We start from the raw sequence: 57,118 nt of genomic DNA on the forward strand, positions 1-57,118 counted from the left end.
GAATTTGATTTTGCACAAAGACAAGACCCTTGTGCCTTCTATCCAGGTGCAGCCTCGCCCGATTTCGCATCCATGGCCGACAAAGCGCCAGCCAGACTTGCCCAGGACATGCACTTAGATGGCCACGGAATATCTGCCAGCTCCCTTCTCAAGATATTTGTCGAATTTCGCCGCCACAGTCCTGACAAGAGGGCGGCTCTGCTGTGGCACGATAAAATTATTGCCCTCCAATTCGAGCAGCCTGCCTGAGCTGCCGATCGCGACGCGGCTTGCGTCATAGAGGAGCCTTTGGCCGACCTCGCCGAAACGCTCGACCAGCTCGAGCGCCGAAAAGGCGAAGTTGCACATCAGGTGCTCGATGACCCAGCCCCTTGCCAGATCATCAATGCGGAATTCGATGCCGCGTGCCGTGGCCAATTGGCCGGCAATCACAGCCTTCTCATACTCGCCCGTCGCAACGATATTCTGGGCGTAGCCTTGCCGGAAGCGGCTGATAGAGGATGGGCCAAGACCAATCAGGGTTTCGCAGTTGTCCTCGCTATAGCCTTGGAAATTGCGGCGCAGTTTGCCCGTGCACGCTGCGATGGCGAGCAAATCGTCCGGCTTGGCAAAATGATCAAGCCCGATCGCCTCATAGCCGGCGCGTACGATGATCCTGGCGGCAAGCTGCGACTGTGCCAGCCGTTCGGCAGAATCGGGCAGCCAGGCTTCGTCGATCATTGTTTGATGCTTCTTGAACCACGGCACATGGGCGTAGCCGAACAGCGCAATCCTGTCGGGCTCCAGCGCCAAGGCGTGCGTGACCGTCGCGGCGACGCTTTCAAGCGTCTGGTGCGGCAGGCCGTAGAGCAGATCGAGATTGACCGATTTCACATCGCGGGCCCGGACGCCGTCGACCACGCTCTTGGTCAACCGGAAACTCTGCTCGCGATTGATGGCCGTCTGCACCTTGGGATGGAAGTCCTGCACCCCAAGACTGGCTCTCGTCATGCCGATCGCGACGAGCGCATCCAGACGGGCTTCATCGATGTCGCGGGGTTCGATCTCGATGCTGATGCCGGCATCGGGGCAAAAATCAAACCGGTCCCTTAAGGCTTTTCCGAGCGCAAGTATGTCGTTCGGTTTCAGCATGGTTGGGGAGCCGCCGCCAAACTGGACAGAACGCACGCGGCCCTTGCGGCTTATGAGACGCCCGGCCGTTTCAATCTCGATGTGCAGGGCGCGCAGGAAGCTTGCCACAGGCGCATAGTGCCGCGTGTGCTTGGTGTGGCAGGCGCAAAACCAGCACAGCGCCTGGCAATAAGGTACGTGCAGATACAGCGACAACTCGTCGTCGGATTTGAGGTGATGTATCCAGCCTCGAAGCACATCGGCGTCGACACCAGGATGAAAGTGTGGCGCGGTCGGGTAGCTTGTGTAGCGCGGCACGTTCTCGCGCAGTATGGCGGACAATTCGGGATGCGTGCCGTTGGTTGCTGCTCCATGCATGGGGGCAACTTGCGTTCTGCAAACCGCGCCCGCCTTGATTTGAATCAAGCTTAGCGGCGGCAGGACAAACTGACGCAACACCTGACGCAGCTGCGATGCTATCTTGCCGCCACGATTACCCTTTCGGGCCGCGCCGATGACCATTCGACAGGACGTTCCAAGTTTTGCAATTCCTGTGCTTTGCCAAGCCTGCGATGCGCGGGATAGCGGATTATGCGGGGCGCTCGAGCCGGACCAATTGGTCGAGTTGGCCAAGGCATCGTCGAGACACAGCGTTCCGGCCGGAACCGAGCTGGTCGGAGACGCCGAACCGATCGACACCTATTCGAACCTGCTTTCGGGCGTTGTAAAGCTGACCAAGGTTCTTGGGGACGGCCGCCAGCAGATCGTCGGGCTTCAATTTGCGCCCGATTTTGTGGGCCGGCCGTTCAGGTCGGAAAGCGAGATCAACGCGGAGACCGCGACCGAAGTCTCACTGTGCTCGTTCCCGAAAGCTGCCATTGAGCGAATGATAAGGCAGTCGCCGGCCTTCGAACACCGCTTGCTCAAGCAGACACTGATGGAATTGGACGAGGCTCGCGAATGGATGTTGACTCTGGGCCGCAAAACGGCGTCGGAAAAGGTCGCGAGTTTTCTGTTCCTGATCGCGAGGAATATCGACCCGGCGACTGACACCACCAGCAACGGATCGGCAACTTTCGATCTGCCGCTCACCCGCGCCGATATCGCCGACTTTCTCGGCGTGACGATCGAGACCATCAGCCGTCAGTTGACAAAGCTTCGTGCCGACGGCGTGATCCGCATCGAGAACAATCGCCATGTCGTGGTCGATAGCGTCAGCCGGCTGCAACGCTGTTCGGGCACTTGGGCGCGTTCTGAGGCTTAGGTCTCCTGGCTTTTCGTCCGATTCTGCTGCGCGATGAGCGGCAGGACGTGCTCGCGCTCGAATGCGACGTGTCGCCGTGCCGAACAAAAAAAGGCCCTCAACATAAACCCGAGGGCTTCAGGGTTGGCGACTCCACCTCCGTGGCCGATGGTCAGCAGCGTATCAGTCAAATCCTGCGCCGCGCATTCGTCCTCAATGTGCTCGGCGCGCAAGCGACGTAACGAGGCGCTCGGATCTCCCTCCGATGCGCCGCTTGCGAACGCAGGAAAGAGATGCTCTTCCTCGCGAGCATGGCTCATGCGCAGCAGCGGCACGAGCTCGTTTGCTATCAGCAGGCATTTCGAACGATCCACCGAAGGCAGCCGGTCGGCTATCGCCTCCAGTTCGTTGCACATCAGCAACTTGCGTTCCTGCAAGAGACAGACATCCCGGCATGGCCGGCTGCCATGAACGCAGCCGTCGACAAACGGCCAGGCTTTGCATCTTGCGACGATTGAGGATTTCGAGCCGGCCATCGGGGCGTCTCCGCGTGAATTCGAGACGCAGGATTGTCCGACTGACGATCGCCGCCTTTGACATAGATCAAGGCGCCAACACGCCGTTTGCGGAACTAGTGGGGAGCGGATCCGCGTTCCACCAATCGGCGTCAGGGATATGTCATGAGATTTGCCACAGAGGTCGTCGCTTTGAGTTTGTTCGCATTCGCGGCGCTGGTCGGCGCCGGCTTAGGTGTGGACGGACCTTTTCGGCAACATATGTGGGTGTTGTTCTTTGTCCTTGCCGGTTTCACGGCGTTCCTGTTGCGCAACTTCGAATTCAAGCCGGCAGCTCCCGTCGATCCGTCGGCCTATATGGATGGCCCGATCCGCTGTGGAGCCATCGCCACAGTGTTTTGGGGTGTTGTCGGCATGCTGGTTGGTGTGGCCATCGCGCTGCAGCTGGCCTACCCGGATCTCAATGTCCAGCCATGGTTCAATTTCGGACGATTGCGGCCCCTTCATACGTCGGGCGTCGTCTTCGCCTTTGGCGGAAACGCGCTTCTGTGCACGTCACTGTACGTTGTCCAACGCACCTGCCGCGCGCGGCTGTTTGGCGGCGACCTGGGCTGGTTCGTGTTCTGGGGCTATCAGCTCTTCATCGTCATGGCCGCGACCGGCTATCTGCTGGGCGTCACCGAAAGCCGCGAATATGCCGAACCCGAATGGTATGTGGACATTTGGCTGACGATTGTTTGGGTCGCGTACCTGATCCTTTTCCTCGGCACCATCCTGAAGCGCAAGGAACCGCATATCTATGTCGCCAACTGGTTCTACCTGTCCTTCATCGTCACCATCGCGATGCTGCATGTGGTCAACAATCTCTCGATGCCCGCCTCCTTTCTCGGATCGAAGAGCTATTCGGCGTTCTCCGGCGTTCAGGACGCGCTGACGCAATGGTGGTACGGGCATAACGCGGTCGGCTTCTTCCTGACCGCCGGGTTTCTCGGCATGATGTATTACTTCGTGCCGAAGCAGGCGAACCGGCCCGTCTACTCCTACCGGCTGTCGATCATCCACTTCTGGGCGTTGATCTTCCTCTACATCTGGGCTGGCCCGCATCACCTGCATTACACCGCCCTGCCCGACTGGGCGCAGACGCTTGGCATGGCGTTCTCGATCATGCTGTGGATGCCGTCCTGGGGCGGCATGATCAACGGCCTGATGACGCTGTCAGGCGCTTGGGACAAGATCCGCACTGACCCGATCATCCGCATGATGGTTGCCGCGATCGCCTTCTACGGCATGTCGACTTTCGAAGGTCCAGTCATGTCCATCAGGACGGTCAATTCGCTGTCGCACTACACGGACTGGACCATCGGCCACGTTCACTCAGGCGCCCTGGGGTGGGTTGGCATGATCTCGTTCGGCGCGATCTACTACATGGTGCCGAAGCTGTGGAATCGCGAGCGGCTTTATTCGCTGCGCCTTGTCACCTGGCACTTCTGGCTGGCGACCTTGGGCATCGGCGTCTACGCGGCGGCAATGTGGGTCTCCGGCATCATGCAAGGCTTGATGTGGCGCGAGTATGACGAACGGGGCTTCCTGGTTTACTCCTTCGCCGAGACCGTGGCCGCCATGCATCCGTACTATGTCATGCGCGCAGCGGGCGGCGCGATGTATCTCGCCGGCATGCTGATCATGGCCTGGAACGTCACCATGACTGTTCGTGGCCGCCGGCGCGAACAAGAGCCGTTGCAGGGCTCCACATCCGATTTCCAGCCTGCCGAATAAGGAGCCAGACATGGGCTTGATGGCCAAACACGCCCTCATCGAGAGAAACGCCACGCTTCTCCTTGTAGGGTCGCTGCTGGTCGTGACCGTCGGCGGCATCGTCGAGATCGCACCGCTGTTTTATCTCGACAACACGATCGAGAAAGTAGAAGGCATGCGGCCCTATTCGCCGCTGGAGCTCGCCGGCCGCAATATCTATGTGCGCGAGGGCTGCTACCTCTGCCACAGCCAGATGATCAGGCCGTTCCGCGACGAGGTCGAACGGTATGGGCACTATAGCCTGGCGGCCGAGTCGATGTACGACCATCCCTTCCAGTGGGGTTCGAAACGAACCGGTCCAGACCTGGCGCGTGTCGGCGATCGATATTCCAACGAGTGGCACACACAGCACCTGACAAACCCGCGCTCGGTCGTGCCTGAATCAATCATGCCGAGCTACGGGTTCCTGAAAGACACCCTGATCGACGTGAAAGACTTTTCAACCCATCTCGTCGCCAACGCCGATGTCGGCGTTCCCTACACGCCCGACATGATAGCCAACGCCAACGCAGATCTGAAAGCACAAGCTGATCCTTCCGCCGACACGACCGCGATCGAGATGCGCTATCCCAAAGCCAAGGTCGGCGACTTTGACGGCAATCCGGCGCAGGTCACCGAGATGGATGCGCTGGTCGCGTATCTGCAGATGCTCGGCACTCTGGTCGACTTCAAGACCTACGACGATGCCGCCGGCTACCGCTGAGGGGGAGACGCATGAGCTACAGTTTGATGCGCGAGTTCGCCGACAGCTGGGCCCTGCTTGCCATGGCGCTCTTCTTCGTCGGCTGCATTGCCTTTGCCTTGCGCCCTGGTGGCAAAACACGGGCCGACCAAGGCGCGCAGATCCCTTTCAAGGATGACTGATCATGAGCAGCGAGCATATCGACGAAGCTTCCGGCATCTCAACGACCGGTCACGAATGGGATGGAATCAGGGAGCTCAACAACCCATTGCCGCGGTGGTGGGTGATGACCTTCTACGTCACCATCGCCTGGGCGGCCGCCTACACAATTGCTTTCCCCGCATGGCCCATGCTGTCTTCATCAACCAAGGGCGTGCTCGGCTATTCCAGCCGCAAGGGCGTCGCGAGCGAGCTGGCGACGGCGCAAGCTGCCAAAGGTAAGTATGTCGCGGCAATACAGTCCAAAACCGTTTCGGAAATTGCCGCGGACGATGCGCTGCGTGAGTTCGCCATCGCAGCCGGGGGCGCCACGTTCAAGGTCAATTGCGTGCAGTGCCATGGCTCGGGCGCTCAAGGCTCCAAAGGCTTTCCAAATCTCAACGACGACGACTGGCTGTGGGGTGGCAAGACCGAGGAGATCCAGCAGACCATCACCCACGGCATCCGCTTTGCTTCCGATCCGGACACTCGCCAGTCGGAAATGCCGGCCTTCGCAGATGTGCTTCAACCCGAGCAGATCAGCCAGGTCAGCGCGTATGTGGCAAGCCTTTCAGGGCCGGTGCGCGACAAGACCCTGATCCAGTCCGGCGCCAACGTGTTTGCAGACAATTGCGCGGCCTGTCACGGCGAAAACGCAAAGGGAACCCGGGAGCTTGGAGCTCCCGACCTGACGGACGCGATCTGGCTTTATGGCTCGGGCGAAAGCGCAATCGCCGCGCAGGTCCGCGCACCCAAGCTAGGTGTAATGCCAGCATGGGGCGCGCGGCTGGGGGAGACAAAGGTGAAGGAGCTTGCGGTCTACGTCCATTCGCTTGGCGGTGGGGAATAGGAGAAGCGGCCTATTCGCCCCCACCACCGTCGAGCGACGAGGCCCGGCTGCAGCCGGGCCTCGACCCAACTTTTCGGCTCGCCGGATTGACTTGCATCAAGGCGGCGCGGTCCACCCTGCGGCAAAACTTGGTGGACGGGAAACTGCGGACTGCTCGACTGGAGGTGCTGTGCTGGATCAAAGGCAGATAGAACGGCCCGCAGCGGAGGCTGCGAACTCCGGCAAGGTTCGGCAACCGCTCTATGCAGCGCACAAGAAGATTTTCCCGAAGCGTGCTTCGGGTCGTTTCCGCCAGTTCAAATGGCTGGTGATGGCGATCACGCTTGGCGTCTATTATTTGACGCCGTGGTTGCGATGGAACAGAGGCCCCTTCGCACCGCACCAGGCCGTCCTGCTCGATCTGGCGAACCGGCGCTTCTACCTCTTCTCCATCGAAATCTGGCCGCAGGAATTTTATTACGTTGCAGGGCTTCTGATGATGGCCGGCATCAGCCTCTTCATGCTCACGTCCACGGTCGGGCGGGCCTGGTGCGGCTACACCTGCCCGCAGACGGTCTGGGTCGACCTGTTCCTGGTCGTTGAGCGTGCGATCGAAGGCGATCGCAATGCCCGCATAAAACTTGAAGCCAGTCCCTGGAGCGCGCGCAAATTGCTTGTGCGTGCGATCAAACATGCCGTTTGGCTGGTCATCGCAGTTGCCACGGGCGGTGCCTGGATCTTCTACTTTGCCGATGCTCCGGAGCTCCTCGGCGAAGTCCTCGCGGGCACGGCAGCCACCGTCGCCTATGTCACCATCGCCATCTTCACGGGAACCACATACCTGTTCGGCGGGCTCATGCGCGAGCAGGTCTGCACCTATATGTGCCCCTGGCCACGCATCCAGGCCGCCCTGCTCGACGAAAATTCGCTGACCGTGACATATAACGACTGGCGCGGCGAACCCCGTTCGCGCCATGCCAAGAAAGCCATGGCCTCCGGACGGCCTACCGGGGACTGCGTCGATTGCAATTCCTGCATGGCGGTCTGCCCCATGGGTATCGACATACGGGATGGCCAGCAGCTGGAGTGCATCACCTGCGCGCTCTGCATCGATGCCTGCGATAGGGTGATGGACAAGCTCGGTCGGGCGCGCGGTTTGATCTCCTATGCAACGCTGGCGGACTACAACGCCAACTTGGCGCTGGCGAGCGCAGGCGGCACCGGTCCCATCCACCCGGCTCTGATCAGGAACCCGACCAACACGTTTGTCGACGGTGTCGCGCAGTTCCAACGGCGCAAGATCTTCCGATCGCGCACCTTCATCTATCTCGGTGCGTGGTCGGCGATCGGGTTGGTTCTCATCTCTTCGCTGCTGACGCGCGAGAGGCTGGAGATGAACGTCCTTCACGACCGCAATCCGCAATTTGTAACGCTTTCGGACGGCTCGATCCGAAACGGCTACACCGTCAAATTGCTCAACATGATACCCCAGCCGAGGACAGTCGTGCTCTCCCTGGAAGGGCTGCCCAGTGCGCAAATGAGCATCGTCGGCGTCGACCTGCCATCCGGCCGCTCGTTTGCCATTCCGGTTGAGCCCGACCGGCTCACAACACTCAAGGTTTTCGTCCGCCAACCGGCGGACCAAATCTACAAACCGGTGCAAAGCTTCACGTTTCGGATTGAGGACGAGGCGAGCTCTGAATCGGCAAAGTACACCGCTAGGTTCAATGCGCCGGAGATCGCCAGATGATAGCCAATACGGAAGGTGGGCGCGAATTCACTGGCAAGCACATGCTGCTCACAGTTCTCGGTTTCTTTGGCGTTGTGATCTGCGTCAACGCGACCATGGCAACGCTCGCCAGCACCAGTTGGACCGGCTTTGTGGTGGAGAACACATATGTGGCCAGCCAGCAGTTCAATGAAAAGGCCCGCGTAGGACGGGCACAAGCGGCCCTTGGCTGGCATGGCAGATTGACCATTGCGTCCGGCGAGGTTCGCTACAGCCTTGCCGATGCCAAGGGCAGGCTGGTTCCGCTGCACGGCGTTCGCATCCTGTTTCGGCACCCGGCTTACGACGCGCAGGACAAAGCCGTGACACTTGTAGCTTTAGGTAGCAATCCCGATATCGCTTGGGAATTTGGCGGGCGTCATACGCCGAAGGATGGCGTCTGGATCGTCGAGATCGACGCCGATGCAGGTCTTGCTTGGCCATTTCGTGATGTCCGCCGCATGATGATTTCGAAGGGCTCGCTGCGATGAGTTGCTGCGCGCCGGGCGCCGAAACGACACTAGACATGATCGACACAGCGTCCGCGCTGCCATCTAGCGACGAGATCAAACTGGCCAGCCGCAGTTTGGGCGGCGACACGCACCAGACCGATCTGTCGGTGCCGACAGTTCACTGCGCGGCCTGCATGCAAACCGTAGAGACGGCCCTGAGGAAGCTGGAAGGCATCGAAAGCGCTCGCGTGAATCTATCCACCAAACGCGTGTCCGTGCGCTGGCATGGCGACCAGGTGCCTCCGATTTTCGCCACGCTCGGGCGGCTTGGCTATGAAGCGCATCTGTTCGACCCGGGGAGCGCCAAGCAGGACAAGACCTTATCGGAGCTGATCCGGGCGGTTGCCATTTCTGGCTTTGCCGCCGGCAACATCATGCTGCTCTCGGTCTCGGTTTGGTCCGGTGCGGAAGGAGCCACCCGCGACCTCTTCCACTGGGTTTCGGCGCTGATTGCCCTCCCGGCTCTCGCCTTCGCTGGAGGGATTTATTTCCGTTCGGCGGGAAAGGCGCTTCGCCATGGGCGGGTAAACATGGACGTGCCGATCGCTGTCGGCATTTCACTCGCCTATGGCATGAGCCTCTACGAAACGATCACCCATGGCGAGCATGCCTATTTCGACGCGTCGGTGTCGCTGCTGTTTATCCTGTTGATCGGCCGCGCGCTGGACCATGCAATGCGCGAACGGGCACGAACCGCCGTGACTGGCCTTTCGCGGCTGGCCGGCCGCGGCGCCATCGTCCTGCGCAGCGGCAGGACCCGCGAATACCTGTCGATCGGGCAGATCGAGCCGGGCATGGAGCTGGTGATTGCCGCTGGAGAGCGTGTGCCTGTCGATGGCGACATCCTCCACGGCAGCTCGGATGTCGATTGCTCGCTCGTTTCTGGCGAAAGCCGGCCGTGTGCGGTTGGCCCGGGATCGGATATCCAAGCCGGCACGCTCAATCTCACTGGTCCGCTCACAATGCGGGCCACGGCGGCTGCGAAAGATTCGTTCCTGGCGCAAATGGTTCGGCTTATGGAAGCAGCCGAGGGTGGCCGTTCGCAGTACCGCAAGATTGCCGACCGCGTCTCTGCCCTCTACGCCCCAATGGTGCATCTGGCCGCGCTCGTAACCTTCCTTGGTTGGATCACAGCATCAGGCGACTGGCATCTGGCAGGAACGACCGCAATCGCTGTGCTCATCATTACGTGCCCCTGCGCGCTCGGCCTTGCCGTACCGATCGTGCAAGTGGTCGCGGCACGGCGTTTGTTTGAAGCCGGCGTGATGGTCAAGGATGGTTCGGCCATGGAGCGGCTGGCGGCCATCGACACAACCGTGTTCGACAAGACCGGAACGCTCACACGTGCACGGGCGCGGCTTGTCAACGCGCCATCCATCGATCCGGCCATGCTCGCAATCGCAGCCGAGATGGCCACGCATTCGCGCCATCCGTACTCAAGGGCGATTGCCGCTTTTTTGGGCCCATCCAGCCAGCCTAGACCAGCTTCGATCAGCGAGCAGCCTGGCTTCGGCGTCGAGGCCTCCATGGAGGGAAACATTTGGCGGCTGGGCCGAGAAGGGTGGGCCGGATGGAAAGCTGCGACTGGTGGGAACGGCAAGCGTGGCAGCTGCGGTACCGTGCTTTCGCGAGACGGCGTGGTCGTCGCCGCGTTTGATTTTGAGGACTACACGCGCGCCGATGCCGGGGTCGCGGTGACGGCATTGAAGCATGCTGGTCTGGCCGTTGAGATGCTGTCTGGGGATACGGCCAAGGCTTGCGGTGAAGTGGCCAAGGCCTTGGGGATCGGCAACTTCGTACCTTCGCTTCATCCAGCCGGCAAAGTTAAGCGCATCGAGGCGCTGACCAAGGCCGGCCACAAAGTCTTGATGGTGGGCGACGGACTGAACGATACGCCAGCGCTGGCAGCTGCGCACGTCTCGATGGCTCCGGCAAGCGCGGCCGATATCGGTCGCAATGCCGCCGATTTCGTTTTCCTGCGCGAGAGCCTTCTGGCAGTGCCTTTGGCATTGGATATCTCTCGAAAGGCAGGCTGGCTGATCCGCCAGAATGTCGCCATTGCAATCGTGTACAACGTCTTTGCCGTGCCGATCGCCATGTCAGGGTACGTGACGCCGCTCATCGCGGCGATCGCGATGTCCACCTCGTCACTGACCGTGGTCGCCAATGCCATGCGGCTTCACGCCTTCAGGAAGCGTGGGGACTGAGAATGTTCTGCCCCGTAAAGCGCAGGTCCTGAGATTTGATCCGGTCCCGATGACGATCCTTGTCTATCTCATCCCGGTTGCGCTCTTCCTCGGCGCAGTTGGATTGGGCGGTTTCCTGTGGGCTTTGCGCAGCGGCCAGTACGAGGATCTGGACGGTGCGGCAGAGCGCATCCTGATCGACCGAGAAGACAGGCGGTTTGACTGAACGCGCGACATGTAGAACCGAATGTCGCGGGTTGACGCGATGGCACAGGAGAGGATCTCTTGGGAAGGCTCGGGTTGGAATTCCCTTACGGTACCAAGCAAGCGTGCCGGTCACCCGCAGTGGGCTTTCTCCAGGGCTATCCCCGTACCCTGAATGGCTAATTGTTCGTGTTCTACCGACCTTGTGGCGCGATTGTGCTCCTCTTCAGCACACGGTCGAAGTTCTCTCTTACCCGTCGGTTCCGGGTTGACGGTGTTTTTCAGGAGGGACTTTTATCGCCAACTCTTGTTCGGCTGTGGTCGCATTCTCCACCCTCAACCGTTGCGAAAGGCATAACCGTAGCCGTTGATCGCCGGCACCCCGCCCAGATGGACGTAGAGGATGGTCGAACCTTTTGGAAAGAAGCCCTTCTGGACGAGGTCAACGAGGCCTTGCATCGATTTACCCTCATAGACGGGATCTGTAATCATCCCCTCGAGTCTGGCACACAGACGGATGGATTCCTTTGTTTCCTCAGAGGGGATGCCATAACACGGGTGAGCGTATTCCTTGAGCAGCACCACGTCAGCCTCGGTGAATGCCGGGCCAAGGTCGACGAGCTTCGCAGTGCTATTGGCAATGTCTAGCACTTGCGCTCTGGTCTGTGCCGGGGTTGCGGAGGCATCGATGCCGATCACGTTGCGCTGTCGGCCGTCTTTGGCGAAGCCGACGATCATGCCGGCCTGCGTGGAGCCCGTGACCGTGCACACGATGATATAATCGAAAGCAAATCCAAGCTGCTTTTCTTGCGCGCGCACCTCATCGGCGAACCGAATGTAGCCGAGGCCGCCATATTTGTGCACGGAGGCCCCTGCCGGTATCGCGTAGGGTCTGCCGCCCCTCGCCTTGACCTCATCGAGTGCTTGTTCCCAACTGCGACGGATGCCGATGTCAAAGCCCTGGTCAACCAGGCGCACCTCTGCTCCCATAATGCGGCTCAAGAGTATGTTACCCACCCGGTCGTATACGGCATCCTCATGAGGGACCCAGCTCTCCTGCACCAGGACGCATTTCATGCCGATCTTAGCGGCGACCGCAGCGACCATGCGTGTGTGGTTGGACTGAACGCCGCCGATGGAGACAAGCGTATCTGCATTGGAAGCGATCGCGTCAGGGATGATGTATTCAAGCTTGCGGAGCTTGTTTCCGCCGAATGCAAGACCGGAGTTGCAGTCCTCGCGTTTGGCGTAGATGTCCACCTTTCCCCCCAGATGTTGGCCCAGACGATCGAGCTTCTCAATGGGCGTCGGGCCAAAAGTGAGCGGGTGACGTTCGAACTTTTTCAGCATGATGGTCTCTCCGGCGACGTGAGTTGAGCTAGGATGCCGTTTCAATGGTGGTGTTCGGCGCGAAGTCAGCTGCTCGTTCCTGGCACTGCGAAGTCTCAGGTTCACTCTTCATCCTCAGGACAGGTCGGCCACTGGCGCCGGCGCTGCTGGCCCCGACCGGAATGCTTGGCCTTTTCTTTTGCAGCTTTCCCAAGACGGCCTGACCGCCAGATCAGAAAGAGCACGCTTGCGAAATAGCCGACCTGGGCAAGCAGCGAAGCAGCGAGCGTCTTGACGATGACCGATCGGATAGAATGCGAGAGGAGGAACAAGATAGCAGCGTTGATGGACAGCACCGCCGCCAAGGCGAGGCAAAACATTCTGAGGGGCACTGACGTTCTCCTGGTTTGTCCGTCAGGTCATGCTGCGGCGTTGTTGGCCGCAAGATGAGTCTGGCAGTTCTTCGGACAGACGCGGGCGCAGGCTCCGCAGCCGATGCAGCGGCCGGCATGGTCGACGACCATGATCATGCGGTTGAGCTCGCCATCGAAGTCGTCCTCGTCATCGCAAACGCCGAGGATTTCACCCGCGTCATCGACGCCATAAAGGTGCATGACCTCGCGCGAGCAGACCTTGAAGCAGCGGCCGCAACCAATGCAGGTCGTGCCGTCTATGGCGGTCAGATAGTCTGGCATCCATTTGGAGCCGTCGCGGGTAACGAACGGGCTGGTCATCGCGAAGTCTCCAACGCAGCGAGCTCTCTCCTTGCGGTGTCCAACTCTGCAAAGACGTCGAACGTTTTCCCGGCGACGGTCATTATCGTTCGCCAGTTGAGCGGTAGGTCCTCGGTCAGGTCGTGCAAATCCATTTTCGCGGTTCCCGCGCGCGACTGCAGCTTGCGGACTTTCTTTTGTAGTTCCTCAATATCCGACATAGTTTCCTTCCTCAGAATCGATTGCGCACTCTGCTGGCAACGCTTCGGCTTCCTGCAGCCGACCCGTTTCGGTCAGGTTCGAATTTCTTCGTGCGGCAACTGCCTCGATCTTCAGCGCGCGACAAACAGCGGCAATGGCGGCTTCTCGACGATCCATCTGGTGACGCCGCCGAAGATCCGCTCCCGCAGCCGGCGGTGGCCACAAGCCCCCATGACGATCATCTCGGCGGACGTGTCGATCGCGTGCTGCGTGAGAACCGTGGTCAGCGACTGGACGTCGCTCGGCAGCCGGTCGACAGCCACCCGAATTCCGTGCCGGGCGAAGTAGCCTGCAATGTCGGTGCCCGGCCCAGGGCCGTTTTCGGCCCCGGCTGCCTCCGGATCGAGCAATGTGACCCGAACGTCCTCTGCATCACACAGCAGAGGCAGTGCTTCCCGAACGACACGCGCGGTTTCAACGCGAGAATCCCAGCCGACCAGTATGCGGCGCGGCCGCAGAGAGGCCTTGGCGCCATGCGGCACCACAAGCACCGGCTTTCCCGACTGGACCAGGCTACCGTCAATAGCAAGAGGCCCGAGATCTTCGTCATCGAGAAGCGATGGCCCGATGACTGTCAGATCTGCATAAGGGGCCCGATGCCGCAGCAGGTGACCGACGCTGCCCTTATCGCAATAGTCGGTGTCCACGTCATAGGGAGCCCTCCCGGCTTCAAGCAGTGTACGGATTTCCCTGGACCGTTTTTCCAGCTTGGCGATATTCTCTGAAAGTGCCTCGATTTCACGAAAACGTCGTTCCAGTCTGACCACGTCTCGTGTGTGCTCAGGCCAGAGGGCAGAAACTGCGCTGATCGGCGGACGCGTGGCAAATTTGATGATTAGTACGGACAAACGAGCGCCAACCTCGGCGCACAGTCCGGCAGCGGTTCTGACGTCCTGATCGGAATGTTCAACTTCCGTGACACACAGCACGGTTTTAAAAGCCATTGAGTGCTTCTTTCTGAGGATTCTTGTGCTTGTACATGCGTCCGAAGCCGTACCATTCCCTTTCAGCAGGAGGGATATGGACGATGGCAGCGTATGCGTTTGTCTGTCTGCCGCCCTGCTCATCGACAGCGTAGCCGGCCAGTTCGTGGCACCGTTTGGGCCGGCGCAGCTGACAGACCTGCCGCACCCGTTAATTTCCCTCATCGCAGTTTCTGCGCGCGCAGCGGCTGCCGACCTTCTTCTGCACCCCTCCAGATTCGACATGACCTGTTTCCACCAATGCGTTGCATCACGCCCGGGCCGCGTCGGGATAGATTTCGATGGCCACGATCGCGTCATCGACCAGTTTCGTCCCGGCCTCGGCAAGATTGCGTAACGTCTCGAAACCGAACCGATGGACGTCGCGCAGCGTCTTGGACAGGACCACCAATCGCCCGGCCGTGAGAAGCACGCGCCCAAAGCCCTCATGGCTGATTTTCATCATGGGCGAAGCCATCAGGCCGGCGCGCTCCTCGATCGCAAGTCCGACAGCGGCATAATAGAGATCGAGCCTCCACAGCACGTCTGGATCGGGATCGCCGATAATGGGGATTTCACGGCGCTTTTGTTTGGTGACAATGAAGTCGGCCAGCAGCTCCGGGTCTGGTTTGCCTTCCCATGAGCCGTAGGAGTCCTGCGCGCGAATCAGCCGCAGCAGACACTTCACGAAGGGCGTGGCAAGCGCCGACTCGTCCTCTTTGACGGCAGGGATGACGGCCGCGTCAGCCATGGCGCATTCTCCTCGTTTTCAATCTTCGTCCTCGAACGACGGTTTCTTTCGCGGAACGCCCGCGTCGGCCAACACCTTGCGCAGCCAGGGCGGAGGAGCCTTCCTGAGCATCTCCTGGGTTCGCGAAAGGACCTCGACGATGGATTCAGGGTGTGGGACTTTGATTGGATGAATTTTTGCGGCAACAAGCCTGGCTGCGGAAGGGCCGCCGATCGCCAGACAAAACAGGAGATGGCAGCCTTTCAATGCCGATACTTTCAGGCCGATGCGGTCATCGCCCTCGGTGCGATGCGATCCGCTCTCGTCTGAAACCTCATCGAAAGCCACTGCTTCCACCAAATTCCACTCGGCCGGCGTCACGTCATAGACGGCAAAGCGCTTGGCCGATCCGAAATGGGCGTTGAGGTCCCTCAAGTCGTGCGTGGCGATCGCCACGCGCAATGCGCCGGCTTGCCTTTCGGGCGGCATTGCGTGGGCCTCATCATTGACGAGCGAGAGGCGACGAAGGGAGGTCATCTGGCGTTTCTCGGTTGCGGAATGGGTCAAGCGTCTCAGGCGTCGATGCATGCTGGTTGGCCTGGAAGATGTTAGCGACCGCGAAGATGAGGTCGCGCGTTCCCTGATAGAGGATGGTGAGCTTATGCTGGCTGCCGAGGCGGTCGAAGATCGGGAAGCCGACGCGCATGAGCGGAATCCCCAGGCGCTCCGCCGCCTGGCGTCCGTGGGAATGGCTGACAAGAAGATCAGTACCGGCAGCGAGGGCTTCCAGGTCTCCGAGATCTCCGACCTGGACCGATTCCGTTGGAATTCTTTCGAGAATCTTGGACGTATCGGTCGTCGTGATGGCGGCCGCAATTTCGGCGCCCAGGCTGACGAAAAAGGTCGCCAGTTGGTAGAGCTGGTCTGGTTCGGCGGCGATCGCAATTTTTTTGCCGCTGAAATGGAAATGTCCGTCGAGCAAGGCATCCTGCAATTGGCTCCGACGACGGCGTATCTTGGCCGGCACCGCCGCGCCTGAAATCGCCGAAAGAAGCGAGACAAGCTGGTCCGCAGCCTTCAACCCGGTCAGGGAGTGAAACAGCCCGTAAGGCACTCCCGTCAGGCTCTGCAGCGCTTCCGCCGCGCAGCGCATGTGCTCGCCAATGGCGATGCAATGCGCGACAGTACCAAGCGCGCGAATGTCCTCGACGCTGGTGCCGCCATGGGTGGTGGGGATCCAGCGGTCGGGCACTGTGCCATCGAGCGAGCCGGAGACGTCCGGCAGGATCACCGGGTGCAGGCCGAAGCTTTGCACCATCTCGCGCAAGTGCTCGACGTCGGCCACGGTGAGATTCCAGCCGGGCAGGATCGCGATCGTCTTGGAGTGCCGCATCTGCTCGCCACGCCGTGTAATGCCTTGGATCATCGCGGTGACGGCTTTGGCCCAGCCCTCTTCGATCGCGCCATCGAAATCCGGCGTGTGGGCCAGCATGACCTCCGTCCCGGCGAGTTCCTCCGCGCGGTCGCGCTTGATTTTGGCAATGTCGCCTGCCAAATCCTCGCCACGAGTTTCTACCAGCGCCGTTGTGCAGACCCCGATCAGCTTTGGCTTGGTGCGAGTCTTGAGGTTAAGGATCGCCTCTTCGAGATGCTCGGCGCCGCCGAGGATTGTCGCCAATTCGTCCATCGCCGTCGTTTGCAGGGGGACCGCTTCCTTGAAATGCCGGACCAAGAGCACCAAGGCGAAGCTGGTACAACCTTGGCTGCCGTGGAACAGCGGAACCGCACCATCGACTCCGAGAAAGGCGAACGCGGCACCCAGCGGCTGTGACGACTTCAGCGGATTGACCGCGGCCGATTTGGTCTGAGCAAGAATGCTGGCCATTGGCTTCATCAAGCCTGGCCCACGGCTTTGGCTTTGGCGGTGGCGGGGGTCGGGCCGGGGCTGGTTGTGCTCGTCAGTTGATCGAGGCCAGGATGGCCATCCCACGGTGCCGGGTCCCGCACCTGGCACCAGATCGGATTGCGAATGGCGAGGTCGATCTGGCGTATGAGTTCAACCATGCCGTCATAGCCAGCATAGGGATGATGACGCTCCTGGTTGATGTCGAGCCAGGGCGTCTTTGCCTTCAGCGCGACGAATTGCGTGCGCCCGCCCGACAGCATGATGTCGGCCTTGCCTTGTGACAGCATGGCGTAAAGCTCGCGCGGCGCCATCGACTCGAAGACCTGGTTCTCTTCCTTCAAGGTCTGTTTGATGCGCTCCTTGTCTTCGAGGGTTGATTTCTTGACCGAGGTTCCGACGATCTCGAGGCCGGCTTCTATCAGCGCATCAACCAGCGACCAGGACTTCACACCGCCGGTGTTGAGCAGCACGCGCTTGCCTTGGAGCCTTGGGCGGTAGGCCGCGATCTTGCTCCAGGCAATAGACTCCTCCTGCGCAATCAGCGCCTCGGTGCGGTCGACCAACTCTGGATCGGCGCCCTTGTTGACGAGCAGATCCGTGATCTTGCGAAGTGCTTGCGAGGTGGCGCTGATGCCGTAGAAGGAACCCTCGAAGAACGGGATGTCCCAGAGCTCGTCCATCTTGCGGGCGAGGTTGATGAGAGCAGTCGAGCAGACCATCATCGCCGCCCGGGCGCGGTGCGCACAGGCAATATCGAGGTAACGTGCATCGCCAGGAATGCAGGCGCGCACGCGGATGCCGAGCCGGTCCAGGAGTGGCTTTACCAGCCAGAACTCCCCAGAGAGATTGAATTCGCCGATGATATTGATATCGCATAGGCCGGCATCGTCGGGTTCAGCTGTGCCGATGACGTGATCGAGCAGTGCCTCGCCGGCGAGTTTGTTGCCGAGATTTTTGGAGCCGACGAAGCCCGGCGCATTGATGGGCACAACGGGCAAGCCGAACTTTGCCGCCGCGTGCTTGCACACGGCGTCGATGTCATCGCCGATCAGCGCGGTCACGCAGGTTGAATAGACAAAGATCGCCGCCGGGGCATACGCTTGGCTAATCTCGCGAATGGCCTTGAAAAGCTTGCGCTCGCCCTGCCCCATCACGACGTCGAGTTCGGTGAGATCGGTCGTGAAGCTTGTGCGCCACAGGGCCGACCCCGACGACATCGCGCCTCGGTTGTCCCAGGAATTGCCCTCGCAGGCGAGCGGCGCGTGGACCAGATGCGCGACGTCCGTGATCGGCTGCAGGGCGATCTTGGCGCCGTCGAAAGCGCAGCCTCCGGCTGCGGCTCCGGGCGTCAGCGGTTTGGAACAGCCCTGTCTGCGCGTATTGGCATCCTTGCCCTGGTTCTTCTCGCAAGCGGGCTCGCAGAAGAGATCCTGCAATTTCGCACTGGGCAAGGACATTGCACCGGTCTCCAAGGTCCGTCGGAATGGCAGCCGTGCGGCTGCCAGCTTCAGCGGGTCAGGTCGAAGGAATAATCCGTCACGCCCGTCTCGATCGTAGCTCGGTCGAGCTTGTCGAAGATCTTGTCGAGGATCGTCGTCAGCACGCGCAGGCCACCCTGATAGCCTAGCAATGGGAAGCGGTGGTGATGGTGCCGATCAAAGATCGGGAACATCAGCCGGATGAGCGGTGTGCCCGTGTCGCGCTCCAGATACTTGCCGTAAGAATTGCCGATCAGCAGGTCAACCGGTTCTGTGAAAAGCAGAGAGCGCATTGCCCATAGGTCCTTGCCCGCCCAGACCTGCGCGCCCTTGCCAAAGGACGAGGCTGCGAGCAGTCTCTTCATCTCAGCTTCCCAGGCATTGTTGCCGTTGGTAGCCAAGCAGTGGGTCGGCTCGCCGCCGGTTTCCATAACGAAGCGGGCCATGGCGTGGACAAAGTCCGGGTCACCATAGATCGCGTATTTTTTTCCGTGCAGCCAGGCCTGGCTGTCGGCCATCGCATCAACCAGGCGGCCACGCTCGAGGCGGATCGACTCCGGGATGTCCTTGCCGGATATCTCCGACAGCCTCATCAGGAGCTCGTCGGTCGCTTCCACCCCGATGGGGTAGTGGAAGGAGGCCGTTGCCTGCCCCACCTCCTGGCAATATTCCAGCGTCTTGCGGGTGTTGTAATGTTGTAGCGAGACCGTTGCCTGGGCGTTGAGCGCCGCTTTGACGTCCTCGATCTTGGTGCCGCCGTCATACATGCGAAATTCGCCATCCGACGGGGTGTCATACTGATCCGAAGCGTCCTGGATAAAGGTGTAAGACACGCCCATCACATCCAGCAGACGCTTCAGCTCGCGATTGTTGCCAACGCAGAAGCCGTCGAAACCGGGAATGATGTTTACCGTGTTGGCCACCGCGGAACGCTGCTGGCCCTTCCAGAAGTTCTCCAACACGCCCTTGACCATGGCATCATAGCCGTCGACATGGCTGCCGACGAATGCTGGCGTGTGTGCGAAAGGCACTTCGAAGTCCTGTGGGACTGAGCCTTCCTGTCTGGCATTTTCGATGAACGAATGTAGGTCGTCGCCGATCACCTCTGCCATGCAGGTGGTGGAGACCGCGATCATCTTCGGCTCGTAGAGATTGTAGGTGTTGGCAAGCCCGTCGATCATATTCTTCAGGCCGCCGAACACCGCGGCGTCCTCGGTCATGGAGGACGAGACCGCCGACGACGGCTCCTTGAAGTGGCGTGACAGGTGCGAACGGTAGTAGGCCACGCATCCCTGGCTGCCGTGGACGAACGACATCGTGCGTTCGAAGCCTGCGGCGGCGAACACCGCGCCAAGCGGCTGGCAAGCCTTGGCCGGATTCACAACAAGCGCTTCGCGAGCGAGGTTCTTGTCGCGATAGTCCCACGTTTTGGTGAATTCGCTTTGGTCTGTAACGATCTGGTCGGGATGCGGGCATTCGAAATTCAGCTTTTTTTCGGCCAACATCTGCCTGTATTCCGCCTCACGGAACAGAGGCGCATGATCGAGAACTTTTTCCGCTGACTGCGGCATTGGGTGTACCTCTTTGGATCTGGCGCGCGCCATCGGGCGGCACAGGGACGTCAAAACGTTCGGATCGCCTGCGGATCAAGTAGCGCAGGCGTTCGAGGCCTCGCTGGCGATGCGAAGCGAGGTTCTCATTCGGCTGCGATGGCCGCCGACGGCTCGGACTTTTTCTTCCAAGGGGCGTCGTAGAGGTCCCAGACCGGGTTGTTTATGGCCATGTCCATGTCGCGGGCGAAGATGGCGAAGCCGTCATACCCGTGATAGGGGCCGGAATAGTCCCAGGAGTGCATTTGACGGAATGGTATTCCCATCTTCTGCACCGGGTACTTTTCCTTGATGCCGGAGCCAACGAGATCGGGGCGGATCCCCTCGATGAACTTTTCCAGTTCGTAACCGGTCACGTCGTCATAGATCAGCGTGCCCTCCCTCACGTAGTGACCAGTGCGCTGATAGTCGTCGTTGTGCCCGAATTCGTAGCCTGTGCCGACGATCTCCATGCCGAGATCTTCGTAGGCGGAGATCACGTGCCGAGGGCGCAACCCGCCGACATAGAGCATGACTGTCCTGCCCTCCAGGCGTGGCCAGTACTTGTCGATCACCGCGTCCACGAGCGGGCGGTATTTGGCGATTACATACTCGGTCCGGCCCTCGATCTCCGGCCCGAAATGCTTGGCGATGTTGCGCATCGAGGATTCGATTTGGGAAGGACCGAAGAAATTGTACTCCATCCAGGGGATGCCGTATTTTTCTTCCATATGGCGACAGATGTAGTTCATCGACCGATAGCAATGGATCAGGTTGAGCTTGGCTTTCGGCGCACGCTCGATCTCGGCGAGTGTCGCGTCACCCGACCAGTTGCCGACCACGCGCAGGCCCATCTCCTCGAGCAGGATGCGCGAGGCCCAAGCATCACCGCCGATATTGTAGTCGCCGATGACGTTGACGTCGTAAGGCCCTGCCTCGAACTCGACTTCCTTCTTCTCAAACACCCAGTCGCGGATCGCGTCATTGGCGATGTGATGGCCAAGCGACTGCGAGACCCCGCGGAATCCCTCGCAGCGCACTGGCACGATGGTCGTTTCGTGCTGCTTGGCCTTCTTGCGCGAGACCGCCTCGATGTCGTCGCCGATCAAACCGATCGGGCATTCCGACTGGATGCTGATGCCCTTGTTCAGCGGGAAGAGCTCTTCGATCTCATCGATGATTTTTTCCAGCTTCTTATCGCCGCCGAAGACGATATCCTTCTCCTGGAAGTCGGAGGTGAACTGCATCGTGACAAAGCTATCGATGCTGGTCGTACCGACATAGTAGTTGCGGCGCTGCGACCAGGAATATTGGCCACACCCGACGGGCCCGTGCGAGATGTGGACCATGTCCTTCACCGGCCCCCACACCACGCCTTTGGAGCCGGCATAGGCGCACCCTCTGATCGTCATCACACCGGGAATGGACTTGATATTCGATTTGACGTCGCATTCGGAGAGGGCCTCGCCCACTCCGGCAACCTCTTGGCCGTTGGTGGCGACGCCCAAGTGCTTCTTGCGCCGCTTTGCCGTCTTTTCTGGATACCGCGCTAGCACGTCCTCAATGAGCTTGGTGTGCAAGGCGCCGTCATTTTGGGAGTCAAGGCTCATAAAGCTGCCCTTTTTGAGGTTCTTTGGCTGGCGCCTGCTCGTTAGGCGCCCGTTCGGTGAAGGCGCCGGGAGCCGGCGCCTTGGGCGGGGCTATTGAGCGGCCGCAGGCGCGGCTTCCTTTGCCGCTAGCTCGGCAAGCATCTGCTCCTCTGTCTTCATGATGCCGAAATCGAGCAGCATGTCTTCCAGCTCTTCCATGGTGATGGGAGTCGGGACGGTGCCTTGGCCGCCATTGGCATGGATTTTCTCGGCAAGGGCGCGGTATTCCCCGGCCTGCTTGGAGTCCGGCGCATATTGGATCACTGTCATCTTACGCAGTTCGGCGTGCTGGACGATGTTGTCGCGCGGCACGAAGTGGATGAGCTTGGAATTCAGCTTTTTTGCGAGAGCCTCGGCTAAATCCAGTTCCCGGTCGGTCTGGCGCTCGTTGCAGATCAGGCCGCCGAGACGCACGCCGCCCGAATGGGCATATTTCAAAATACCCTTGGCGATATTGTTGGCAGCGTAGAGTGCCATCATCTCGCCGGACATGACGATGTAGATTTCCTGTGCCTTGTTCTCGCGGATAGGCATTGCGAAGCCGCCACAGACAACGTCGCCCAGCACGTCGTACGAGACGTAGTCCACGTCTTCGTAGGCGCCGTTCTCCTCAAGGAAATTGATGGAGGTGATGACACCGCGGCCCGCGCAACCGACGCCCGGCTCGGGACCACCGGATTCGACGCACTTGATGTCCTTGTAGCCGATCTTCAGCACGTCTTGGAGCTCGAGATCTTCGACGGACCCTTCCTCTGCCGCGAGGTGGAGCACGGTATCTTGCGCCTTCGCGTTCAGGATGAGACGAGTGGAGTCAGCCTTAGGGTCGCAGCCTACGATGAGAATCCTCTGCCCGAGGTCGACCAGGGCAGCGAGCGTGTTTTGGGAGGTGGTAGACTTCCCGATGCCCCCCTTTCCGTAGAATGCGATCTGACGCAAAGCCGCCATGTAGTTTCCTTCCTTCGTTTTCATCAATCTGGGTCAATACACGCATGACCGGTCGGCAGGTCATGCCGCTCTCCCAGGAAAAGGATCAAAACTCGTGCCAACCTGCCTGGATCGACCTGAAGAAAAAACTTCGTGTTGGTTTTCAGCTATCTAGCTCATGGATGGACCGGCTGATTGGTCAAGCACCCATGTTGCGGATCCGACAAAGCCTACAAAAGTGTCGATTGCTCCATGTCGATAATGACTCAGAGCGACAGCGGCCAATCCCAATCGGCAACTCGTTGAAATGGCCTCGGGTATGAGGGGATCCGTACAGCTGAAAAACGACTGCATCCACCCAATCCGTCAGTGGCCCGCGCGGGAGGCCGTATCGGCCCAGCGCTGACGCCGGCCTCACAGCAGCATTATCGGCGGCATGGACGCTAGCCTTCCAGCCAGCTGTCATCCTGATGTCGCGGCCGGCACTGAAGCCGCGCGGCTTGTGACGCAGCAAATCTCGCACTCAGCGCCCGCCAACCGATCGCGGTCAGAACAAGCAGATGAACTCGTGGTCGGGTATCAGATCAGTCTTCGGTGGAATCGGTGGTGGTATGCTGGCTGGCACCGCTTGATGCCGTGGCCCATAACGGAGCTGATGATCGACTAAACACACAACCATTTCGCTGTGACAAACAAACCCAGAAAGCCAATCGCCGTCGCTGCCAGCAGAATGATCCTATTCATTTCTGTCTCCGTCGATTTTTTGGGAACAGCGACGTGCGTCAAAGCCAGCCATGCGGGCTGTTTGAGCCGCAGGTAGCCGGCAGACCGCGTTGGCGATGATACGGACCGCTGCTGACCATACGGAGCGGTCCAGGCGGACCGAAGCAGATGCTAGATGAGCTCTGCCGCCGCAGGATCGCGCCAGCATCGCCACTTCCCAGCTGATCAGTATGGCCGACGGCAATGTCTCATTGCCGTACACCGCTCAAGAGCGAGGATCGGTGCACCTTGCCCAGTAAGCGGAGGCGTTTTTCGCCGGCACCAAGGTCATCGTTCAATCGGTGCTGCCATCATGGCTGCTAATGGCTTGGTGGCGTGACCGCCACCGGAGCCGCTTGATCGACTACGGAGACAAACGATCTCGCCGTCACAAGCAAACCCAGCAAGGCAACCGCGGTGGCTGCCAGCAGAATGGACCTCTTCATCTCTCTCTCCGTCGATCATAGGAATTGTATCAAACCGCCCTGTCGGCTTTAGGCCGCCGGTGGCGGGCGGCCCGATTTGGCGACCATAGGGACCGCTGCTGACGATATCCTGACGGAGCGGCCATCATGGGCAGGCGGACCGGAGCAGATGCTCACGATCTCGGCCGCAGGACGGAGGGCGCCGAGACATCGCCAATCCCGACTGATCAGCACGGCCAACACCAAGATCTCATTCTGTGGCGAGATCGCTTACACGCTCAAAAGCGAGGATCAGTACACTTCCCCAGCCGTAGGAAGCAGAGCAGTCTCTTGCCGACCCCAGGATTATCGGTCGCATCGGAAGAGGCGTCTTGGCCCTTGTCGCTTGGTGCCGTTGGCACCGTTGGTTCGGCCGGTGCCATTGGTGCTGTTGGTCCCGTCAGTGCCGTCAGTGCATTAGCCGAATGGTTGGTGACTTCGGATGCAAACGATTTCGCCGCCACAGACAAAGCGAGCAAGCCAATCGCGATGCCGGCCAGCAGGGAGGACCTCTTCATTTCTGACTCCGTAATCCATTTGGGATGAAAGCCACCCTGCCGGCTCGACTCGCAGGCGGATCGCTACGGGGCAGATAGAGACCGTTGCTGACGACAACCTGACGAAGCGGCGTCATCAGGCAAAGCTTGAGACTGGTTCCAAAAGGGGCCTCCCGATCAAACCGCGGCCTATGCGAGGTGGCAACACGACAAGCGTCTGGATCTTCGATGCCGAACAGCGCCGCGCCGATGCAATCTGATTCAATTCAGACCGTTACGACCTTGACCAAGCGACTTGTTGATTGCCGGGATGATTTTGTCTCCCCAGAGTTCGAGTTGGCGCAGCATCGTTTTGTGGTCGAAATCTCCCAATTGGGTCTGAATCGCGATCTGGTCCGGTTTCAGGACATCTAGCTCCTCCAGCAGGCGATCGATCACGCGATTCACGCTGCCGATCGGCAAGTTTTCGCGTATGGTCTCGAAGGACAGATCCTGCTGAGTCGGTGTTTCCTGCAGCAGGTAACCGTCCTGGCTCTGCTGACGGCGTTGATGCAGGGCTTCAGACAGCCGGCGCTGGAAGCGGGCATTGTCGAGATAGCTGTTGATCTCGGCGGCGTTGTCGCTGGCATAGCAGCAGCGCAGCAGCGATATCCTGGCTTGCGCGGCATTCTTTGCCTCGGAAGCTGCCGCCTTCTCGATGCTTTCGCGAAGCATGCGCAGGGTGTCCAGGCCGTTGTGCAGAGCTGTGACAAAGAGGTTGTGTCCTTCACGATACGCCCGGCCCATGCTGCGCGCGGATCCGGCGGCGATCCAGATCGGCGGGGTCGGCTTCTGAAGGCTGCGTACCGAGATCGCCGTCGGCGGCATCTTCTCGTACCGGCCATTGTGCTCGAAGATCTTCTGGTTGAGGCCCTTGAGAAGAATGTCCAGATATTCAGAAAATACAGCCGGCGCCTCGTCGACGTCGACGCCGAAACGCTCGAATTCGAACTGCTGGTACCCCGAGCCGACTCCAAGTTCGAGGCGGCCGTTCGAAACGACGTCGGCGAAGCCAATCTCGGAGAGCAGGCGCTGTGGCTGATAGAGCGGTAGAACGCAAACGCCAGTGCCGAGCCGAATGGTGTTCGTCACGCCGGCACAGTGCGCCACCATCATCAAGGGCGACGGAACCAGGCTGTAATTGTTGAAGTGGTGCTCGGCGAACCAGGCGGTGTTGAATTGCGCCTGCTCCGAAAGCACCGCCTGTTCGATGGAGTTGCGGATCACACTGTCGGACGATTGATGATAGCCGCGTTGAGCGGCCAGGATGAATGTCGCGAATTCCATGCTGGTTCCTTGTTTCACGGGATCGCCTTGGCCGCGGTGTCGATCTCGTCTTGGCGTGGCGCAGTCCACCACATTGCGGTCAGCCGCTTCCGGTTCGGAGATCACAGCCGCGGCGGGAACGTTGGAACTCATGCCGCCCCTCCCCGCGGGCCACGCTTCGGTGCAGCAGCCGCAGCCCGCCGGCTGGCTCGACGAATCATTCCACGATGTCGGTTGGCTCCTGATCGGATTCGCTGGCGAACCCTGCATCGCCGAACGCATTGCAGCCCCCGTCGACGTACAGGATTGAGCCGTTGACGTATGAAGCATCCGACGAAGCCAGAAAGAACGCTGCGTCCGCGACCTCTTCCGGCTGTCCCATCCTGCCCATTGGGATGCGCCTGCTGATCGCTTTCGGGTCGATGGTGCCGAGCTTCGCCAACTGAGTGGTGCCAAGCGAGCGGATGTAGCCAGAAGCGACGGCGGCCGTCCGAATGCCGCCCGGCCCGAGTTCGGCCGCCAGGCACCGGGTCAGGATTTCCAACCCCGCCTTGGATGCGCCATGGACATGGCGCGGGGCCAAGGGCAGAAAGGTGCTGGTCGCTCCGATATTAAGGATCATGCCTCCGGGGCGCATCATCTTGATCGCCTCACGCGCGCAAGTGAAGGCGCCGGTCAGAGTGGCATCAAGCACGTGTTCGGTCTGCGCCGGCATTTGCTCGATCGCCGCCGAATCGGCGACAGCAGCACTGTTGACGAGGACCTCAAAGTGGCGGAAGCGCGCCCTTAATTCCTCAAACAGCGCCACCACCTCGCGCTCGACGGCCACGTTCACGGTAAGCGCCACATGCTTGCCGCCGAGCGATCGAGCGAGTTCCGTCGCGGCACTGCCATCTTTGTCGGTAATCACGACGGTGTCGCCGTTCGCGGCAAAGCGGCGAACGACGGCCGCGCCTATGCCGGTTGCCCCGCCCGTGACAAGCACGATTCGCGCGCCGGCGTGCTCGGCCGGACGGGAGAGTTCGGCTCCTGGCGTCGCATCCACCGGCGGATGTGCATCGCCCGGCTGGTTGAAGGAGGTCCAACCACCGTCAACCGTCAGCACCGAACCGGTGATGTAACTCGCTTGCGGGCTGGCCAGAAACCGTACGGCCCGGGCGATCTCATCGGGACGCCCTATGCGCCCCATCGGCACGCGGCGGCGCACCGCCGCCAGGTCCGCTTTGCCGGCGCGTTCAAGGGCCGCGGTCATCGAAGTGCGCACATAGCCCGGCGCTAACGCCGTCACGCGAATGCCGCGCGACGCCCATTCGCACGCCAAAGACTTCGTGAAAGAGATCAGGCCCGCCTTTGACGCAGCGTAGGCATTTCGCTTCGGATTGCTGACCAGGCCCGATATCGAGGCGAGGTTGACGATGACGGCGCCCGGCTGCATCCGCTTCGCTGCTTCGCGGGCCATGACAAAGGGCCCGATCAGGTTTACTGCCAGGGTGCGTCGGAAGGACTCGATACTGGTCTCGACAGTCGCATCGACAATGGGCCCAATAGCGGCGTTGTTGACGAGCACACTGATCTGCGCGAACTGTGCTTCGACCCGGCGGTAAAGCGCAAGAATGTCCTCCTCGTTCGAGACATCGAACTCGAGCCCGAGATGCGGGCGCCCGAGACCGCGGGCCAGTTCGAGCACCCCACTGTCGGGAAGATCCACTGCAACGACGACGTCTCCGTGCGCGGCGAGAGTCTTGGCCAGGACACCGCCGATGCCGTCTGCAGCACCTGTAATGATCACGATGCGTCGTGCCAGCCGGTTCCTGAGAACTTGTCTCCCACCAGGGTCACCGATCTCGACCCGGCGCCAGCCGGCGGAAAGATCCGTCTCGCCACAGTTGCTCGTCTTGGGGACGGTCCATTTCCGTCCGAACTGGGCCTGGTCCGCTCTGGACTTCTTCGCGGCGGACAGGCCGTCGCCAAAAGAGGGCGAGGGGATTGCAGCATAGTCATGGCCCTTCGCCTCCGCTGCGGGCATGCCGAGGGCGTAGACCGGATCGTCTGGATGCGGTGCTCCGATCGGCCGCCGGGGCCCGAACAGCTCTGGCTCGAAGCCCGTCGGCGGCATCTGCTCCTGCAACCAATCGTAGACCACCGTCCGTTCGGCAATCCGCCACGCCCCTTTCCTCTTCTGAAATAGATCGCAATAGCGGCCGCAGAGGAGCTCCTGACGTATATCGCCGGCCCTGTCGGGCCCGCGTTGCAGCGCGGTGAAATAGCTCTCGACTGCGGCGTTAGCCGGGCTGATGAAATCGATCAGGATGTTCGTGACCTGATGGATGTAGCGCGGCTGGGCCTTGAAGACATCCAGCGCATACTGGATGAAGCCCTCGGCCGAGCCGGAATAGGCACCGTGATTGTCATGCGCATCAGGCCAGTACGCGCTGCGCAGTGCCGCCTCGTCGGCGCGGTCTATCCCGCGGCAGTACCGATAGAGGCAGTCGCGGATGGCCTCCCGGTCGAGCAGTTCGATAAGTTTTGCATAGCCCATCGCTTTGTTCCAAGTTCTGATATTGGAAGAGGCGTTTTCGCGCATTCATTTGCGCAGCAACGGTTCGTGTTGTTCGGCGCTTGACGGGGCGGTAGAGGCACCTAGCCCCGCTGTTTACGTTCTGGGAGTTCGCTCGATGCGGCCACGCCGCGAGACTCTCAATGACAAGGGGGGGCACTCGTTCAAGCAGCGGCCGTCCGATCGATTCCCAATGCACGTTCAGGGCAGGACCGTGCGCCTCGTGCCGCCTTCGGTTCGTCTGTGACCGCGACCTTGATGTCACCGGGCAGGATGTAGCCCTCGTCATCCAGCGTGAAGATGTCCGGTGCTTGCGCCCAGCATCGCGCGTGACCCTGACATTTGGCCTTGTCGACGATGATGCGCATGGCGCTAGCTCCTCATCTGTTCCTCGGCTCGGGACGGCGTTGGCGAGGACCAGTCCAGGATCAGATTTTCGATCCCGAACACATGGCCGCCATGGGTGATGGGCGCCGTCCCTTCCTTGATCCGGAACGCCGGCATGCGCGCCAGCCACTCCTCCAGGCCGATGACAATTTCGCGCCGGGCAAGATGTGAGCCAAGGCAGCGGTGGGGGCCATGGGCAAAGGTTGTGTGGCGATTCTCCTCACGTGCGAGATCGACCGTGTTGGGGCGTTCGAATTCCGCCGGATCACGATTGGCAATCATCGTGGCGCAAGAAATATAGTCCCCCTTCCGGATGGGCGCGCCTTCGAAATCGAGGTCTCTTGTTGCCACACGGATCATCTGCACGGTCGGATAGGCACGGAGCAATTCTTCGGCCGCGAGCACAATACGGTTCGGTTTGCTCCGCAGCCATTCCTGGTCCTTTGGGTTGCGTGCGAGGTAGGCCAAGTCAAAGCCGATCGCTGCTGCAACCGTATCGAGACCTGCGACGAACAGGAGCACGCCGATGCCACGGACCTCCCCGTCGGTCAGTGGACGGCCTTCGACATGTGCCTGCACGACGAAACTCATGAAATCATCGGCGGGTCGCTTGCGGCGCAAGGCTGCAAGTTCGTCGATGAAGGCGACAATCCGCTGGGCCGCGGTCAGTCTTTGGACAGCATTGCCATGGAGCAGATCCTTCCCCCAGCCGACAAATGTCTCAAGCCGGTGGTCGGTTAGCCCCAGAAAGCGCAGAAAGATGTTGACCGCGAAAGGGAAGGCGAAATCCCTCATCACATCGCAGCTTGTGCCCGATGCGACGATCCTGTCGATTAGTGCTATCGCCCTTTCCCGAACGGCCGGTTCCAGCGCGGTTACACGCTGGGGCGAAAAGAATGGATTGAGAAGTGAACGAAAGATGCCATGCGCCGGCGGGTCGAGTTCGAGTGGAATCATCGGCCAGTTTTCGCCGAGCGCGGAGGCGAAGATGCTGCGGTGGCTGGAAAAGGTTTCGGTGTCTTGCAGCACTCGGCGCTGATCTCTGGCGCGCGTGATGACCCAGGTACCCCGGCCATCGCGCGTGTTGTGGGGGGCATAAAAGATCGGCGGCCCGCCATGGACGCAGGCCACAGCGGCGTGGGGATCTCCGTTGGCCGTGGGCCGCATCCCTGGCGACGTGAACAGGCTGAAGTCCCTTACCATCTCGGGCGGGACATGATCTGGAACCCAATGGTTCGCAACCTGGTTTTTCCTCACCTTGGGCCTCCTTTGGGCGACATGGGCTGGGCCCCACTCGAGCGCGGTGTCACAAAAGGAGATGTGATGAACATCGCCTCCCAGCAATGCCGCCGGATCAAGCGCTGGCGTGCCTCGTACCGCGGACGAAGGCGGTTTTAATTCAGATCGATGTCGTTCCTGCTCCGTGCCAGGCAGCTTTCGTCTTCTTCCGAGCCAAAGCAGCTTTCGAAATCACAGCATTGGCCGCAACTGGGCGCGGTACATAGTGAAAAACCTTCAGCCTCGCACAGCATGCGGTATAGGTACTTCTTCCATTTCATATTCCTGGTGTTGCCGGCTGCGAGTGTCGGGAAATGCGTGGCGAGCAAGCGGCTGAGTTCGGCCCGATTGAAAAGGCCAAGATCCTGCCAGAGATGGTCATCGCGCATGGCGCGCCGGGCGATGATTTTGGCAAACCGGGCGCTCGCCGGGTCTCCCGGCCGGGCCTGCGCCAGCAAAAGATCGCGCAGCAGCTGTTCCTCCATCGCCGGCTCGACGTCGGTCGCCGCTTCCAAGGCGAATGCGCTGACAGGGACGTCTGGAAACCGGTCCGTCAGGACATCGCGCAAATCGGCACGCTTAAGGCCAGTAGCCTGCGTCGCGGTCGCCTCGCCCCGATCGATCTCCTTGAGCGCCCTTGCGAGAACACAGGCAAGCACATGCTCGTCGAAGCTTACCGCCGGATCGATAAAAGGCCATTGGCCGATGCCGCGCGACTGTGCGTGTGGAAGCCGATCTGGACAACTGGGATTTGGAGCTGAGCGGCTGATGCCGGTTTTCCAAATAGTGCCTTCCTGAGGCTGACCTGACATTTGGCTTCCTTGCTTCGTTGCCGCGATCGCGACGTCAACCGCGACTTGAAACGCGCCGGCAGCGTCCCACCGCTCCTGGTGAGCAGATTCAAGTGCCGTGCCAACTGCGCCTCCAAACGTCACAACAGTAACCGGAGAGCGCATTGGCGCGCTTTCCGGCGGGGAGCGCAGCAAAAGTGCGGATGACACGAGCGTCACTAGTTCGACAAACCCGACACCGGGTGTCTGTTTCGCAACCTCAGCAATGGCTCACCGGATGCTCCGCAACGGCAGCGGAATTGCCTGAGCCAAGCGACCGCTCGTCAATGTCCGGTGTCCGACATTCTACATAGCGTGCTGGTACCGGCCCCTTGTTCGCAAACGATTTCTCCCTTGGCACGATACATGCGTGGGGATCCGCGAACGCTTCGCGGACGCAGGAGATGAGCCTTGTTGCAAAGGGAATGGCAATGTCGATGCGGCTTCAATTCTACGCATCTGCATATGCCGCCCCTTTTGGCGAGCGCGTGGCGCGCCGACGCCGCTATTGACCACGAGGCAACACAATTCCGGTGCGTCCAGCTGAAAGCGGACGTTTGCGGCCGTTCGAGAGCCGCCCGGACCGTCCATCTCGAGTATGGCGGCCATGCTGGTCGATACACCGGTGCTTTCGATGAAGCTTCCTGCGTTCGCCGCGTCAAACCTGATGACGTGATCGCACCGGCACTTCTTGCTCGAGGACAGGCCGTACGTCGTCGATATCTCCAGCGGCATGGCCGCAGAAGGCGTGCCAGAGAACCCAGGTCAGTCAAATCGTTGTCTCGGAAGCCCGAGGCCAGAAACCGGCACGTTCCCGAATACGCGGGAGCGCACCGACACCTCGTCCGGGTTAATGACCGGCGTTGCGTCGGCCCAACAGAGAAGCACCGCGCCAGTTTCCCTTTTACAGGAGCAACCTTGATGACCGTGAACAAGAAGATACCCCTGGTTACGTTTCGCACGCGCATTCGCGACGAATCTGTTGGTGGGCCAAATCCATACCGTTGGGATGACAAAACATCCGTCGACTATTTCGGAGGCAAGCGCGTCGTCCTGTTCTCGCTGCCCGGGGCCTTCACGCCGACTTGCTCGACTTACCAGGTGCCAGATTTTGAAGAGCTCTATGGCGAGTTCCAGAAAGAGGGCGTCGAGGCGATCTACTGTGTCGCGGTCAACGACGCCTACGTCATGAATGCCTGGGGCAAGGCGTTGGGCGTGGAAAAGCTTCAGCTCCTTCCGGATGGCTCGGGTGAGTTCACGCGCAAGATGGGCATGCTGGTTGCCAAGGACAATGTCGGTTTTGGTATGCGCTCCTGGCGTTACGCGGCCGTCGTCGACGATGGTGTGGTGGAGCAGTGGTTCGAGGAGGAAGGTTTTTCCGACAACTGCGAGACCGATCCTTATGGGGTCTCGTCGCCGCAGAACATTCTTGAAACCCTGAGGGATCGTAAAACCACCGCCGCTGTATGGCCAAGTGGAATTAACGTTTCACATCGCCCCTCGCGCACAGCCTAGGTGCATTGGCCGTAGTCATGAAGCCCTCAGCAAGCCTGTTTCAGAGCCAGAAGCAATCCCTGGTTATAACACCTCAACTCATTGAGTCGATTCGCTTGCTGCAACTGGCGCACACGGAACTGCGTCAGTTCGTGGAGCTGGAAGTCGAGAAGAACCCTCTTTTGGAACTGACGTCAAACGACAGTGAGGGTGACGCATCACCTTCGGGGGAGGACCTTCCGAACGTCGAACGCGCAAGCCAGGTCGATAGGCCTGTCGGGGCCGAGCCTTCGGAGCGCCTCAGGCAGCAGAAATCAACACGCGACCCCCCCGCTGTCGCGCCCGGCGAGCCAAGGCCAGAGGTGTTTGTCGCCATTCCTGAAACACTGCACGAACACGTCGCTGGTCAAATCGCCCTCACTGCGTTTAACCCCCAAGAGCGGATGATTGCCGGCGCGCTTGCCAGCCATCTGGACGACGCCGGATATGTTCAGGTGGATCTTTTGGGGCTGGCGGGCATCCTGAATGTCCCCGAGGCTGTTGTGGAGCGGGTTCTGGCAACCTTGCAGCTTTTTGACCCACCGGGGATGTTTGCGCGAACGCTTGCCGAGTGCCTTGAAATACAGTTGCGTCAGCAGGACCGGTTCGACCCGGCAATGGCAGCTTTGGTTGCCAATCTCGAGATGGTTGCCGAACGCGACTTCAAGGCATTGAAGCGGCGTTGCCGGGTCGATGAAGAGGACTTTGTCGACATGCTGCACGAACTGCGTGCGCTTGATCCCAAGCCTGGCAACCGATTCCAATCAGGGGGGCCGGAAACCATCGTGCCCGACGTCTGGGTCCTGCCCTCGCGCGAAGGTGGATGGACTGTCGAACTTGATCCGGACACGCTGCCGAGGGTGCTGATCAACCAAAGCTATTTCGTGGAAGTCTCGCGGCTTACAGCCCAAAATGAAAAGGATCAGACATTTCTAAACGAATGCCTGGAAAACGCGAATTGGCTCGTCCGCAGCCTCGATCAGCGCGCCAAAACAATCCTTAAGGTGGCTGCGGAGATCGTGCACCAGCAGGATGCCTTTTTGAGACATGGCGTGGCTCATCTGCGGCCTCTCAATCTCAGAAACGTTGCTGAGGCGATCAATATGCATGAGTCGACTGTCAGCCGGGTCACGTCGAACAAGTATATGCTCACGCCGCGTGGCGTGTTCGAACTGAAGTATTTTTTCACCGTCGCGATCGGCTCTTGCGAAGGCGGGGGCGCCCACTCCGCTGAAGCCGTTCGCCATCAAATGAAGGCGATCATCGCCGCGGAAGATGCGGTGCTTTCCGATGAGGATATTGCCGTCCGGCTCAGGGAAAACGGCATCGACCTTGCTCGCCGCACTGTGATGAAATACCGGGAGGCAATGAACATACCCTCCTCAGTGCAACGGCGCCGAGAGAAGCGCGGTTGGCCTCCCCCGACGAAAGATTCTTGATCCAAGTCTACGGTGCTCCTGGTTCGTCAGAGTTGGGCTTGGTAGTTTTCTGGGCCCACACCGCGCGCCTTGGCCCGCGGTTGTTCCGCCGCGTGCTGGACCCAGTCTTTGGCAAAGGTGTGAACAGCTGCCTTCCAGATATCAAGTCTGGCGCCGGCCCTGCGGGGTAAGATCAAGTTGGTCCTCGGGAATGTCGTCGAACGAGGCATAATTGAGCTTGTAGAGCTTGGCGTACAGGCCATCCCTGGCCATCAGCTGATCGTGTTTGCCGGTTTCGACCACTTCTCCGCTCTGTAGAACGATGATGCGGTCGGCTCGACGGATGGTGGCAAGACGGTGGGCAATCACCAGGCCAGTTCGGCCTGCTAGAAGCCTTGTCAGAGCCCTCTGGATCAGCATTTCCGTGTAGCTGTCGATATTGGCGGTTGCCTCGTCAAGGACGAGGATCTTGGCGTCGGCCACGAGCGCGCGCGCGAAGCTGATGAGCTGGCGCTGACCGAGCGAGAGATTGCCACCGCGCTCACCGATCACGGCGTTGTAACCGCCGGCCAGGCTCACAATGAAGTTGTGGGCGCCGACGGCTTTGGCGGCTTCGATCACCTCGTCGCCAGTCGCGTCCGTTCTATGGTAGCGGATGTTGTCGAAGACGGTCCCGGTGAAGAGGAACGGCTCCTGCAGAACCATAGCGACCTGCCGCCCAAGCGATTCCTGCGTTACATCGCGCACGTCATGTCCGCCGACCAGCACCTGGCCTTGCTGGACATCATAGAAGCGGTGAACGAGCGCCATGGCGCTCGATTTGCCCGAACCGGTTGGACCAACCAAAGCGACCGTCTCACCCGGGTTGACGTTTAAGGAAACGTTTTTCAGAACCGGATGCTTGGGATCGTAGCCGAAAGTGACATTCCTGAATTCGACGGATCCGTCCATGTGCGGCCAAAGCGGCATGGCGTCCGGCTTGTCTTGAATTTCAATGTGCACGTCGAGCACCTCTGTCAGCCGTTTGCCCGACGCCATCGCGCGCTGCATGACAGAATACTGCAGCGTGAGGGAGCGGATCGGGTCGAAGAAGCGCTGGACATAGAACAAGAACGCTATCGTCACCCCCACATCGTTGCGGCCGTTCACGACCTGTGAACCGCCAACCACAATGACGGCCATGGCAAGACCCGTGAGGGTATCGACAATCGGCACCATGACCTGGGCATATTTGGCAGCGGTCAGTTGCGTCTTGAGATTGGCGTGGGCCTTGTCGTCATAGAGGAGGAGATTGACCTGCTGGCGATCCATGGATTGGACTGCCCGAACGGCATGAATGGCCTCGGCCAGCGCCCCATTGGCGGCCGAATTGGTTTCGGTCGCGGCCATGAAGGCCTTGCGGGCGCTCGGCAGCCAGAAGATGCGAATGATGAAGAGGACTGGCAATACCGAAAGCGTAAGGAGCGCCAACGAAGAGTCCAGCCACAGCATGACGACGATGATGCCGAAAAGCAGAGCGATGTCGCCCACCGAAAGCACCGACGTCTGGAGAAATTCCTGGATTGCGCCGATATCGCCCTGGAGTCGCGACATCAGGCGCCCGACCTCGGTCTTGTCCATGAAGGAAAGCGAAACCCTCTGCAGATGGCCGAACATGGCGCGGCGAATGTCGAAGAGCACGAGCTCGACCATTTTGCCGATCGCGCTCTCCTGCACGCAACTGGCAACGCAATTGACCAAAATTGCGGGAAAAAAGACGCCGGTAGCCACAAGCAGCGCAGAGCCATCGTTGCTTCCAGGCGTGATGGCGTGCTCGATCGCGTAGCGGATGATCAGCGGGATGAGAAGCTGCACGCCGGCACAGATCAGTACCCCGGTAACCGCTATAATAAGCTGGATCCGGTAAGGCTCGATGAATGCCCAGATCCGCCGGACGATGTTCTTGTCAAAAGCCTGACCGAATAACTCGTCCTCGGTTCGGGGCGAGCCGACGACAGCGCGCGGCGGCCGCGCGCCGTCGTCGCGGACGGCATTGCCTTCGCTGTCGCCGTCGACATTCTGGACCATCAGTTCGCTCCGTCGACTTCGCCAGGCCGAGCCTGGAGGTCATGTAGCGCCTGATAGCGCCCTCCCCTGGCCAGAAGCTCTTCGTGAGTGCCTCGTTCGACGATCTCGCCATTTTCCACGAAAAGGATCTGATCGGCGTGCATGACGGAACTCAGCCGGTGGGCAATGATGATCGTCACGCGATCTTTCGCGAAACGCCGCATGGCTGAGCGAATGCGCCGTTCGGTAGCGGCGTCGATCGCGGCGGTGGAGTCGTCGAAAACAATGACCGGTGGGCGCAACATCGTCGCGCGAGCTATCGTGAGACGCTGGCGCTGGCCGCCCGACAGGGAAACGCCACGTTCGCCAACCACCGTCTTGTAGCCGGCGGGTAGGCTCAGGATATAGTTGTGCAGTTCGGCGGATACGCTTGCCCGCTCGATCCGCGGTTGGTTGGCCCATGGATCTCCATAAGCAATATTGTTCTCGACCGTTGTTGTGAAGAGGAACGCGTCCTGCTGCACGACCACGACCGCCCGGCGAAGCGAAGAAAGGGTGACGTTGCGGATATCTTGCCCGTCAAGAGTGATGGCGCCAGCGCTGACGTCGTAAAATCGGGGGATCAGGTGAGCCATTGTCGACTTGCCCGAACCGGGGGGGCCGACGATGGCCAGCGTCTCGCCTCTGCGGGCCTCGAAACTGATGTTCCTCAGAATCTGATGATTTCGAGCGTCTGGATAAGCGAACGAGACATTGTCAAAACGTACAATGCCCTCGTTGATTTGAAGGGGGCTAGCCTGGGGCGCATCCTTAATTGTGACGTCCAGATCGAGGAAGGCGAAGAGACGGGAACCGCAGGTCGAAGCGCGAGCGAAGGCATTGACCATCAATCCGATTTGGCGGACCGGCATTTGCAGGAGGGTCATGAATGTCAGGAAAGTCGCGAGGTTTCCGACGCTGATCTCACCGGCAATGACCTTGGTGCCGCCGATCCAGAGGACAAGGCCCATGGCGAAGAAGAAGGAGAAGCTCACCGCCGAAGTGTTGCGCGCGGAGATGTCAACCCGTTCCTGGGCAAGTGCAAGCGCGCTCTTCGAGGCTCGCTCAAATTTCAGCATCTCATAGGCCTGCGCCGAAAAGGCGCGGACAACGCGAATGCCACAGAGATTTTCCTCCATGACGCGGCTCAGAATCGATAGCCGGCCTTGCAGTTCGAGCCAAGTCGCGCGGAGCTTGAGCTGGGTGCGCGATGAGCGCCATCCCACGAGCGGCACAAAGCTTAGCGCCACGACACCTAGCGCCAGATTGATGGAGAGCAGACTATAGGCACCCATACCGATTAGCATGGCCAGCAGGACGGCGCGGATCAGCGCCGCGGAGAAAAACCAGCACACGCCTTCGAGATCAAGCATGCAGACGGTAATCAGATCGGCTGAATGCCCCTGGTCATGAAAAGAGAAGCTGAGGCGCTGGATCTTTTCGTAACAGGCGAGCCGCAAGTGATAGGCGAAGTGATGAGCGACGGATTCGGCAAAGTAATTCTGTGCCAATGTGAAAAGGCCGCGCAGCACACTGACGGCGAGCAGTAGGAGACCGGAACTCCAAATCGCTTGGTCGGCTGCACCGGCAGAGATGCCGCCGCCGGTCCGGATGAGGTCAACAGCCCGACCGAGCATTGGAGGAATGAGCAATTGCAAGGTTGCAGCCAGGAAAGTCGATCCAATCGCGAATGCAACTTGCCACGGATGCCGCAAATTCATCCATGTGATGCGCGTGAGCGTGCTAAGGCCTTGGCCCCAACCCGCCGCCTCCACATGCGCGGTCGAATTCCTCGGCTTGGTTGCGCCGCCATCGGCATGATTGTTCACCGGCGTAATTTCCAGATCTGTTTGCCTCAGCTTTGGCGAGCAAGTTGGGCGGCTCACTGGAACAAGCACTTGCTGGAGGACTGTTACCCAAGGTTCGGTTTCCATTTTTTCGTAATGTTCCCGGCCGTTTGATTTGGGCGTAGTGAGCAAGCCAATGGCTGAGCTCGGCCTGATTGGAAGACGCGAGTCCTTCGCGAGGTTATTGCGACCGTGGAACGATGTAGCCCGACGGGTCGCCGGGCGAGGCATTCGATCGAAATCGACACTTTTCAAAGCGAGGACTGAAAGAAGAATGGAGAGAGACTGCGGGGTGGTGGTCCCGCAGTCGGCACGAAGACCAGCTGGCTTCCATCGTGGTCGGCTCGCCCGTCTCGCGGCAGCAATGTCATCGTCGCCAGTTCGCTACGGCCTCGGCGCGCTTGCGCAACCTCTGAGCAGAAGCGTGTACCGAACTAACGGCGATTGGTCTCGACGACCAAATTTTAGCCGAAGACCGACAATGGCGGCGAACGTGTTTTGGGAGGCGGCCTATGTAGATGCCAGGTTGCCCATTGAATGGCGATCTGGGGCAGGTCTGACATTTTGCTGTCCTTCCTTTGTTGCGATCTCACGGGGCGACATGAAACGGCCGACTTCCGCCGCTTCGCAACGAGAGTGCTTCAAAAGCCATGCCAGGTGCGGCGGAAGAGCTCAGAGACAGTTGATCGCTGGTGTTCAACGACTTGGAAGGCTCCAGAAAAACGCAGACCGAACACCCCTCGTGTCGTTGGCTCGACAAAGCCGACAGCTGTGTGTCGCCAAGGCAAGTCCGGAACGGCGCCCTGCCCTCCCGCCCCACCGCTTGTCGAGCGCTGTGGACAATATGGGCATGCGACCTGCGCTGCCAAAAAGGTCACCTGTTTAGAAAAACAGTCCGCCTCTGGCACGATCCGTGCGTCGGCATCGCCGAACATCGCGCACTGAGGAGACGTCCCATGATCACGCTCACCGAAAATGCTGTCGCCGCGGTAAGGACCGCGCTTACGCAAGCCGGCGAGCCGGCGGAGGGCCTGCGCATCCAGGTCGAGGGTGGCGGCTGCGCGGGACTGAAGTATCTCATGGGCCTGGAAACCCTCTCGCAGGAGGGCGATGCGGTCATCGAGACAGACGGCGTCAAGGTATTCGTCGACGTAAGCTCGCAGCCCCATGTCGCAGGCATGAGGGTCGATTTCGTGACGAGCTTGGAAGGTTCTGGCTTTGTCTTCGATAATCCGAACGCATTGGAGAAATGCGCTTGTGGGAAGTCTTTCGCCTGATTGCCTGCGCGAAGAGGCAGACCATGTGGGCCTATGCGGCGGGCAAGAGCTTTCCATCCGACGAACGCCAGCGTTCTGTCCACGGCGAATGCCGAAGGCCAGGCTGGCGCGCTCCTCCGCCAATTCAGCTCTGCCACCATCGCATGGGGGCAGACGCTCGTGGGGCGACGGGTCGTGGCGTGGACGTGTTTCCGGTCAGCTAAGGAGAGCTTCATGAGGCCGATCTATCTCGACAACAACGCGAGCACGCGAGTGGATCCTCAGGTCTACGAAGCGATGCGGCCACTCTTCATGGATCAGTTCGGCAACCCTTCGTCGAAGCACGGATTTGGCGCTTCCGCGCGCACGGCCGTCAAAAAGGCGCGTCAGCAGGTGCAGACGCTGATCGGCGCGCAATTTGAAGATGAGATCGCCTTCACATCTGGCGGAACGGAAAGCAACAATGCGGCGATCCTCTCGGCGCTTGAAGTAATGCCCCACCGCCCAGAGATCGTGATCTCCGCGGTCGAGCATCCGGCCGTGCTGGCGCTGTGCGCGGACCTTGAGAAGACGCGCGACGTCAAGGTGCACATGGTCCCAGTGGATCGCCATGGCAGGCTCGACATCGACGCCTACAGGGCGGCATTGAGCCCGGGCGTGGCCATCGTCTCGATCATGTGGGCAAACAACGAGACCGGCACGATTTTTCCTGCGGTCGAATTGGCTGAGCTGGCCAAGGATGTCGGTGCCCTTTTCCATACGGACGCCGTACAGGCAGTCGGTCGGCTTCCGATTGACCTGAAATCGACAGCAATCGACATGCTGTCGCTCTCCGGACACAAGCTGCATGGCCCCAAGGGCATTGGTGCGCTTTATATCAGGCGCGGCGTGTACTTTCGTCCGCTGATCAAGGGGGGTCGCCAGGAGCGTAACCGGCGCGCTGGCACAGAGAATTCGCCTGGCATCGTCGGGCTTGGCAAGGCAGCCGAAATTGCCCTGAAATTCATGGATGAGGACGGTAAACGAATAAAGTCTCTCCGCGATCGGTTGGAGTGCGGACTTCTCCAGCGCATTCCAGACGCTTTCGTGACCGGCGATCCCATGGAGCGGCTCTCGAATACGACCAACATCGCCTTCGAGAATGTCGAGGCCGATGGCCTGCTGGTGCTTCTCGATCGCGAGGGGATCGCCTGTTCCTCTGGCTCGGCCTGCACTTGCGGCTCAACGGAGCTCAGCCATGTGCTCACAGCAATGAACATTGCCGGCTCCGCGGCGCAAGGGGCAATCCGCTTCTCCCTGTCGCGCGACAACAGCGGGAAGGACATCGACCGGGTACTCGAGATCGTTCCCGCACTCGTGGAGAAGCTGCGTGATTCCGTCCCGACCTGCAACGTATACGGCGATGGGATTTGAAATCTGAGCCTTGGGGAGAAGAAAGCCGAGCCCAAGATCATCATCACCGACCAGGGAGATCGCAATGAGCCGCTGTTCCACCGAAAGGCCAATCATCGAAGTCGCCGGCATTCTCACACAGCTGAAAGGCTTGTCTGCCGCGGAGGAGTTCTTCGCCGTCCTTCGGGTCTGCTATGATCCAAAGGTGCTCGATGTCTCCCGGCTTCATATCATGAAGCGCATGGGTCAATATCTCGCCGACGAGGATTTCTCAGATCTCACGGACCAGGTGATCGCCGCGCGCGCGCGCGCCACACTGCAACGCGCCTATGAGGACTTCGCCACAGCCGCGCCACTCAGCCATCGGGTCTTCAAGGTACTCAAAGACCACGATCCAAATCGCCCTGCCACCCCCAGCCGCACCTTCGTCCCCTTCGATTCCATCCTGAAGCCGTTCGGAAAGGAGTGAACGCGACAGCATTGCCACACGACAATGTCGTGAAGGCGACAAATCCGGCAGCCACGGCTCAGACGCATAGTGGCGCGTCTTAAAGGGATGTGGCCAGCACTAGCGGTTGGCACGAATGGTGCTTGCAAGCAGATCAAGCGCCAAGCCGCACCCCGATGGAGCCAGAGAGATTGCATGCATATAGTTGTCTGTATCAAGCAGGTCCCCGATTCAGCGCAAATACGCGTCCATCCGGTGACGAACACGATCATGCGCCAAGGTGTGCCGACGATCATCAACCCATACGATCTGTTTGCGCTCGAAGCGGCACTGAGGTTGCGCGACACCGATGGCGGCGAAGTGACCGTGCTGACCATGGGGCCCCCCATGGCAGAGGACGCACTGCGCAAGGCGCTCACCTATGGCGCCGACCGCGCGGTGCTCCTGACCGACCGTTTTTTTGCCGGCTCTGATACGTTGGCCACCTCGTTTGCTCTCTCTCAGGCGATCGGCAAGATCGGTGAGACATTCGGCCCCCCCGACATCGTCTTCACAGGCAAGCAGACGATCGATGGCGACACGGCCCAGGTGGGGCCTGGCATCGCCAAGCGTCTCGACCTGCTGCAGCTCACCTATGTAGCCAAGATCGCGGTCCTTGATCTCGATGCGCGCGAGATCACGGTCGAGCGCCGCGCGGAAGGCGGTATGCAACTGCTTAAGAGCAAACTTCCGTGCCTCATTACGGTGCTGGAAGGCATCAACGAAATCCGCCGCGGCTCGCTGCAAGACGCGCTGCGCGCGGCCCGTAGTCAGGTCGTGAAATGGAGTGCGGCCGAGGCTGGCATCGAGGACCTCGGGAAATGCGGCTTGCGCGGATCGCCGACCGTCGTGAAGCGTGTGTTCGCGCCTGCCAACCGGGTGGAGAAGGCAATGCAGATCGACAGCGCAGACAAGGTGCTGCGCGATGTCGCTGACGAGCTGATTGCTGCAATCTTCACCCGCCAGCCGGCGCTGGAACACGAACTGGCCTTCGAGGGTGCCTGAGGAGCTAAGGATGTCGAGCGAAAACCGAAGAACCCCTGCTGCGACGGGTGGTCGTGCTGGTATGAAGAAGGATTTGCCCGAGCGTTTTAAGGACTATCGGCACGTCTGGGTTTTCATCGAGCTGGAGCGCGGCGAAGTGCACCCGGTCTCCTTCGAACTGCTGGGCGAAGGTCGCAAGCTAGCCGATAAGCTTGGCGTGCAACTTGCGGGCGTCGTGCTCGGGCCCGCGGGAGAGGCCTCTTGGCATGCCGTCGCCCAGGCCTTCGCCTATGGTGCCGATCTTGCCTACATCGTGGAGGCGCCGCTGCTTGCTGACTATCGCAACGAGCCCTTCACCAAGGCGATGACCGACTTGGTCAATACCTACAAACCCGAGATCCTGCTTCTGGGTGCCACCATGCGTGGCAGGGACCTTGCCGGCTCGGTGGCGACCACTCTGCTGACCGGGCTCACGGCCGACTGCACCCAACTTGACGTGGATCCTGATGGCTCGCTTGCCGCCACTCGGCCGACTTTTGGCGGTTCATTGTTGTGCACGATCTATACGCTCAACTGCCGGCCGCAGATGGCGACAGTGCGACCGAGAGTCATGGCTTTGCCGCAGCGCGAGGAAAAGCCCGTCGGGCGTGTCATCCAGCACAAGTTGTCGATGCTCGAGGACGAGATCGTCACCAAGGTGCTTGGCTTCCTGCCCGATGCCCAGTCGGTGAAGGCAAATCTTGCCTTTGCCGACGTGGTGGTTGCGGGTGGCCTCGGCCTTGGCGGGGCGGAGAACCTGCAGGTCGTGACGAAGCTCGCCCGGGCACTGGGCGCCGAATATGGCTGTTCGCGCCCGCTCGTCCAGAAAGGCTGGATGCCGGCTGAACGGCAGATCGGCCAGACCGGCAAGACCATCCGACCGAAGCTCTACATCGCGGCTGGAATTTCAGGCGCCATCCAGCACCGGGTGGGCGTTGAAAGCGCCGATCTGATCGTGGCCGTCAATACCGACCCGAACGCGCCGATTTTCGATTTCGCCCATATCGGCATCGTCACTGATGCGATCCGCTTCCTGCCGGCATTGACGGAAGCCTTCACCCGGCGGCTATCGCCGCACAGTCGCGACAAGCTTGCGAGCTAAGGGAGACGGGCATGCTCGAGGAAAAATTCGACGCTATCGTTATTGGAGCCGGCATGGCCGGCAACGCAGCTGCTTTCACGATGGCAAGTGGCGGCCTGAAGGTGCTGCAGTTGGAGCGCGGAGAGTATCCGGGCTCCAAAAATGTCCAGGGAGCCATCATGTATGCGCACATGTTGGAGAAGATTATCCCCGACTTTCGGGATGACGCGCCTCTCGAACGGCATCTGGTGGAGCAGCGCTTCTGGATGATGGACGACACATCCCATGCTGGGATGCATTATCGGTCCGACGACTTCAACGAAGCGAAGCCAAACCGGTACACAATCATCCGGGCCCAGTTCGACAAGTGGTTTTCGCGCAAGGTGCGCGAGGCCGGGGCGACGGTCCTGTGCGAAACGACAGCGACGGAGCTCGCCTATGATGCTGCGGGCAAGGTCGTCGGCGTTCGCACCGACAGAGCCGGGGAAAGGCTCTTGGCGGATGTCGTCATTCTCGCGGAAGGCGTCAACGGACTGCTAGGCACGCGGTCGGGCTTGCGCAAACTGCCGAGGGCAGAAAGCGTGGCACTCGCCGTGAAGGAAATGCATTTCTTGCCCGAAGAGGTGATCGAGCAACGCTTCGGCCTCAAGGGCAATGAGGGCTGTGTCATTGAGGCAGCGGGCACCATCTCCCGGAGCATGACCGGGTTGGCGTTTCTCTACACCAACAAGGAATCGATCTCACTGGGCATCGGTTGCCTCGTTTCCGATTTCGCTGCGACGATGGAGAGCCCATATGTCCTGCTCGAGGGTTTCAAGAACCATCCCTCGGTGCGGGCCCTGATAGCGGGCTCGGAGGTGAAGGAATACGCCGCCCATCTCATTCCCGAAGGCGGGTACAAGGCGATCCCGCAGCTCTTCGGCGACGGTTGGGTCGCCGTCGGAGATGCAGCGCAATTGAACAACGCCGTTCACCGCGAGGGTTCCAATCTCGCAATGACGTCCGGTCGCATCGCAGGTGAGGCGATCATGCAGATCAAGGGCCGGAATCTCCCGATGACCAAGCGTAATCTCGCGCTGTACAAAACCATGCTGGACAGCTCGTTTGTCCTCAAGGACTTGCGCAAACATAAGGATATGCCGGCACTGCTGCACACCAACTCCCACAATTTTTTCATGAACTACCCGCAGCTGATTTCGCTAGCCGCGCAGAATCTCGTGCGGGTCGACGGCACGCCTAAAATCGACAAGGAAAAGGCGACCACGGCCGCGTTCATATCGGCGCGGTCGCGCTGGGGGCTGGTCAGCGATGCGTTGCGCCTGGCATTCGCCTGGCGCTGAGGGAGAGCAACATGACGATTGCAGTGCCGGCCGTACGCGTCGAGGACAAGCTATATCAAAACCGCTACCTTATCGATGCGGGACGCCCTCATATCACGGTGCGGCCTCACCAAAGCCCGAGCGCGAACCTGCTGGCTTTGACACGCGTCTGCCCGGCAAGATGCTATGAGCTGAACGCCACGGGTCAAGTTGAGATCGCAGCCGACGGGTGCATGGAGTGTGGCACTTGCCGAGTGCTATGCGAGGCCAGTGGCGAGATCACGTGGAATTATCCGCGAGGCGGTTTTGGTGTTCTCTTCAAGTTCGGATGATCTACGCATTTACCGTCTGATGCAGAGCGCGGGCCAACAACTCTTAGTTGCGGCAACGCGTCGCATCGGCAGTTGCCAAGAACCGCCTCGCAATTGAAGACGGCATAGCCGATAGTTCTCTTCGACATCCGAAAAAACAGGAATTTGCCGGTGGGGGGACACACGGAGCTGTTTATATGGACGACACGATGCGCGGCAGGGTCGACCCAGTAAGCTCTACCACCCTGCCTGAACCAGCCACAGGAAGCATGCATAACGCGGATATCTCGCTTAGGGGAATCTACGAGATATCGAAGATTCTGACCGCCCCTGCCCGGTTAGAGACCACGCTGGCCAATGTCATCATGGCGCTATCTTCCTTCGTGCGGATGCGTCGTGGAGCAATCATCGTCCTTGGCGCTGATGGAGGGCCGGATATCTCCGCAACACCGGGCAACGTCTATCCACCCCAGTCAGTCACTCGCCGCTCCATACCGCAGGCTATAATCGACCAAATCGTCGCTACGGCGAGGCCGGTCATCATAGAAGATGTCAGCAAGTCCGCACTGTTTCAGGGTGATGGTGAAACGGTGTCGAACGACGAAGCCGTTGCGCTGACCTTTGTCGGTATCCCTGTAAAAGCGCAGGATGAAATCCTCGGGATATTGTCGATCGAGCGCCTCAAAGAGGAACCCAGCTCCGTCCATGACGACGAGGACCTGCCCTTCCTCAACATGGTCGCCGACCTTGTCGGCCGCGTTGTCCATCTGCACCGCTTGGCGAATACTGACGGTCATCAGCTCGTCGAACAGCAAGCTGGACCGGGCAAACCGCGCGACGCAGAAAGGGCCGACCCCGGCCGGTATCGGTCGGTCAAAATCGACGGGATCATCGGGGAAAGCCCGGCAGTCAAGCAGGTGCTCGAAATGGTTCCAATCGTGGCAAGGACCAATTCGACCGTTCTTCTGCGCGGCGAAAGCGGCACCGGCAAGGAATTCTTTGCTCAGGCAATCCACAAGCTTTCGGGCCGTAGGACGAAGGCCTTTATCAAGCTCAACTGCGCCGCGTTGCCTGAAAGCGTTCTGGAATCGGAGCTGTTTGGGCATGAAAAGGGCGCCTTCACCGGGGCGATCGCGCAACGGGCGGGCCGTTTCGAATTGGCGCATGGTGGAACCTTGTTGCTCGACGAGATCGGCGAGATTTCGCCTGCTTTTCAAGCCAAACTGTTGCGCGTTTTGCAGGAGGGTGAACTGGAGCGGGTCGGCGGAAACAGGACGCTCAAGGTTGATGTCCGGCTTATCTGTGCCACCAATAAGGATCTTGAATCGGCTGTCGTGAATGGGGAATTCAGGGCTGACCTTTACTACCGCATCAGTGTGATACCGATCATCCTGCCTCCGCTGCGAGACCGACCCGGCGATATTCCACGTCTGGGTGAAGTCTTCCTTGACCGGTTCAACAAGGAGAACCATCGTCAGCTCGCCTTCACCCCTTCGGCGCTTGACGTCATGTCGCAATGCTACTTCCCTGGTAATGTCCGCGAGCTGGAAAACTGCGTGAGAAGGACGGCTACACTTGCCCGTTCCACCACGATCGTTCCGTCCGACTTCGCCTGCCAAAACGGCCAGTGTCTTTCTTCGCTCATTTGGAAGGGAACTGGCTGTTCCCACGGCGGCAATGCTATGGCCGGTCTCGCCCGCGGCACCATGGACCGAGTTGGATCGCCGCTCCCGGCCCGGCGCATCGGCTCGGCGACTGAAGCATGGCCCGATAGCGCCAGCGATGACGATCCCAATCGTCCCGCAAGAGGCCCCCGCCTGACGGAACGCGACCGGCTGATCGCCGCGATGGAAAAGGCCGGCTCGGTCCAGGCCAAAGCGGCTCGTCTCCTCGGCCTCACACCCCGTCAAGTCGGCTATGCCCTACGCCGGCACGGCATCGAGGTGAAGAAATTCTAGACGTCTGCATGATGTCCGGTCTGAGTGGACCGCCCGTTTTGCGGAAATAAGACCGATCCTCTCGGATCCATTGGCTTCGTCAATGTCGGAGGTCCGACAGAACCGAAGTCGTAAGCAGCTGACAAACCAGACACGAGAAGCCGAGATTTTAGCTGAATGCCGCCTCTGCGGGGTTTGGCACGGCTCTTGCGCCTGGAAGTGTAACGTCAGCCTAACAGAGCTATTCGATGTCCCCACCGATGACTTCGCTTGAAAGCGAGACCAAAAAGATCTCGCCCGCGAAATCGGCTGGATGCGCCTCTTCAACCTGCGGCTCGCCCGCAAGCCGTGACGCCATGGAGTCGGCTGTCTGGGAGAAGGTCAAGGATCATCCGTGCTATTCAGAAGAAGCGCACCATTATTACGCCCGCATGCATGTGGCGGTCGCACCAGCTTGCAACATCCAATGCAACTACTGCAACCGCAAATATGACTGCGCCAATGAGAGCCGACCTGGTGTCGTCTCGGAAAAGCTGACCCCAGACCAGGCAGTCCGCAAGGTGATCGCGGTCGCCAATGACGTGCCGCAGCTTTCCGTGCTCGGCATCGCCGGACCGGGAGATGCCTGCTACGACTGGAACAGGACCAGGACAACGTTCGCACGAGTTGCCAAGGAGATCCCCGATCTCAAGCTGTGCATCTCGACCAATGGGCTGGCGCTGCCGGACCATGTCGCTGAACTTTGCGACATGAATGTCGATCACGTTACAATCACCATCAACATGGTCGACCCGGAAGTCGGCGCAGAGATCCATCCTTGGATCTTCTACAAGCACCGCCGCTACACCGGCGTCGAGGCGGCCAGGATCCTGCATGAGCGGCAGATGCTGGGCCTGGAGATGCTGACGGCGCGTGGGATCCTTATCAAGATCAATTCGGTGATGATCCCAGGCGTCAATGACGAGCACCTTGTCAAGGTGAACAAATGGGTAAAGGAGCGCGGCGCCTTCCTTCACAACGTCATGCCGCTGATTTCCGACCCGAAACATGGTACCCACTACGGCCTGATCGGCCGACGCGGGCCAAAGGCGATGGAGTTGAAGGCTCTTCAGGATCGCCTCGAAGGCGGCGCAAAATTGATGCGGCATTGCCGGCAGTGCCGGGCCGACGCCGTTGGCCTGCTCGGCGAGGATCGTGGCCAGGACTTCACGCTCGATCACATTGCCGACGAGGTCACCTACGATGCTAGCAAGCGCAACGCCTATCGTGAAGTGGTGGCGCGCGAGCGCGGCGATCACGTGGCGGCGAAGAGTGGAGCGCTCGAAACGGTCAAGGCAACCGGCTCGGGCAAGTCGCTTCTTGTCGCTGTGGCCAGCAAGGGCGGCGGCCGCGTCAACGAGCACTTCGGCCACGTGAGAGAATTCCAGATCTACGAGGCCTCGCCGAGAGGGATCAGCTTGGTCGGGCATCGCAAGGTTGAGCAATATTGCCTGGGTGGCTGGGGCGAGGATTCCGCGTTAGAGGGCGTCCTCGCTGCCCTCGACGGCATAGAGGTCGTGCTGTGCGCCAAGATCGGAGAATGCCCGAAGGCTCGGCTAAGGGCAGCCGGGATCCGCGCTATCGATGATTATGGCTATGAGCATATCGAGACCGCGATTGGCACGATTTACGCTGCCGAATTTGGGGGCGGATCCTTGGCCGCGACGGCCTGAGACCTCTCAATCCAATTGACCAGGAGTTGAAGAAAAATGGCGTTCAAGATCATCGCATCCCAATGTACTCAATGCGGTGCCTGCGAGTTCGAATGTCCTTCTGGTGCGATCAAATTCAAAGGCGAAGCCTACGTCATCGACGCAAAAAAGTGCACCGAATGCAAGGACATATTTGAGGCACAGCAATGCGCCTCCGTCTGTCCGGTGGAGATGACCTGCGTTCCCGCCTGACCTTCCGATCGCTTTGCGACGTGCCTTGAAGTTCGTCGCCCCAGATCTCCAACCGCGAAAAGGAAGAACAGCCATGAACCTCTGGCGCGAACAGGAGGTCGAAATCCATAAGCCTCCGAGGTTTATGCCGGGCGAAAGGGTCCGCGCCACACGCCACATCAAGAATGACGGCACCTATCCCGGCCGGGCGACTGGCGAGAACCTGGTGCGGAAAGGTGACGAAGGATATGTGCGCGACATCGGCACCTTTCTCCAGCAGTTTTACATCTATGCGGTCGAGTGGGTCGATCGTGGGACGGTGGTGGGCATGCGGACTCGTGAAATGATAAGCCTCGACACGTCCTCTGCTGCTTTCGGTGCCGAAATAACTGACGCTCCTCACGAGCGAGCAGCCACATGAAGATAATGATCCGCAAGACCGATGCTGGCCTGTCGGCATATATCCCCAAGAAGGATCTCGAAGAGCCGATCATCGAGGTCGAAAATGAAAGCCTGTGGGGCGGGGCCGTGGTGCTCAAAAACGGCTGGCGTTTCGTTCTGCCTGAGCTTCCGCAGGACACACGTTTGCCGATCACTGTTGAGGCTCGGAAAGTTTCCGACGCCGCAGACTGACGGTAGAGGAACGGGCATGAACACCATCGCGCGCCATCTTCTAATCACCCGGGACAGTCATGCCGAGACGCGGCTTGACCTGCTCAAGGGAGCGCTGGTCGCAGACGCGATCATTCCCTATCTTGGTCCTGGTCTGCTCCGGCTCGGCTGCGCGAAATCGCCCTTACCGCATACTCCGGAAGCTGTCGCCGCGGCCCTCAACGAGCGCGCCCCAGCCCCCTCCAAGATTCGCACCAATATGTGGTCTGTGGCGCAGTTTATCGAACAGCGACGGCATCGGCGGACGCTTCAGGCTTGGATGGCCGAAATCTTCGCCGCGCCTGCGGTGCCGACGGTCCTCCACACCTGGCTCGCCACGCTGCCGCTCTCGCTCATCGTTGACAGTTGGTATGATGGTGCCATGCGCGCGGCCCTGATCGCGACCGGCCGAAGGGATGTTGTCGAAATACAAGGCGTCACGCGGGCGACCGAAATCAGTGACATTTGGACCAAAGCCTACGATTTGTCCGGAATTGAACTCGACCGGGTACCACCGGTAGAGACGGTTCTCTATGTTCCTCATGGCAGCATCAGGCCGGCCGCAAACTTCCTGGTCTCAGATTCCGACTATGTCGAAGTGCTAACAGACATCGACATCCAGACGCCAATTCCCGATCAGGTGAAGCAGCGGCGCAGCAATCGGGGGTTTTTCTTTGTCGGCTGCCGCTTTGACGATCAGATGTTACGTACCTACGCCCGGCAGATCATGAAGCGCTCCGACGGGCCACATTGTGCGCTAATCGATGGGTCTGTGCTGACCAGAAACGAACGCCGTTTCCTGGCAGAGTGCGCAGTCACAGTCATTGACATGCCGATAGACAAAGCTGCGGATCGGCTTGCCGGATCGCCTTAAGCCAAAGAATTCCAGGTTGACGAACGCGAATCCTTTCATTTTGAGCAGGCAGACGACGGCGTCGCTTAGCCGGGGTCTCCGGCACGCGGGGATTGTTGCGCGGCGCTGGAGTCAGCGTGGTGAAGCGGTCTGAATGCGGTTTGACTAGCGCAGGTGAGTCAACGATGCTGCCAGATGCGTCGGGATCAGACGCCAACTTGAGGGAGTCGCGGTATACACCAGAGACATTCGAGACACGTTGACCATGCCACAATCAGTTTACCACCGCCGAACCACTGCGTGCGTCTCGCAATGCACAACGATTCTCACATGGCTCGGGGCAACACATGCGGACAGAGACGTTCTCGCGTTATGTGCCCTTTAGGCAAATTTGCATCGAATTAGGAGGTGACACCTGCAGCAGCCTTGCGCGGCGGACCCATTCGGGATGCCTCCTGCAATAATATCTCGCGCATCCATATGCTTGCGGAATCGCTGTTGTGAAGAGCAGGCCATTGTATGGCTTCGGTAAATGCGGGAAGCGGCAGCGGAATTTCAGCGATCCGCAGCGGTATTGCTCCTGCAATGTGATCAACCAGCCGCGACGGCAAGGTGGCTATCCGCTCCGTCCGCGTCAACATGGGCGGGACCATGCAGAAGCCCTGTACGACGACCTCGATACGTCTCTTGATCCCGTGCTCGAGGAAGTACCATTCTTCGATGGAGGGCTGCCGCGTGCGTCCGAACTTGGCGGCAACATGCCCCATCGACAGGTATTGCTCGAACGTAAGCGGTTTTGATAGCGCCTTGTTCGTGGGGCAGCCTACGCAAACGAGAGTCTCTTCGAATAGTGTTGCTCTAGGATGCGCGCTCGACATGAACACGTCTGGAAGAATTAAAAAATCGATCTCCCCGCGCCTCAGAAGCTCATCGGGGTCCTCGGACAGAGGCAGCAGTTCAAAGCTGACGTCGGGCGCTTCCCGTGCGACACGCTCCACGACCGATTGGAAATATACGGACGTCATGAAATCGGAAATGCTGATCCGGAAGCGGCGCTTCGATTGAGCTGGGTTGAACATGTCCCAGGAAATGATGGAGAGCTGAACGTGCAGCAGAGCCTCACGGACGGCGGGGGCCAGCCCTTCGGCACGGGGCGTTGGGACAAGTTCGCGGCCCTTCATCGTAAATAGCTCATCATGGAAAAAGTCCCGCAACCGGGCGACAGCCGCGCTCATGGCCGGCTGGCTCAGATTGATGCTGCGTGCGGCAGCGGTGAGGTTGCGCTCGTTCATGAGAGCGTCGAGCGCGACGAGGAGGTTTAGATCAAGGCCTTTGAAGCGCACGTGACATTTTATCCATAGCGTGGATGGGAGGCATCAAAACGTTAGATTTTACGCGGCTTATGGAATGCCGCATAGAAAAATGTCAACCGCGAGAGTCTCTTCAGATGCATAACCATGGCTCTTCAGTTGCCCTGCTCCCTGAGGAGCACGCCGAGCATCAACGAATCCGCAATGTCCAGCACCGCGATCTTGTTGGGCGTACCCGCAACAAAGCACCTCCTGGGCTGCTTGGAGCCGACAGTTTCCAAACTGTTCTAAGTTGGATCGTCGATGTGGGTTATTGAAGAACTATGACAGTAATACAAATATATCGTCGTATAGCTCGCATGTTAGTGGCTGCAGCCGAAAAGATAATTCTATCTAAAGCATAGATCTCTGCGAAAAATCGTTGGTGCCCATAGCTTGCGACGTTCTAGCAACTCACATCTGGCTACTGCGTGGTTTTATCTCGCCGCGTCTCGTAGTCTTGGCCGAGTTATCATCTGCAATGCTGATCGGAGATACAAGCAATGACCCAACCCGTGCCGGCGCCCGGCCCATTCGTGATCCTTGCGATGCCTAGGACGGGCACGCACTATCTGGAAGAAATGCTGAACGAGCATCCGAATGTCCTGAGCAACGGGGAGTTGCTCAACACCTACGACACGAATTGGCTCGATAAGGACCGTTTGATCGGCGGCGATCGCGAGCTCCTTGAGCTTGCCTACTTGCGCTACCCGAACCAAACCGACAAGAAGCTGACGCGCGTTGGTTGCAAGATCAATGAACCTCAGTTCCACGACCGTCCGAGCTTTTTTGCCGAGCTCGCCTGTTGGCCAGATCTCAAGGTTATCCTTCTGGTCCGCAAGAACACATTGGAATCGCTTCGATCGCTGACACAGGCGAGGCAAACCCGGCAATGGCTGAAGTTCAGCTCGGACAACGACGCGGCTCCGCCCGTGAAACTAGCAATCGCCTGCTGCGAGGCTTATTTCAAGGCCGCCGACGAATTCCACAGTCGCGTCACGCGCTCCTTCGCCTGCAGCGACTTGCATGCGGTCGAGTACGAGAACCTTCTTGGCGAACCCTCGTCGTGCTTGGCTAAGATTTGGGATTTCCTCGGGGTTCCGGCGGTTGGGCTCTCTGGTACCTCAAACCTGAAGCGCCAGGAAGCGCGCCCCCTGGACGAAACGATAGAGAATTTCGAAGAGTTGCGACGCCACTTCTCAGGCGGACCTTACGCGAGCTTCTTTGAGCTCGGTGACCGCCTCAATCGCTGTGGCGGCGGGAACGAGCGGGCTGCCCAAGGTTAGCCCCGGGTTCCGGCGGAAAGGACCTTAGCAGCCCATTGCGAAGGCGCAGCGTCGAGCTTCGGCGAAAAGTAGATCGACGATAAAGGCGAGCACCGGGCATCCAAATCTGGACACCACATATGACATTGCCCGGCTTCTCCTTATGCGAGGAGCACCGTGGCTGATCTCTTGCGAGCGCGAGTGTCTGGCATCTCAGGGCGGTTGACGGGATCGTTCCCGGTCTGGCCCGCGTCATTGGCATGGGACCAAGAAAACCTCCCGGACGGCGTGTCCTACTGTCGGCTCTGCTGGCGGGATCGGGCCATCGTCCCCTTCCCAGCTATGGCTTTCCCCCTCTCACGGCCGGGCCGCGGCGGGTCTATTGCCGCGGGATGCTGTCGGACCTCCCGCCTCATGGAGATTGCGATGGGTCTCTTGCATGAGCCCTGTTCCGGTGGCGCATTCGCTGCGGGAACTGTTCGCCCCACACCTGCCGCGATCAGCAGGAGCCTCCCTTTATGGGTCACTCAGCGCCACGGTCGCAAATCGTGACTTTAGAACAGACACGTCAAACGAAGCGATCGAAAGGTCCGTGACGCTTGATGCTACCCAAGTTCGGCGACTACCCCATCCATGACCTGGATAATTCCCATCAAAACATTCGATTTTACCAACTTTAGCAGATGCTGCATTAAAGCACCCGAAGCTTAGAACTAAGGATGGATTTCCACAACCTTCCCCCGGCAACACTTGGTATGTAGAACAAGCAGTCCAGTGGTATATCCTTCGAAATCATGCTCTTCGGCGTCGTGCATAGATACCATCATACCAACTGAACTTATCAACCCTCCCGCTGAGATGCTCAGCCCGTATCGTGTGCATTTCTAATTCGCTTTAGATCGGATCGCGTGATGAGTAGCTTGGCAACACATCAAGAATTAATAGCTTCTTCAAGGCGCTGCCAATTGCGTTGGCGACTGTGCTGGGAAAATGAACTTAGCCTTGACGACCATATAGAACTGGCAGAGTTCTTCCGAAAGACCTATGGTCCGACTGGGATATTCCACGCAAAACCATTCGATGGCAGTAAAAGTTGGGCCGGCGCGAGGCCTGAGCTCCGTGCAATCGGCTATGACTCGAATGGGGTAGCAGCTCACATCGGGCTGCTGCGTCGCTTCATCAGGATCGGCGCCGTCGATCTGCTGGTGGGTGAACTTGGCCTGTATGGTGTACGTCCGGATCTTGAGGGGCTCTGGATTGCGCATTCAGTCCGGGTCATGCATCCGGTACTGCAGGAGCTCAAAGTCCCATTCGCATTCGGCGCGGTTCGACCTGCGCTGCGGCATCATATCGCAAGGTTCAGCCGAAACGGTCTGGCGACGATCATGCCCGGGATCCGTGTGCGATCAACCCTTCCCCGTGCCCTTCTCGACAAACCACCCACCCGCACCGAGGATGTAGTTCTCATCGTTCTCCCGATTGCACAGCCGATATCCGAATGGCCGGCCGGCACGATAATCGATCGAAACGGGCCAGAGCTGTGAGACCCCTCAGCTGCATACCCGAAGTGCGCGGGGAATGTGCCGACGGCGCCGGCGATCGCACAGTTTATTTGACGTTTGACGACGGTCCTAATCCGGGCTGCACGCCGTACATCCTCGATTTTCTTGCGGAAAACCGGGCGTCGGCAACTTTCTTCGTCGTCGGGGCGTATGCGGCGGAACATCCCGACCTCATCCGAAGGATCGTTGCAGAAGGGCACCAGGTTGGCAATCACACAATGACGCATCGGGAGCCGTCCGAATGCCATCTTGGGCAGATACAGTATGAGATACTTGAGACAAACAGGGTCATCCGGCTGGCATGTCCCGAGGCCTCACTGGCGCATATGCGCGCTCCGTATGGCAATTGGACGGAACAAGTCCTCACGACCTGTGCGCGCGCTGGTCTGACGCCGGTCCATTGGTCGATCGACCCTCAAGACTGGTCTCGGCCCGGCGTCGAGGCGATTGTCGGTACGGTAATGGCCTCCGTCCGCCCGGGCGCAATCGTGCTCTTGCACGATGGCTGTCCTCCCAACGAGTTCAGACCGGATGCTGAGGCCGCTCTGCGGGACCAGACGCTGAAGGCCCTGTCTCATCTGATCCCAGAGTTGCACGAGCGGGGATTTGCAATCCGCTCCCTCCCCCCAACCCACTGAACAAAGCGACATCCCATGAACCTGCTCGACGCAACCAGCATTGGTGCTGTCTCGATCTACGCATTGCTCTCGACTGCCTACAAAGGCATGCAAACGGTTTATGCTTCATCGGCAGACCTGTCGTCGACCTCGGATGGCCCGACCAGCTCCCAACTTCTGCCGAGCGTGGATGTCATCATCCCATGCTATAACGAGGATCCGGACACGCTCTCTGCCTGCCTAGCTTCTATTGCGGACCAAAACTACGGCGGAAAACTGCGGGTCTATGTGGTTGATGACGGGTCTGCAAATCGGGTTGCCGTCGGACCCGTTCACAATATCCATGCGCGTGATCCGAGGTTCAACTTCATTCTTCTCCCGCGCAATGTTGGAAAGCGCAAGGCGCAGATCGCTGCGATCCGCCGCTCATCCGGAGATTTGGTGCTCAACGTCGACTCCGACACAACGCTCGCTTCCGATGTGGTGACGAAGCTCGCGCTAAAGATGCGAGATCCCCAGATCGGCGCGGCCATGGGTCAGTTGATAGCCAGCAACAGGAACGAGAATTGGCTGACCCGGTTGATCGACATGGAATACTGGCTTGCTTGCAACGAGGAGCGTGCGGCCCAAGCTCGTTTCGGTGCGGTTATGTGCTGCTGTGGCCCATGTGCGATGTATCGCCGGTTGGCGCTGCTTATGGTTCTTGATCAATACGAAACGCAGCTGTTCCGTGGGAAGCTAAGCGACTTCGGCGAGGATCGCCATCTGACGATCCTCATGCTGAAAGCGGGACTTCGAACCGAGTACATTCCGGACGCGATCGCGGCAACGGTCGTGCCGGATCGGCTGCGGCCATATCTACGCCAGCAACTGCGCTGGGCGCGAAGCACCTTCAGAGACACGCTGCTTTCGCTGCGCCTGCTACCCAGCCTCGATCGCTATCTCACCTTGGACGTGGTCGGGCAAAATGTCGGGCCGCTCCTCCTCGCAGTGTCGGTGGTAACAGGGATCGCGCACCTTGCGCTGGCTGACGAAGTGCCTTGGTGGACTGGCATCATGATTGCGGCCATGACGCTGATCCGCTGCAGCGTGGCAGCGTTTCGTGCTCGCGAACTGCGATTTCTTGGATTTTGTCTCCATACACCCATCAATCTGTTCCTTTTGCTTCCTTTGAAAGCGTATGCGCTTTGCACCTTGAGCAATAGCGATTGGTTGTCGCGCAACTCTGCTGCCACTGTGCCAAGCAGCGGTGGCAAAGATGTTCCGATCAGAATCGCCAGCGTTGGTTCGAGAACCGCCGACGCGTCGGAAGATGCGGCGCCATCGCACAGGCCCACTCTTTTGAGGGATTTTTCGACGGTGACATCATCCGGAATCGGCGGCCAAGAATGATTGCGGATCGGAGCTGGGAGACAGTCTTGGCAGAGCACGACAGTCGTCATTGGCCGCATTTGGAATTGGCCACGGATGATCCCTGGCGGTTCGACGGCAATCCGTTCGAAGGCAGGCGTCACCCGCAAGCGCTCGACCTGTCGCTTACCCAGGGGTCTGTCACATACGCGCTGCAAATCGGATGCGCGTTTGGGGCATTTGACGAAGCCTTTCGCCCCGCGGCCATAAGCTCCGGGTCCTCGCTGCGGTGGCCCGAGCAAAAAAACCAAAGGCGCGAACGAATGAACGAGCCGCAACACGCCTGCTTGAGTATCGGTGAGGTCAGATGGTTTTTGAACGAGAGGCCGTTTGGGCTGATCATCGTGCCAGAAGTTCTACACGGCTTCCGTGGCCATGGCCGACATGCGTGTGCCCATCGGGAAGCTGGCGAGTGTGCTCGCGTCGGGTGGGAATCTGATTTCGGATCAGCGCGCGATGCACTTATCGGCGCAGGGACACCCCGCTGGCGCCGACAACGCGACGGCCATGTCACGCAAGACCAAGTCGATCACGAGCGGAAGCCAAGTGAACCATCAACAAACATTGCTTGCTCGCTTTAGAAGTCCCGTTCGGCTTCAGGTGCATCGGATACCGGCACACGGGGAGAGCTGAATGGAGGCATCTTATTTCTTGATCCACGTGATCGGCGCATTGGCGGCTTCCGCCTTGTTGACCTATTGCTTGACCAGTTCGCTCGTTCAGACGGCTCTCTGCGCCGTGCTCGCTCAGGTCGGGTATTTCTTAGCGATGCTCTGTCTGGTGTGGAGGACCGAGCAGAGCTCCACGAGCCGTTCACGACCACACACAACAGAGGCGGAGCGGTTGAGTGAAGCCAGCGACGATCACTCTGGGAAGGCTGGATAGCCTGCGGGCGCCAAAAATGGAGGCACTATGCGCATGGACGGTATGAAGGTACTGCGTGAAGGGGTGATTGCCCATGTCGAGGCCGGACGCCTCTTCTGTCACTTTGAACAGGAGAAGCACGGCGAGGGTCCGCCCCATCAGATCCACAGGCATCTTAACACGAGTGGACCGCCGTCGCGGGACAGGGTCGGCATGGTAGGGGTGGGGCCAAGCGAGTGAGCGCGTTCTGGCA

At 59.7% G+C, this 57,118-nt stretch carries 54 protein-coding genes; 30 read left to right on the forward strand and 24 right to left on the reverse strand.

Annotation, left to right across the window (positions count from 1 at the left end):
* Positions 1-114: 114 nt before the first annotated feature.
* On the reverse strand, positions 115-1,488 hold the full coding sequence (gene hemN, locus O7A70_RS23895; protein WP_337142648.1) for an oxygen-independent coproporphyrinogen III oxidase: 1,374 nt from the start codon (positions 1,486-1,488) through the stop codon (positions 115-117).
* Between the two features lie 136 nt (positions 1,489-1,624).
* On the opposite strand from hemN, the gene O7A70_RS23900 reads away from it, so the two are divergent.
* A complete protein-coding gene (locus O7A70_RS23900; protein ID WP_337128346.1) occupies positions 1,625-2,374 on the forward strand; it encodes a Crp/Fnr family transcriptional regulator in 750 nt (249 codons plus the stop codon).
* Here O7A70_RS23900 and O7A70_RS23905 read toward each other — a convergent pair.
* Positions 2,371-2,889 carry a hemerythrin domain-containing protein gene (locus tag O7A70_RS23905; protein ID WP_337142609.1) on the reverse strand — a complete coding sequence of 173 codons (519 nt, stop codon included), beginning with the start codon at positions 2,887-2,889 and terminating at the stop codon, positions 2,371-2,373. The genes O7A70_RS23900 and O7A70_RS23905 overlap by 4 nt on opposite strands.
* Before the next feature lie 144 nt (positions 2,890-3,033).
* On the opposite strand from O7A70_RS23905, the gene ccoN reads away from it, so the two are divergent.
* From ccoN to ccoS, 8 genes are all read left to right on the forward strand, one after another.
* The gene (ccoN, locus tag O7A70_RS23910) at positions 3,034-4,644 is read left to right on the forward strand and encodes a cytochrome-c oxidase, cbb3-type subunit I (protein WP_337128348.1); all 1,611 of its coding nucleotides are present in this window, start codon (positions 3,034-3,036) and stop codon (positions 4,642-4,644) included.
* Between the two features lie 10 nt (positions 4,645-4,654).
* Positions 4,655-5,386: a cytochrome-c oxidase, cbb3-type subunit II gene (gene ccoO / locus O7A70_RS23915; protein WP_337142610.1), complete on the forward strand. Its 732-nt coding sequence runs from the start codon at positions 4,655-4,657 to the stop codon at positions 5,384-5,386.
* 11 nt (positions 5,387-5,397) lie between these two features.
* Positions 5,398-5,547: a cbb3-type cytochrome c oxidase subunit 3 gene (locus O7A70_RS23920; protein WP_337128350.1), complete on the forward strand. Its 150-nt coding sequence runs from the start codon at positions 5,398-5,400 to the stop codon at positions 5,545-5,547.
* A 2-nt stretch (positions 5,548-5,549) separates the two neighbouring features.
* Positions 5,550-6,413, forward strand: a complete 864-nt coding sequence (ccoP, locus tag O7A70_RS23925) for a cytochrome-c oxidase, cbb3-type subunit III (RefSeq protein ID WP_337128351.1) — start codon at positions 5,550-5,552, stop codon at positions 6,411-6,413.
* Positions 6,414-6,582: 169 nt separating this feature from the next.
* Complete coding sequence (ccoG, locus tag O7A70_RS23930) at positions 6,583-8,142, forward strand: cytochrome c oxidase accessory protein CcoG (protein ID WP_337142649.1); 1,560 nt, start codon at positions 6,583-6,585, stop codon at positions 8,140-8,142.
* A complete protein-coding gene (locus tag O7A70_RS23935) occupies positions 8,139-8,651 on the forward strand; it encodes a FixH family protein (RefSeq protein WP_337142611.1) in 513 nt (170 codons plus the stop codon). Before ccoG ends, O7A70_RS23935 begins: the two co-directional genes overlap by 4 nt.
* Positions 8,648-10,879, forward strand: coding sequence for a heavy metal translocating P-type ATPase (locus O7A70_RS23940; protein WP_337142612.1), 2,232 nt, complete (start codon positions 8,648-8,650; stop codon positions 10,877-10,879). The genes O7A70_RS23935 and O7A70_RS23940 overlap by 4 nt, the downstream gene beginning before the upstream one ends.
* A gap of 49 nt (positions 10,880-10,928) precedes the next feature.
* Positions 10,929-11,084 carry a cbb3-type cytochrome oxidase assembly protein CcoS gene (gene ccoS / locus O7A70_RS23945; protein WP_337142613.1) on the forward strand — a complete coding sequence of 52 codons (156 nt, stop codon included), beginning with the start codon at positions 10,929-10,931 and terminating at the stop codon, positions 11,082-11,084.
* A 314-nt stretch (positions 11,085-11,398) separates the two neighbouring features.
* Here ccoS and O7A70_RS23950 read toward each other — a convergent pair whose 3' ends face one another.
* The 19 genes from O7A70_RS23950 to O7A70_RS24045 all read right to left on the reverse strand — a co-directional run bounded on the left by O7A70_RS23950 (position 11,399) and on the right by O7A70_RS24045 (position 30,665).
* The gene (locus O7A70_RS23950) at positions 11,399-12,412 is read right to left on the reverse strand and encodes a 1-aminocyclopropane-1-carboxylate deaminase (protein ID WP_337142614.1); all 1,014 of its coding nucleotides are present in this window, start codon (positions 12,410-12,412) and stop codon (positions 11,399-11,401) included.
* Between the two features lie 101 nt (positions 12,413-12,513).
* The gene (locus O7A70_RS23955; protein WP_337128426.1) at positions 12,514-12,747 is read right to left on the reverse strand and encodes an exopolysaccharide production repressor protein; all 234 of its coding nucleotides are present in this window, start codon (positions 12,745-12,747) and stop codon (positions 12,514-12,516) included.
* A 63-nt stretch (positions 12,748-12,810) separates the two neighbouring features.
* Positions 12,811-13,125 (reverse strand): ferredoxin III, nif-specific, encoded by a 315-nt coding sequence (gene fdxB, locus O7A70_RS23960; RefSeq protein ID WP_337142615.1) that lies wholly within the window; start codon positions 13,123-13,125, stop codon positions 12,811-12,813.
* A complete protein-coding gene (locus tag O7A70_RS23965) occupies positions 13,122-13,325 on the reverse strand; it encodes a CCE_0567 family metalloprotein (RefSeq protein WP_337142616.1) in 204 nt (67 codons plus the stop codon). The genes fdxB and O7A70_RS23965 overlap by 4 nt, the downstream gene beginning before the upstream one ends.
* Positions 13,326-13,436: 111 nt before the next feature.
* Entirely contained in the window at positions 13,437-14,309 is an 873-nt protein-coding gene (locus O7A70_RS23970; RefSeq protein WP_337128358.1) for a universal stress protein, read from the reverse strand.
* A 289-nt stretch (positions 14,310-14,598) separates the two neighbouring features.
* The gene (locus O7A70_RS23975; protein WP_337128359.1) at positions 14,599-15,078 is read right to left on the reverse strand and encodes a NifX-associated nitrogen fixation protein; all 480 of its coding nucleotides are present in this window, start codon (positions 15,076-15,078) and stop codon (positions 14,599-14,601) included.
* Positions 15,079-15,096: 18 nt separating this feature from the next.
* A complete protein-coding gene (gene nifX, locus O7A70_RS23980) occupies positions 15,097-15,594 on the reverse strand; it encodes a nitrogen fixation protein NifX (protein ID WP_337128360.1) in 498 nt (165 codons plus the stop codon).
* On the reverse strand, positions 15,560-16,942 hold the full coding sequence (gene nifN, locus O7A70_RS23985; RefSeq protein WP_337128361.1) for a nitrogenase iron-molybdenum cofactor biosynthesis protein NifN: 1,383 nt from the start codon (positions 16,940-16,942) through the stop codon (positions 15,560-15,562). Before nifN ends, nifX begins: the two co-directional genes overlap by 35 nt.
* Positions 16,943-16,950: 8 nt before the next feature.
* A complete protein-coding gene (nifE, locus tag O7A70_RS23990; RefSeq protein ID WP_337142617.1) occupies positions 16,951-18,420 on the reverse strand; it encodes a nitrogenase iron-molybdenum cofactor biosynthesis protein NifE in 1,470 nt (489 codons plus the stop codon).
* A gap of 50 nt (positions 18,421-18,470) precedes the next feature.
* Complete coding sequence (gene nifK, locus O7A70_RS23995; protein ID WP_337142650.1) at positions 18,471-20,012, reverse strand: nitrogenase molybdenum-iron protein subunit beta; 1,542 nt, start codon at positions 20,010-20,012, stop codon at positions 18,471-18,473.
* 125 nt (positions 20,013-20,137) lie between these two features.
* Positions 20,138-21,640: a nitrogenase molybdenum-iron protein alpha chain gene (gene nifD / locus O7A70_RS24000; protein WP_337142618.1), complete on the reverse strand. Its 1,503-nt coding sequence runs from the start codon at positions 21,638-21,640 to the stop codon at positions 20,138-20,140.
* Between the two features lie 90 nt (positions 21,641-21,730).
* A complete protein-coding gene (gene nifH / locus O7A70_RS24005) occupies positions 21,731-22,624 on the reverse strand; it encodes a nitrogenase iron protein (RefSeq protein WP_337128427.1) in 894 nt (297 codons plus the stop codon).
* A 1,061-nt stretch (positions 22,625-23,685) separates the two neighbouring features.
* Positions 23,686-23,811, reverse strand: a complete 126-nt coding sequence (locus O7A70_RS24010; RefSeq protein WP_337142619.1) for a hypothetical protein — start codon at positions 23,809-23,811, stop codon at positions 23,686-23,688.
* A gap of 257 nt (positions 23,812-24,068) precedes the next feature.
* Complete coding sequence (locus tag O7A70_RS24015; protein WP_337142620.1) at positions 24,069-24,347, reverse strand: hypothetical protein; 279 nt, start codon at positions 24,345-24,347, stop codon at positions 24,069-24,071.
* A 240-nt stretch (positions 24,348-24,587) separates the two neighbouring features.
* Positions 24,588-25,652 carry an LLM class flavin-dependent oxidoreductase gene (locus O7A70_RS24020; protein WP_337142651.1) on the reverse strand — a complete coding sequence of 355 codons (1,065 nt, stop codon included), beginning with the start codon at positions 25,650-25,652 and terminating at the stop codon, positions 24,588-24,590.
* 196 nt (positions 25,653-25,848) lie between these two features.
* Entirely contained in the window at positions 25,849-28,170 is a 2,322-nt protein-coding gene (locus O7A70_RS24025) for an SDR family oxidoreductase (protein ID WP_442921204.1), read from the reverse strand.
* A gap of 182 nt (positions 28,171-28,352) precedes the next feature.
* Positions 28,353-28,556 carry a ferredoxin gene (locus O7A70_RS24035; protein WP_337128367.1) on the reverse strand — a complete coding sequence of 68 codons (204 nt, stop codon included), beginning with the start codon at positions 28,554-28,556 and terminating at the stop codon, positions 28,353-28,355.
* Between the two features lie 4 nt (positions 28,557-28,560).
* Entirely contained in the window at positions 28,561-29,778 is a 1,218-nt protein-coding gene (locus tag O7A70_RS24040) for a cytochrome P450 (RefSeq protein ID WP_337142653.1), read from the reverse strand.
* A gap of 191 nt (positions 29,779-29,969) precedes the next feature.
* A complete protein-coding gene (locus O7A70_RS24045) occupies positions 29,970-30,665 on the reverse strand; it encodes a nitrogen fixation protein NifQ (RefSeq protein WP_337142654.1) in 696 nt (231 codons plus the stop codon).
* 939 nt (positions 30,666-31,604) lie between these two features.
* Between O7A70_RS24045 and O7A70_RS24050 the strand changes: the two genes are divergently transcribed.
* Both O7A70_RS24050 and rpoN read left to right on the forward strand, forming a co-directional pair.
* Positions 31,605-32,198: a peroxiredoxin gene (locus tag O7A70_RS24050; protein WP_337128368.1), complete on the forward strand. Its 594-nt coding sequence runs from the start codon at positions 31,605-31,607 to the stop codon at positions 32,196-32,198.
* A gap of 17 nt (positions 32,199-32,215) precedes the next feature.
* Complete coding sequence (rpoN, locus tag O7A70_RS24055; protein WP_337142621.1) at positions 32,216-33,655, forward strand: RNA polymerase factor sigma-54; 1,440 nt, start codon at positions 32,216-32,218, stop codon at positions 33,653-33,655.
* 141 nt (positions 33,656-33,796) lie between these two features.
* Here the strand turns inward: rpoN and O7A70_RS24060 are convergent, their stop codons facing one another.
* Positions 33,797-35,701 (reverse strand): ABC transporter ATP-binding protein, encoded by a 1,905-nt coding sequence (locus tag O7A70_RS24060; RefSeq protein WP_337142622.1) that lies wholly within the window; start codon positions 35,699-35,701, stop codon positions 33,797-33,799.
* Positions 35,701-37,440: an ABC transporter ATP-binding protein gene (locus O7A70_RS24065; protein WP_442921207.1), complete on the reverse strand. Its 1,740-nt coding sequence runs from the start codon at positions 37,438-37,440 to the stop codon at positions 35,701-35,703. The genes O7A70_RS24060 and O7A70_RS24065 overlap by 1 nt, the downstream gene beginning before the upstream one ends.
* Before the next feature lie 1,082 nt (positions 37,441-38,522).
* On the opposite strand from O7A70_RS24065, the gene O7A70_RS24070 reads away from it, so the two are divergent.
* From O7A70_RS24070 to O7A70_RS24130, 13 genes are all read left to right on the forward strand, one after another.
* The gene (locus O7A70_RS24070; RefSeq protein ID WP_337142624.1) at positions 38,523-38,843 is read left to right on the forward strand and encodes a HesB/IscA family protein; all 321 of its coding nucleotides are present in this window, start codon (positions 38,523-38,525) and stop codon (positions 38,841-38,843) included.
* Positions 38,844-39,056: 213 nt separating this feature from the next.
* Positions 39,057-40,235 (forward strand): cysteine desulfurase NifS, encoded by a 1,179-nt coding sequence (gene nifS / locus O7A70_RS24075; RefSeq protein ID WP_337142625.1) that lies wholly within the window; start codon positions 39,057-39,059, stop codon positions 40,233-40,235.
* Positions 40,236-40,299: 64 nt separating this feature from the next.
* The gene (nifW, locus tag O7A70_RS24080) at positions 40,300-40,683 is read left to right on the forward strand and encodes a nitrogenase stabilizing/protective protein NifW (protein WP_337142626.1); all 384 of its coding nucleotides are present in this window, start codon (positions 40,300-40,302) and stop codon (positions 40,681-40,683) included.
* Positions 40,684-40,857: 174 nt separating this feature from the next.
* On the forward strand, positions 40,858-41,706 hold the full coding sequence (locus O7A70_RS24085; RefSeq protein ID WP_337128374.1) for an electron transfer flavoprotein subunit beta/FixA family protein: 849 nt from the start codon (positions 40,858-40,860) through the stop codon (positions 41,704-41,706).
* Positions 41,707-41,716: 10 nt separating this feature from the next.
* Complete coding sequence (locus O7A70_RS24090) at positions 41,717-42,826, forward strand: electron transfer flavoprotein subunit alpha/FixB family protein (protein ID WP_337128375.1); 1,110 nt, start codon at positions 41,717-41,719, stop codon at positions 42,824-42,826.
* Between the two features lie 11 nt (positions 42,827-42,837).
* A complete protein-coding gene (locus tag O7A70_RS24095) occupies positions 42,838-44,145 on the forward strand; it encodes an FAD-dependent oxidoreductase (protein WP_337142627.1) in 1,308 nt (435 codons plus the stop codon).
* An 11-nt stretch (positions 44,146-44,156) separates the two neighbouring features.
* Positions 44,157-44,456 (forward strand): ferredoxin family protein, encoded by a 300-nt coding sequence (locus O7A70_RS24100; RefSeq protein WP_337142628.1) that lies wholly within the window; start codon positions 44,157-44,159, stop codon positions 44,454-44,456.
* Positions 44,457-44,704: 248 nt separating this feature from the next.
* Positions 44,705-46,393 carry a nif-specific transcriptional activator NifA gene (gene nifA / locus O7A70_RS24105; protein ID WP_337142655.1) on the forward strand — a complete coding sequence of 563 codons (1,689 nt, stop codon included), beginning with the start codon at positions 44,705-44,707 and terminating at the stop codon, positions 46,391-46,393.
* A gap of 227 nt (positions 46,394-46,620) precedes the next feature.
* On the forward strand, positions 46,621-48,084 hold the full coding sequence (gene nifB, locus O7A70_RS24110; RefSeq protein ID WP_337142629.1) for a nitrogenase cofactor biosynthesis protein NifB: 1,464 nt from the start codon (positions 46,621-46,623) through the stop codon (positions 48,082-48,084).
* A gap of 36 nt (positions 48,085-48,120) precedes the next feature.
* Entirely contained in the window at positions 48,121-48,315 is a 195-nt protein-coding gene (locus O7A70_RS24115; RefSeq protein WP_337128379.1) for a 4Fe-4S binding protein, read from the forward strand.
* A 73-nt stretch (positions 48,316-48,388) separates the two neighbouring features.
* A complete protein-coding gene (locus tag O7A70_RS24120) occupies positions 48,389-48,715 on the forward strand; it encodes a nitrogen fixation protein NifZ (RefSeq protein WP_337142630.1) in 327 nt (108 codons plus the stop codon).
* Complete coding sequence (nifT, locus tag O7A70_RS24125) at positions 48,712-48,927, forward strand: putative nitrogen fixation protein NifT (protein WP_337142631.1); 216 nt, start codon at positions 48,712-48,714, stop codon at positions 48,925-48,927. The genes O7A70_RS24120 and nifT overlap by 4 nt, the downstream gene beginning before the upstream one ends.
* A gap of 16 nt (positions 48,928-48,943) precedes the next feature.
* Positions 48,944-49,819, forward strand: a complete 876-nt coding sequence (locus O7A70_RS24130) for an SIR2 family protein (RefSeq protein ID WP_337142632.1) — start codon at positions 48,944-48,946, stop codon at positions 49,817-49,819.
* A 380-nt stretch (positions 49,820-50,199) separates the two neighbouring features.
* On the opposite strand, the gene O7A70_RS24135 is transcribed toward O7A70_RS24130, so the two are convergent.
* Positions 50,200-51,141, reverse strand: coding sequence for a LysR family transcriptional regulator (locus O7A70_RS24135; protein ID WP_337142633.1), 942 nt, complete (start codon positions 51,139-51,141; stop codon positions 50,200-50,202).
* A gap of 509 nt (positions 51,142-51,650) precedes the next feature.
* On the opposite strand from O7A70_RS24135, the gene O7A70_RS24140 reads away from it, so the two are divergent.
* The 6 genes from O7A70_RS24140 (at position 51,651) to O7A70_RS24160 (ending at position 56,886) form a co-directional block, all read left to right on the forward strand.
* Complete coding sequence (locus O7A70_RS24140) at positions 51,651-52,433, forward strand: sulfotransferase (protein ID WP_337142634.1); 783 nt, start codon at positions 51,651-51,653, stop codon at positions 52,431-52,433.
* A gap of 890 nt (positions 52,434-53,323) precedes the next feature.
* Positions 53,324-53,956, forward strand: coding sequence for a NodA family N-acyltransferase (locus tag O7A70_RS24145; protein WP_337142635.1), 633 nt, complete (start codon positions 53,324-53,326; stop codon positions 53,954-53,956).
* A complete protein-coding gene (gene nodB, locus O7A70_RS24150; RefSeq protein WP_337128391.1) occupies positions 53,953-54,612 on the forward strand; it encodes a chitooligosaccharide deacetylase NodB in 660 nt (219 codons plus the stop codon). Before O7A70_RS24145 ends, nodB begins: the two co-directional genes overlap by 4 nt.
* A 15-nt stretch (positions 54,613-54,627) precedes the next feature.
* The gene (nodC, locus tag O7A70_RS24155; protein ID WP_337142636.1) at positions 54,628-55,983 is read left to right on the forward strand and encodes a chitooligosaccharide synthase NodC; all 1,356 of its coding nucleotides are present in this window, start codon (positions 54,628-54,630) and stop codon (positions 55,981-55,983) included.
* On the forward strand, positions 55,980-56,582 hold the full coding sequence (locus O7A70_RS34225; protein WP_442921205.1) for an SAM-dependent methyltransferase: 603 nt from the start codon (positions 55,980-55,982) through the stop codon (positions 56,580-56,582). Before nodC ends, O7A70_RS34225 begins: the two co-directional genes overlap by 4 nt.
* A gap of 52 nt (positions 56,583-56,634) precedes the next feature.
* Entirely contained in the window at positions 56,635-56,886 is a 252-nt protein-coding gene (locus O7A70_RS24160; protein ID WP_337142637.1) for an exopolysaccharide production repressor protein, read from the forward strand.
* The last annotated feature ends 232 nt before the right edge of the window (positions 56,887-57,118 follow it).

It is taken from the genome of Mesorhizobium sp. Cs1299R1N1 (assembly GCF_037179655.1).
Classification (GTDB): domain Bacteria; phylum Pseudomonadota; class Alphaproteobacteria; order Rhizobiales; family Rhizobiaceae; genus Mesorhizobium; species Mesorhizobium salmacidum.

Bases quoted from the DNA above. Each gene is read 5' to 3' on its own strand.
- nifW (WP_337142626.1), top strand. From the start codon at position 40,300: ATGAGCCGCTGTTCCACCGAAAGGCCAATCATCGAAGTCGCCGGCATT.
- ccoP (WP_337128351.1), top strand. From the start codon at position 5,550: ATGAGCAGCGAGCATATCGACGAAGCTTCCGGCATCTCAACGACCGGT.
- ccoO (WP_337142610.1), top strand. From the start codon at position 4,655: ATGGGCTTGATGGCCAAACACGCCCTCATCGAGAGAAACGCCACGCTT.
- O7A70_RS23975 (WP_337128359.1), bottom strand. From the start codon at position 15,078: ATGGCTGACGCGGCCGTCATCCCTGCCGTCAAAGAGGACGAGTCGGCG.
- nifN (WP_337128361.1), bottom strand. From the start codon at position 16,942: ATGGCCAGCATTCTTGCTCAGACCAAATCGGCCGCGGTCAATCCGCTG.
- O7A70_RS23900 (WP_337128346.1), top strand. From the start codon at position 1,625: ATGACCATTCGACAGGACGTTCCAAGTTTTGCAATTCCTGTGCTTTGC.
- nifA (WP_337142655.1), top strand. From the start codon at position 44,705: ATGCATAACGCGGATATCTCGCTTAGGGGAATCTACGAGATATCGAAG.
- O7A70_RS24160 (WP_337142637.1), top strand. From the start codon at position 56,635: ATGGAGGCATCTTATTTCTTGATCCACGTGATCGGCGCATTGGCGGCT.
- nifS (WP_337142625.1), top strand. From the start codon at position 39,057: ATGAGGCCGATCTATCTCGACAACAACGCGAGCACGCGAGTGGATCCT.
- O7A70_RS23920 (WP_337128350.1), top strand. From the start codon at position 5,398: ATGAGCTACAGTTTGATGCGCGAGTTCGCCGACAGCTGGGCCCTGCTT.
- O7A70_RS24050 (WP_337128368.1), top strand. From the start codon at position 31,605: ATGACCGTGAACAAGAAGATACCCCTGGTTACGTTTCGCACGCGCATT.
- fdxB (WP_337142615.1), bottom strand. From the start codon at position 13,125: ATGACCAGCCCGTTCGTTACCCGCGACGGCTCCAAATGGATGCCAGAC.
- O7A70_RS24130 (WP_337142632.1), top strand. From the start codon at position 48,944: ATGAACACCATCGCGCGCCATCTTCTAATCACCCGGGACAGTCATGCC.
- nifD (WP_337142618.1), bottom strand. From the start codon at position 21,640: ATGAGCCTTGACTCCCAAAATGACGGCGCCTTGCACACCAAGCTCATT.
- O7A70_RS23950 (WP_337142614.1), bottom strand. From the start codon at position 12,412: ATGCTGAAAAAGTTCGAACGTCACCCGCTCACTTTTGGCCCGACGCCC.
- O7A70_RS23965 (WP_337142616.1), bottom strand. From the start codon at position 13,325: ATGTCGGATATTGAGGAACTACAAAAGAAAGTCCGCAAGCTGCAGTCG.
- O7A70_RS24100 (WP_337142628.1), top strand. From the start codon at position 44,157: ATGACGATTGCAGTGCCGGCCGTACGCGTCGAGGACAAGCTATATCAA.
- O7A70_RS24060 (WP_337142622.1), bottom strand. From the start codon at position 35,701: ATGGTCCAGAATGTCGACGGCGACAGCGAAGGCAATGCCGTCCGCGAC.
- O7A70_RS24140 (WP_337142634.1), top strand. From the start codon at position 51,651: ATGACCCAACCCGTGCCGGCGCCCGGCCCATTCGTGATCCTTGCGATG.
- nifK (WP_337142650.1), bottom strand. From the start codon at position 20,012: ATGCCGCAGTCAGCGGAAAAAGTTCTCGATCATGCGCCTCTGTTCCGT.
- nifX (WP_337128360.1), bottom strand. From the start codon at position 15,594: ATGACCTCCCTTCGTCGCCTCTCGCTCGTCAATGATGAGGCCCACGCA.
- hemN (WP_337142648.1), bottom strand. From the start codon at position 1,488: ATGCATGGAGCAGCAACCAACGGCACGCATCCCGAATTGTCCGCCATA.
- O7A70_RS24045 (WP_337142654.1), bottom strand. From the start codon at position 30,665: ATGTCAGGTCAGCCTCAGGAAGGCACTATTTGGAAAACCGGCATCAGC.
- O7A70_RS24090 (WP_337128375.1), top strand. From the start codon at position 41,717: ATGTCGAGCGAAAACCGAAGAACCCCTGCTGCGACGGGTGGTCGTGCT.
- nifH (WP_337128427.1), bottom strand. From the start codon at position 22,624: ATGGCGGCTTTGCGTCAGATCGCATTCTACGGAAAGGGGGGCATCGGG.
- O7A70_RS24035 (WP_337128367.1), bottom strand. From the start codon at position 28,556: ATGCGCATCATCGTCGACAAGGCCAAATGTCAGGGTCACGCGCGATGC.
- O7A70_RS24015 (WP_337142620.1), bottom strand. From the start codon at position 24,347: ATGAAGAGGTCCTCCCTGCTGGCCGGCATCGCGATTGGCTTGCTCGCT.
- O7A70_RS23935 (WP_337142611.1), top strand. From the start codon at position 8,139: ATGATAGCCAATACGGAAGGTGGGCGCGAATTCACTGGCAAGCACATG.
- O7A70_RS24095 (WP_337142627.1), top strand. From the start codon at position 42,838: ATGCTCGAGGAAAAATTCGACGCTATCGTTATTGGAGCCGGCATGGCC.
- O7A70_RS34225 (WP_442921205.1), top strand. From the start codon at position 55,980: ATGATTGCGGATCGGAGCTGGGAGACAGTCTTGGCAGAGCACGACAGT.
- O7A70_RS24070 (WP_337142624.1), top strand. From the start codon at position 38,523: ATGATCACGCTCACCGAAAATGCTGTCGCCGCGGTAAGGACCGCGCTT.
- O7A70_RS24010 (WP_337142619.1), bottom strand. From the start codon at position 23,811: ATGAAGAGGTCCATTCTGCTGGCAGCCACCGCGGTTGCCTTGCTGGGT.
- O7A70_RS24025 (WP_442921204.1), bottom strand. From the start codon at position 28,170: ATGGGCTATGCAAAACTTATCGAACTGCTCGACCGGGAGGCCATCCGC.
- O7A70_RS24040 (WP_337142653.1), bottom strand. From the start codon at position 29,778: ATGGTAAGGGACTTCAGCCTGTTCACGTCGCCAGGGATGCGGCCCACG.
- O7A70_RS24145 (WP_337142635.1), top strand. From the start codon at position 53,324: ATGAGTAGCTTGGCAACACATCAAGAATTAATAGCTTCTTCAAGGCGC.
- rpoN (WP_337142621.1), top strand. From the start codon at position 32,216: ATGAAGCCCTCAGCAAGCCTGTTTCAGAGCCAGAAGCAATCCCTGGTT.
- O7A70_RS24115 (WP_337128379.1), top strand. From the start codon at position 48,121: ATGGCGTTCAAGATCATCGCATCCCAATGTACTCAATGCGGTGCCTGC.
- nifB (WP_337142629.1), top strand. From the start codon at position 46,621: ATGTCCCCACCGATGACTTCGCTTGAAAGCGAGACCAAAAAGATCTCG.
- O7A70_RS23940 (WP_337142612.1), top strand. From the start codon at position 8,648: ATGAGTTGCTGCGCGCCGGGCGCCGAAACGACACTAGACATGATCGAC.
- O7A70_RS23905 (WP_337142609.1), bottom strand. From the start codon at position 2,889: ATGGCCGGCTCGAAATCCTCAATCGTCGCAAGATGCAAAGCCTGGCCG.
- ccoN (WP_337128348.1), top strand. From the start codon at position 3,034: ATGAGATTTGCCACAGAGGTCGTCGCTTTGAGTTTGTTCGCATTCGCG.
- ccoS (WP_337142613.1), top strand. From the start codon at position 10,929: ATGACGATCCTTGTCTATCTCATCCCGGTTGCGCTCTTCCTCGGCGCA.
- O7A70_RS24020 (WP_337142651.1), bottom strand. From the start codon at position 25,652: ATGGAATTCGCGACATTCATCCTGGCCGCTCAACGCGGCTATCATCAA.
- nifE (WP_337142617.1), bottom strand. From the start codon at position 18,420: ATGTCCTTGCCCAGTGCGAAATTGCAGGATCTCTTCTGCGAGCCCGCT.
- O7A70_RS24085 (WP_337128374.1), top strand. From the start codon at position 40,858: ATGCATATAGTTGTCTGTATCAAGCAGGTCCCCGATTCAGCGCAAATA.
- nifT (WP_337142631.1), top strand. From the start codon at position 48,712: ATGAAGATAATGATCCGCAAGACCGATGCTGGCCTGTCGGCATATATC.
- O7A70_RS24065 (WP_442921207.1), bottom strand. From the start codon at position 37,440: ATGAATTTGCGGCATCCGTGGCAAGTTGCATTCGCGATTGGATCGACT.
- O7A70_RS24120 (WP_337142630.1), top strand. From the start codon at position 48,389: ATGAACCTCTGGCGCGAACAGGAGGTCGAAATCCATAAGCCTCCGAGG.
- nodC (WP_337142636.1), top strand. From the start codon at position 54,628: ATGAACCTGCTCGACGCAACCAGCATTGGTGCTGTCTCGATCTACGCA.
- O7A70_RS23970 (WP_337128358.1), bottom strand. From the start codon at position 14,309: ATGGCTTTTAAAACCGTGCTGTGTGTCACGGAAGTTGAACATTCCGAT.